At 56.1% G+C, this 51,924-nt stretch carries 50 protein-coding genes, 2 pseudogenes, 1 riboswitch and 1 other annotated feature; of the genes and pseudogenes, 24 read left to right on the top strand and 28 right to left on the bottom strand.

Going from position 1 to position 51,924, the window contains the following annotated elements:
- On the top strand, positions 1-632 hold a 632-nt coding region (locus GYRE_RS24770; RefSeq protein ID WP_038257976.1), incomplete at its 5' end, for an MFS transporter.
- A 32-nt stretch (positions 633-664) separates the two neighbouring features.
- On the opposite strand, the gene GYRE_RS20525 is transcribed toward GYRE_RS24770, so the two are convergent.
- The 3 genes from GYRE_RS20525 to nhaB form a co-directional block, all read right to left on the bottom strand.
- The gene (locus GYRE_RS20525; RefSeq protein ID WP_038257975.1) at positions 665-1,006 is read right to left on the bottom strand and encodes a TehB family protein; all 342 of its coding nucleotides are present in this window, start codon (positions 1,004-1,006) and stop codon (positions 665-667) included.
- Between the two features lie 109 nt (positions 1,007-1,115).
- Positions 1,116-1,646 carry a disulfide bond formation protein DsbB gene (gene dsbB, locus GYRE_RS20520; RefSeq protein WP_038257974.1) on the bottom strand — a complete coding sequence of 177 codons (531 nt, stop codon included), beginning with the start codon at positions 1,644-1,646 and terminating at the stop codon, positions 1,116-1,118.
- Positions 1,647-1,779: 133 nt separating this feature from the next.
- On the bottom strand, positions 1,780-3,321 hold the full coding sequence (nhaB, locus tag GYRE_RS20515; RefSeq protein WP_038257983.1) for a Na(+)/H(+) antiporter NhaB: 1,542 nt from the start codon (positions 3,319-3,321) through the stop codon (positions 1,780-1,782).
- 215 nt (positions 3,322-3,536) lie between these two features.
- Here nhaB and fadR point away from each other — a divergent pair, with 215 nt between their 5' ends.
- Positions 3,537-4,256: a fatty acid metabolism transcriptional regulator FadR gene (gene fadR, locus GYRE_RS20510; protein ID WP_006819650.1), complete on the top strand. Its 720-nt coding sequence runs from the start codon at positions 3,537-3,539 to the stop codon at positions 4,254-4,256.
- Positions 4,257-4,287: 31 nt separating this feature from the next.
- Here fadR and GYRE_RS20505 read toward each other — a convergent pair whose 3' ends face one another.
- Positions 4,288-5,820 (bottom strand): SpoVR family protein, encoded by a 1,533-nt coding sequence (locus GYRE_RS20505; RefSeq protein ID WP_006819651.1) that lies wholly within the window; start codon positions 5,818-5,820, stop codon positions 4,288-4,290.
- A gap of 326 nt (positions 5,821-6,146) precedes the next feature.
- Here GYRE_RS20505 and GYRE_RS20500 point away from each other — a divergent pair, with 326 nt between their 5' ends.
- From GYRE_RS20500 to GYRE_RS25380, 3 genes and pseudogenes are all read left to right on the top strand, one after another.
- A complete protein-coding gene (locus tag GYRE_RS20500) occupies positions 6,147-7,445 on the top strand; it encodes a D-amino acid dehydrogenase (RefSeq protein WP_038257971.1) in 1,299 nt (432 codons plus the stop codon).
- A gap of 9 nt (positions 7,446-7,454) precedes the next feature.
- On the top strand, positions 7,455-8,525 hold the full coding sequence (gene dadX, locus GYRE_RS20495) for a catabolic alanine racemase DadX (RefSeq protein WP_006819653.1): 1,071 nt from the start codon (positions 7,455-7,457) through the stop codon (positions 8,523-8,525).
- A gap of 7 nt (positions 8,526-8,532) precedes the next feature.
- Positions 8,533-8,661: pseudogene (locus GYRE_RS25380) on the top strand (hypothetical protein); the annotation flags it as partial.
- Here GYRE_RS25380 and GYRE_RS20490 read toward each other — a convergent pair.
- Entirely contained in the window at positions 8,605-10,338 is a 1,734-nt protein-coding gene (locus tag GYRE_RS20490; protein WP_038257969.1) for a potassium/proton antiporter, read from the bottom strand. The pseudogene GYRE_RS25380 and the gene GYRE_RS20490 sit on opposite strands and share 57 nt — an antisense overlap.
- 81 nt (positions 10,339-10,419) lie before the next feature.
- The gene (gene ldcA, locus GYRE_RS20485) at positions 10,420-11,349 is read right to left on the bottom strand and encodes a muramoyltetrapeptide carboxypeptidase (protein WP_038257967.1); all 930 of its coding nucleotides are present in this window, start codon (positions 11,347-11,349) and stop codon (positions 10,420-10,422) included.
- Between the two features lie 93 nt (positions 11,350-11,442).
- Between ldcA and emtA the strand changes: the two genes are divergently transcribed.
- Positions 11,443-12,057 carry a membrane-bound lytic murein transglycosylase EmtA gene (emtA, locus tag GYRE_RS20480; RefSeq protein ID WP_038257965.1) on the top strand — a complete coding sequence of 205 codons (615 nt, stop codon included), beginning with the start codon at positions 11,443-11,445 and terminating at the stop codon, positions 12,055-12,057.
- Here emtA and ycgR read toward each other — a convergent pair whose 3' ends face one another.
- Entirely contained in the window at positions 12,058-12,789 is a 732-nt protein-coding gene (ycgR, locus tag GYRE_RS20475) for a flagellar brake protein YcgR (RefSeq protein WP_006819657.1), read from the bottom strand.
- 200 nt (positions 12,790-12,989) lie between these two features.
- Between ycgR and GYRE_RS20470 the strand changes: the two genes are divergently transcribed.
- The gene (locus GYRE_RS20470; protein ID WP_038257962.1) at positions 12,990-13,244 is read left to right on the top strand and encodes a GlsB/YeaQ/YmgE family stress response membrane protein; all 255 of its coding nucleotides are present in this window, start codon (positions 12,990-12,992) and stop codon (positions 13,242-13,244) included.
- 31 nt (positions 13,245-13,275) lie between these two features.
- Here GYRE_RS20470 and GYRE_RS20465 read toward each other — a convergent pair whose 3' ends face one another.
- On the bottom strand, positions 13,276-14,649 hold the full coding sequence (locus tag GYRE_RS20465) for an MFS transporter (RefSeq protein WP_038257959.1): 1,374 nt from the start codon (positions 14,647-14,649) through the stop codon (positions 13,276-13,278).
- 175 nt (positions 14,650-14,824) lie between these two features.
- Here GYRE_RS20465 and kdgR point away from each other — a divergent pair, with 175 nt between their 5' ends.
- Positions 14,825-15,616 carry a DNA-binding transcriptional regulator KdgR gene (gene kdgR / locus GYRE_RS20460; protein ID WP_006819660.1) on the top strand — a complete coding sequence of 264 codons (792 nt, stop codon included), beginning with the start codon at positions 14,825-14,827 and terminating at the stop codon, positions 15,614-15,616.
- Between the two features lie 52 nt (positions 15,617-15,668).
- Here the strand turns inward: kdgR and GYRE_RS20455 are convergent, their stop codons facing one another.
- Positions 15,669-15,908: a YobH family protein gene (locus GYRE_RS20455; protein WP_038257957.1), complete on the bottom strand. Its 240-nt coding sequence runs from the start codon at positions 15,906-15,908 to the stop codon at positions 15,669-15,671.
- Positions 15,909-16,067: 159 nt separating this feature from the next.
- Between GYRE_RS20455 and mgrB the strand changes: the two genes are divergently transcribed.
- From mgrB to cspE, 4 genes and pseudogenes are all read left to right on the top strand, one after another.
- Complete coding sequence (gene mgrB, locus GYRE_RS20450; RefSeq protein ID WP_038257955.1) at positions 16,068-16,214, top strand: PhoP/PhoQ regulatory lipoprotein MgrB; 147 nt, start codon at positions 16,068-16,070, stop codon at positions 16,212-16,214.
- A 73-nt stretch (positions 16,215-16,287) separates the two neighbouring features.
- Entirely contained in the window at positions 16,288-16,578 is a 291-nt protein-coding gene (locus tag GYRE_RS20445; RefSeq protein ID WP_006819663.1) for a YebO family protein, read from the top strand.
- Positions 16,579-17,192: 614 nt separating this feature from the next.
- Positions 17,193-17,338 (top strand): annotated as a pseudogene (locus tag GYRE_RS25070) (DUF2627 domain-containing protein).
- Positions 17,339-17,350: 12 nt separating this feature from the next.
- Positions 17,351-17,560: a transcription antiterminator/RNA stability regulator CspE gene (gene cspE / locus GYRE_RS20440; RefSeq protein WP_001062678.1), complete on the top strand. Its 210-nt coding sequence runs from the start codon at positions 17,351-17,353 to the stop codon at positions 17,558-17,560.
- A 93-nt stretch (positions 17,561-17,653) separates the two neighbouring features.
- Here the strand turns inward: cspE and GYRE_RS20435 are convergent, their stop codons facing one another.
- Positions 17,654-18,862: an MFS transporter gene (locus GYRE_RS20435; RefSeq protein WP_038257948.1), complete on the bottom strand. Its 1,209-nt coding sequence runs from the start codon at positions 18,860-18,862 to the stop codon at positions 17,654-17,656.
- Positions 18,863-18,970: 108 nt separating this feature from the next.
- Here GYRE_RS20435 and GYRE_RS20430 point away from each other — a divergent pair, with 108 nt between their 5' ends.
- The 3 genes from GYRE_RS20430 (at position 18,971) to rlmA (ending at position 22,678) form a co-directional block, all read left to right on the top strand.
- Complete coding sequence (locus tag GYRE_RS20430; RefSeq protein ID WP_038257980.1) at positions 18,971-19,903, top strand: LysR family transcriptional regulator; 933 nt, start codon at positions 18,971-18,973, stop codon at positions 19,901-19,903.
- 137 nt (positions 19,904-20,040) lie between these two features.
- Positions 20,041-21,789: a peptidoglycan glycosyltransferase FtsI gene (gene ftsI / locus GYRE_RS20425; RefSeq protein ID WP_006819667.1), complete on the top strand. Its 1,749-nt coding sequence runs from the start codon at positions 20,041-20,043 to the stop codon at positions 21,787-21,789.
- A gap of 91 nt (positions 21,790-21,880) precedes the next feature.
- Positions 21,881-22,678, top strand: a complete 798-nt coding sequence (rlmA, locus tag GYRE_RS20420; RefSeq protein WP_038257946.1) for a 23S rRNA (guanine(745)-N(1))-methyltransferase — start codon at positions 21,881-21,883, stop codon at positions 22,676-22,678.
- On the opposite strand, the gene mntP is transcribed toward rlmA, so the two are convergent.
- From mntP to manX, 5 genes are all read right to left on the bottom strand, one after another.
- Positions 22,675-23,238 carry a manganese efflux pump MntP gene (gene mntP / locus GYRE_RS20415; protein ID WP_038257943.1) on the bottom strand — a complete coding sequence of 188 codons (564 nt, stop codon included), beginning with the start codon at positions 23,236-23,238 and terminating at the stop codon, positions 22,675-22,677. The two genes, rlmA and mntP, sit on opposite strands and share 4 nt — an antisense overlap.
- A riboswitch (yybP-ykoY riboswitch) is annotated at positions 23,232-23,419 on the bottom strand. It overlaps the preceding gene by 7 nt.
- Positions 23,420-23,618: 199 nt before the next feature.
- Positions 23,619-24,077, bottom strand: a complete 459-nt coding sequence (locus tag GYRE_RS20410; RefSeq protein WP_038257941.1) for a DUF986 family protein — start codon at positions 24,075-24,077, stop codon at positions 23,619-23,621.
- 55 nt (positions 24,078-24,132) lie between these two features.
- Positions 24,133-24,984, bottom strand: coding sequence for a PTS mannose transporter subunit IID (locus tag GYRE_RS20405; RefSeq protein WP_006819670.1), 852 nt, complete (start codon positions 24,982-24,984; stop codon positions 24,133-24,135).
- Positions 24,985-24,996: 12 nt separating this feature from the next.
- Entirely contained in the window at positions 24,997-25,797 is an 801-nt protein-coding gene (manY, locus tag GYRE_RS20400; RefSeq protein WP_006819671.1) for a PTS mannose transporter subunit IIC, read from the bottom strand.
- Positions 25,798-25,846: 49 nt separating this feature from the next.
- Positions 25,847-26,809, bottom strand: coding sequence for a PTS mannose transporter subunit IIAB (gene manX, locus GYRE_RS20395; protein WP_006819672.1), 963 nt, complete (start codon positions 26,807-26,809; stop codon positions 25,847-25,849).
- Positions 26,810-27,265: 456 nt separating this feature from the next.
- Between manX and yoaE the strand changes: the two genes are divergently transcribed.
- The gene (yoaE, locus tag GYRE_RS20385; RefSeq protein WP_006819674.1) at positions 27,266-28,837 is read left to right on the top strand and encodes a CNNM family cation transport protein YoaE; all 1,572 of its coding nucleotides are present in this window, start codon (positions 27,266-27,268) and stop codon (positions 28,835-28,837) included.
- Between the two features lie 13 nt (positions 28,838-28,850).
- Here yoaE and GYRE_RS20380 read toward each other — a convergent pair whose 3' ends face one another.
- From GYRE_RS20380 to pabB, 4 genes are all read right to left on the bottom strand, one after another.
- Entirely contained in the window at positions 28,851-30,452 is a 1,602-nt protein-coding gene (locus GYRE_RS20380; RefSeq protein WP_038257978.1) for an EAL domain-containing protein, read from the bottom strand.
- 128 nt (positions 30,453-30,580) lie between these two features.
- Positions 30,581-31,945, bottom strand: coding sequence for an L-serine ammonia-lyase (sdaA, locus tag GYRE_RS20375; RefSeq protein WP_038257936.1), 1,365 nt, complete (start codon positions 31,943-31,945; stop codon positions 30,581-30,583).
- Between the two features lie 174 nt (positions 31,946-32,119).
- Positions 32,120-32,698: a CoA pyrophosphatase gene (locus tag GYRE_RS20370; protein ID WP_006819677.1), complete on the bottom strand. Its 579-nt coding sequence runs from the start codon at positions 32,696-32,698 to the stop codon at positions 32,120-32,122.
- Between the two features lie 2 nt (positions 32,699-32,700).
- On the bottom strand, positions 32,701-34,056 hold the full coding sequence (pabB, locus tag GYRE_RS20365; RefSeq protein WP_038257932.1) for an aminodeoxychorismate synthase component 1: 1,356 nt from the start codon (positions 34,054-34,056) through the stop codon (positions 32,701-32,703).
- A gap of 87 nt (positions 34,057-34,143) precedes the next feature.
- On the opposite strand from pabB, the gene GYRE_RS20360 reads away from it, so the two are divergent.
- A complete protein-coding gene (locus GYRE_RS20360; protein WP_006819679.1) occupies positions 34,144-34,329 on the top strand; it encodes a YoaH family protein in 186 nt (61 codons plus the stop codon).
- Here GYRE_RS20360 and GYRE_RS20355 read toward each other — a convergent pair whose 3' ends face one another.
- On the bottom strand, positions 34,330-34,674 hold the full coding sequence (locus GYRE_RS20355) for a RidA family protein (RefSeq protein ID WP_038257931.1): 345 nt from the start codon (positions 34,672-34,674) through the stop codon (positions 34,330-34,332).
- A 130-nt stretch (positions 34,675-34,804) separates the two neighbouring features.
- Here GYRE_RS20355 and yoaA point away from each other — a divergent pair, with 130 nt between their 5' ends.
- The 6 genes from yoaA to GYRE_RS20325 all read left to right on the top strand — a co-directional run bounded on the left by yoaA (position 34,805) and on the right by GYRE_RS20325 (position 42,314).
- Entirely contained in the window at positions 34,805-36,715 is a 1,911-nt protein-coding gene (yoaA, locus tag GYRE_RS20350) for a DNA repair helicase YoaA (RefSeq protein ID WP_038257929.1), read from the top strand.
- 68 nt (positions 36,716-36,783) lie between these two features.
- Entirely contained in the window at positions 36,784-37,479 is a 696-nt protein-coding gene (gene tsaB, locus GYRE_RS20345) for a tRNA (adenosine(37)-N6)-threonylcarbamoyltransferase complex dimerization subunit type 1 TsaB (RefSeq protein WP_038257926.1), read from the top strand.
- A 38-nt stretch (positions 37,480-37,517) separates the two neighbouring features.
- The gene (locus GYRE_RS20340; protein ID WP_006819683.1) at positions 37,518-38,093 is read left to right on the top strand and encodes a Slp/YeaY family lipoprotein; all 576 of its coding nucleotides are present in this window, start codon (positions 37,518-37,520) and stop codon (positions 38,091-38,093) included.
- A 205-nt stretch (positions 38,094-38,298) separates the two neighbouring features.
- Positions 38,299-39,984: a long-chain-fatty-acid--CoA ligase FadD gene (gene fadD, locus GYRE_RS20335; protein ID WP_134437016.1), complete on the top strand. Its 1,686-nt coding sequence runs from the start codon at positions 38,299-38,301 to the stop codon at positions 39,982-39,984.
- Positions 39,985-40,066: 82 nt separating this feature from the next.
- Positions 40,067-41,182 carry a ribonuclease D gene (gene rnd / locus GYRE_RS20330; protein WP_166791165.1) on the top strand — a complete coding sequence of 372 codons (1,116 nt, stop codon included), beginning with the start codon at positions 40,067-40,069 and terminating at the stop codon, positions 41,180-41,182.
- Positions 41,183-41,291: 109 nt separating this feature from the next.
- Positions 41,292-42,314 (top strand): methyltransferase, encoded by a 1,023-nt coding sequence (locus GYRE_RS20325; RefSeq protein WP_038257918.1) that lies wholly within the window; start codon positions 41,292-41,294, stop codon positions 42,312-42,314.
- Positions 42,315-42,389: 75 nt separating this feature from the next.
- On the opposite strand, the gene minE is transcribed toward GYRE_RS20325, so the two are convergent.
- The 8 genes from minE to GYRE_RS20285 all read right to left on the bottom strand — a co-directional run bounded on the left by minE (position 42,390) and on the right by GYRE_RS20285 (position 51,149).
- The gene (minE, locus tag GYRE_RS20320) at positions 42,390-42,665 is read right to left on the bottom strand and encodes a cell division topological specificity factor MinE (RefSeq protein WP_006819685.1); all 276 of its coding nucleotides are present in this window, start codon (positions 42,663-42,665) and stop codon (positions 42,390-42,392) included.
- 3 nt (positions 42,666-42,668) lie between these two features.
- The gene (gene minD / locus GYRE_RS20315) at positions 42,669-43,481 is read right to left on the bottom strand and encodes a septum site-determining protein MinD (protein ID WP_006819686.1); all 813 of its coding nucleotides are present in this window, start codon (positions 43,479-43,481) and stop codon (positions 42,669-42,671) included.
- Between the two features lie 23 nt (positions 43,482-43,504).
- Entirely contained in the window at positions 43,505-44,209 is a 705-nt protein-coding gene (gene minC / locus GYRE_RS20310; RefSeq protein ID WP_006819687.1) for a septum site-determining protein MinC, read from the bottom strand.
- Positions 44,210-44,620: 411 nt separating this feature from the next.
- On the bottom strand, positions 44,621-45,427 hold the full coding sequence (gene trpA, locus GYRE_RS20305; protein ID WP_038257916.1) for a tryptophan synthase subunit alpha: 807 nt from the start codon (positions 45,425-45,427) through the stop codon (positions 44,621-44,623).
- A complete protein-coding gene (gene trpB, locus GYRE_RS20300) occupies positions 45,427-46,620 on the bottom strand; it encodes a tryptophan synthase subunit beta (protein WP_006819689.1) in 1,194 nt (397 codons plus the stop codon). The genes trpA and trpB overlap by 1 nt, the downstream gene beginning before the upstream one ends.
- Before the next feature lie 9 nt (positions 46,621-46,629).
- Positions 46,630-47,988, bottom strand: coding sequence for a bifunctional indole-3-glycerol-phosphate synthase TrpC/phosphoribosylanthranilate isomerase TrpF (gene trpCF, locus GYRE_RS20295; protein WP_038257977.1), 1,359 nt, complete (start codon positions 47,986-47,988; stop codon positions 46,630-46,632).
- A gap of 3 nt (positions 47,989-47,991) precedes the next feature.
- Positions 47,992-49,587, bottom strand: coding sequence for a bifunctional anthranilate synthase glutamate amidotransferase component TrpG/anthranilate phosphoribosyltransferase TrpD (gene trpD / locus GYRE_RS20290; RefSeq protein WP_038257913.1), 1,596 nt, complete (start codon positions 49,585-49,587; stop codon positions 47,992-47,994).
- On the bottom strand, positions 49,587-51,149 hold the full coding sequence (locus GYRE_RS20285) for an anthranilate synthase component 1 (protein ID WP_038257910.1): 1,563 nt from the start codon (positions 51,147-51,149) through the stop codon (positions 49,587-49,589). The genes trpD and GYRE_RS20285 overlap by 1 nt, the downstream gene beginning before the upstream one ends.
- A gap of 33 nt (positions 51,150-51,182) precedes the next feature.
- Positions 51,183-51,278 (bottom strand) — a sequence feature (Trp leader region).
- A gap of 156 nt (positions 51,279-51,434) precedes the next feature.
- Here GYRE_RS20285 and GYRE_RS20280 point away from each other — a divergent pair.
- Positions 51,435-51,924: PHP domain-containing protein (locus GYRE_RS20280; RefSeq protein WP_038257907.1), on the top strand; the 490-nt coding region annotated here is incomplete at its 3' end.

Below are 51,924 nucleotides of genomic sequence, written 5' to 3'. Positions count from 1 at the left end.
TGGCACCGCTGCTGGCGTTGCTGCTTATCGTTCGCCAACAAAACGATCCACCGCTGCCGCCGGTATCGAGCCAGTCTGCCCGCCTGCAATGGAACATGCTGCCGTACCTGCTGCTGGCGCTGTTCCTCGCCGCCAGTATCAGCCTGATGCAGCTTGGCCTGTCGCCGCACCTGAAGCCGTTGTTCTCCGGTAACAGCACGGAGGTGAGCCATCATGTCGCCTGGCTGCTGAGCCTCGCGGCGGTCAGCACGCTGCTGGCACAGTTTCTGGTGGTGCGCCCGCAGCGTCTCAGCCCGCGCGCGCTGGTTGCGGTGGCTGCTGGCCTGATGGTGCTGGGGCTTGGGTTGATGCTGTCGACGGCGCTCCTGACCTTCTACGCGGGTATCGTCATTACCTCATTCGGTGCGGCGATGGCAACGCCTGGCTATCAGCTGCTGCTTAACGACAGGCTATCAACCGGGAAGGGTGCGGGGGTTATCGCCACCAGTCATACGCTGGGCTATGGCGTAAGCGCGATGCTGGTGCCGCTGGTTTCGGCGTGGTTCGGCGAACAGGCATTAATTGCGACGGCGTTAGTGCTGGCGGGGGGATTCGCGCTGGTGTGCGGTCATCTGCTGCGGCGTAAGGGATGAAGGGCGACGGTGCGCCGCCCTGCGGGTAGCGATTACGCTTTTTTGGCGTGATACATCTCATCGCTTTGGGTGTCGTTTTCCACCCAGAAGTTAATATTGAACTGCGCGTCGTCGCTCAGCTCAACGCGATGCCAGTACTCTGGCGGGCTGGTGGCGAACTGCCCGGCATTAATCACCACTTTCACTTCCGGCTCCGTCGCCTGCTCGTTAGCAAAACCGTAGTAGGTGACCGTTCCTTCCATCACGCATAGTTGACCGAATACACCGGCGGCAGTGTTGTGATGCGTCAGCAGAGCAGCAGGCACGGTCTCTTTGGTGAAGAAGGGAGTAGAGCGTTTAACTTTCCAGTTTGCGGGGATACGAAGATGTGACACAGGAATTCTCCTTTGCGATTCATCTATAAGATGTATTTAATATACATCTTATAGATGATCACAGCAACGACTTCGGCCCATAAAAAAACGCTCCCGGGGGAGCGTTCTGTTAGCGACCAAACAGGTCGCGGCGCTTCGGTTTGAACGGTTGTGCTATCAACACCAGCAGCGCCACAATCAGGTAAGCGGCGAAAATACCGACCAGCCACTGCGGCATCTCAAGCGTCAGGAATTCCCACTGACGCACGGAGCAGTCGCCGGAAGCCAGGAACACCTGCGGCAGCCACTTGTCCAGCGGCAGCCAGCTCGGGAAGCGGGCGGCAAAGTCACAGGTCATGAACGGAGACGGGTGCAGCTGGATCATGGTGTGTTCCCATGCAAGCTGTAATCCGCGCCAGGCGCTGTAGATCCAGATAAGGATCGCCACATAGCGCAGCGGGGATTTCGGTGCGATGGCACCCACAATCCCGGCTCCCATGATGCCAAACAGCGCGCTACGTTCGTAGATACACAGAACGCAGGGCTTCAGCAGCATCACGTGCTGGAACCAGAGCGCGACCATTTCAAGCGCAAAGGCGGTCAGCGCCATCAGTAACCATGCACCACGACCTCGTGAGCACTGGTTTAAATATCGCAACATAATCATTTCCCTGGAACATGCTAAGACACGCAGTGTAAACGAATTTTTTCCCTGTGCCACCTGGGGAGAAATAATATTACATAAATGAATCGCTCTAACCCAACGAACGGTGTCAGGTCAGAGCGAGTTTGCCTTACGGCGTGACGATCCACCCCTGCGCCTGTAGCCATTCAGAGACGGGCATCAGCGAGTGCTGCACACAAAGTAAACCGACCAGCGTCAGCACCAGCGTATAGGGCAGCGCCATCCAGACCATCCGGCCATAGGAGAGACGAATGAGCGGCGCCAGCGCGGAGGTGAGCAGGAACAGGAACGCCGCCTGGCCGTTCGGGGTGGCAACGGACGGCAGGTTGGTGCCGGTGTTAATCGCCACCGCCAGCAGTTCAAACTGCTGCATGCTGATAACGCCATGTTCCAGCGCCGCTTTTGCTTCGTTGATGTAGACCGTACCGACAAACACGTTATCGGAAATCGACGACAGCAGCCCGTTGAACAGATAGAACAGCGACAGCTGCGCGTGCGGTGACGCCTGCAGAACAAAGCTGATGATTGGCGAGAACAGCTGCTGGTCGATGATCACCGCGACCACGGCGAAAAAGACCGTCAGCAGGGCGGTGAACGGCAGCGCTTCGGTAAAGGCTTTGCCGATGGCGTGCTCGTCGGTCACGCCGGTGAGCGACGTCGCGAGAATAATGACCGTCAGGCCGATCAGCCCGACCTCCGCCAGATGCAGCGCCAGCGCAACCACCAGCCAGACGCCGATAATCCCCTGCACAATCAGGCGTAACGTCTCCTGGCGGGTGCGCTGCTGGCGGCTGCGCAGATCGTAATCATGCAGCACCTGTCGCACCGGCTCAGGCAGCGTTTCGCCGTAGCCAAACCATTTAAATTTCTCGACCAGCACGCAGGTTAACAGTCCACAGAACAGCACCGGGATCGTAACCGGAGACATCCGCAGGAAGAATTCCCCGAAGTGCCAGCCCGCCGCTTTGGCGATGATCAGGTTCTGCGGTTCGCCGACCATGGTCATCACGCCACCGAGGGCGGTACCGACGCCCGCGTGCATCATCAGGCTACGCAGGAAACCGCGGAACTGCTCCAGCACCGCGCGATAATGCTTATCGATGTGGCTGTCGTCGGCCAGTTCGCCCTCATCCGGGCGGTTCGACGCCGCACGGTGATAGATCCCGTAAAAACCCACCGCTACGCTGATAATCACCGCCACCACCGTCAGCGCATCGAGGAATGCGGAGAGGAACGCGGCGGCCAGACAGAAGGCGAGGGAGAGCACGATTTTGCTCTTAATCGACAACAGCAGGCGGGTGAAAATCGACAGCAGCAGCTGCTTCATGAAGTAGATCCCTGCCACCATAAATACCAGCAGCAGCAGAACTTCGAGGTTACCGGCAATCTCTTCGCGCACGTGTTCCGCGCTGGTCATCCCGATGGCGACCGCTTCAATCGCCAGCAGACCACCCGGCAGCAGCGGGTAGCACTTCAGCGCCATGGCCAGGGTGAAGATAAATTCCACCACCAGCAGCCAGCCCGCAACAAACGGATTAATAAAGAAAACCAGTGGGTTAACTACTAAGAAGATAAGCAGTGTCAGTTTGTACCAGTCCGGTGACTGGCCCAGAAAGTTGCGCCACAAGGCGCGACCGTAGGAGATTTCCACGACGAACATCCATCCCGTCAACAAAATGAGAGGCATAGTGTAAACGAAAGGCGGACGATGAGGGGAAAAAGCGCAGCAAGCGACCATTTTCCCATTACCAATTTGAGAAAATAGAACCGCGATCCCCTTTTAATTGGCGAGCCGTGCTATCTGCTCCACAACAGCTCTGGTATGATGAGTGATATTTTGCAACGCTGTGTAATGGAAATCTTACTATGGTCATTAAGGCGCAAAGCCCGGCGGGTTTCGCGGAGGAGTACATCATTGAAAGCATCTGGAACAACCGCTTTCCTCCCGGCTCCATTCTTCCTGCTGAACGTGAACTCTCTGAACTCATTGGCGTCACGCGCACCACATTACGCGAAGTGTTGCAACGTTTAGCTCGTGATGGCTGGTTGACCATCCAGCACGGCAAACCGACAAAAGTGAACAACTTCTGGGAAACCTCCGGACTGAATATTCTCGAAACGCTGGCGCGTCTCGATCACGAGAGCGTTCCGCAGCTTATCGACAATCTGCTGTCCGTGCGTACCAACATTTCCACCATCTTTATCCGCACCGCATTCCGTCAGCACCCGGACAAGGCGCTGGAAGTCCTGGCAAGCGCGAAGCAGATTGAAGATCACGCGGATGCCTTCGCCGATCTCGATTACAACATCTTCCGTGGCCTGGCGTTCGCCTCCGGCAACCCGGTGTATGGTCTTATCATCAACGGCATGAAGGGTCTGTACACCCGCATTGGCCGCCACTATTTCGCAAACCCGGAAGCGCGCAGCCTGGCGATGGGGTTCTATCATCGTCTGGCGAAGGTGTGCGAAGAGGGGCTTTACGATCAGGTGTATGAAACCGTGCGTAAATACGGCCATGACAGCGGCCTGATTTGGCATAACATGCAGAAAACCCTGCCCGGCGACCTGGCCATCCACAGTCGCTAAAAAAGAAACCCGGCAAGCGCCGGGTTTTTTATTACAGCAAATTCTGCCGCGGCGGGCAGCGCTCCAGCAACTCCACGCTGCCGTCGGCGTTCTGCTGCTCCAGAATAATGTCAAATCCCCACAGCCGGTGAACGTGCTTGAGCACCTCTTTACGCCCCATATCCAGCGGGGCACGATTGTGCGGCACGTAGCGCAGGGTCAGCGAGCGGTCGCCGCGTAAATCGACGTTCCACACCTGAATATTAGGCTCCAGGTTGCTCAGGTTATACTGGGCGGAAAGCTTGTTACGAATCTCGCGATAGCCTTCCTCATTGTGGATAGCGGCAATTTCCAGATAGTTATTGCGATCGTCATCCAGTACGGTGAAGAAACGGAAATCACGCATGATTTTCGGCGACATAAACTGGCTGATAAAACTCTCATCTTTAAAATCGCGCATCGCGAAATGCAGCGTCTCCAGCCAGTCAGATCCGGCGATGTCCGGGAACCAGTACCGGTCTTCCTCCGTCGGAGACTGACAGATACGCTTAATGTCCTGGAACATGGCAAAGCCGAGGGCATACGGGTTAATGCCGCTGTACCACGGACTGTTGTAGGGCGGCTGGAACACCACGTTGGTGTGGCTGTGTAAAAACTCCAGCATAAAGCGCTCGGTGACTTTGCCCTCGTCATACAGATGATTCAGGATGGTGTAGTGCCAGAAGGTCGCCCAGCCTTCGTTCATCACCTGCGTCTGTTTTTGCGGATAGAAATACTGGCTCACCTTACGCACAATGCGCAGGATCTCGCGCTGCCAGGGCTCCAGCAGCGGGGCGTTTTTCTCCATAAAGTACAGCAGGTTCTCCTGCGGCTCGGAGGGGTAGCGTCGGGAGGCATCAACAATCCTTTCCTCCTCTTTCTTCGGCAGCGTACGCCACAGCATGTTCACCTGGCTTTGCAGATACTCTTCCCGGCTTTTCTGCCGTGCTTTTTCCTCCTGCATGGAGATTTTCTGCGGACGTTTGTAGCGGTCAACGCCGTAGTTCATCAACGCATGGCAGGAGTCGAGCAGTTTCTCGACCTCATCGACCCCGTAGCGCTCCTCGCACTCGGAGATATATTTGCGGGCGAAAATCAGGTAATCGACGATCGAACTGGCGTCGGTCCAGCTGCGGAACAGGTAGTTGTTCTTGAAAAACGAGTTGTGCCCGTAGCAGGCGTGCGCCATGACCAGCGCCTGCATGGTAATAGTGTTTTCTTCCATCAGGTAGGCGATACATGGATTGGAGTTGATCACAATCTCATAGGCCAGCCCCTGCTGACCGTGCTTATAGGCACGTTCGGTCTCGATAAACTTTTTGCCAAACGACCAGTGGGTATAGTTGATGGGCATACCGACGCTGGAGTAGGCGTCCATCATCTGTTCGGAGGTAATGACTTCGATCTGGTGCGGATAGGTGTCGAGTCGGTAGAGTTTCGCCACCCGGTCAATTTCTGCCAGATAAACATCCAGCAGGTCGAAGGTCCAGTCGGGTCCGTCGCTCAGACGTGTGCTTTCCTTATTCACTGAATCAATCGTAGCCATTAGCGCGCCCTCATTGTTGGCGACTCTCTCTGTCTGGAGAGCCTCATTTCAAGCATAGAACACGGCGTCATAAACCACCGGAAGAAGGAATTTTTTTCTTTGCGATTTTCCCATTTCATTTGCGACGAAAAATCAATTTAGCAGAATTTTGCGCTGGCTAATTTTCACGCGCAGCAGGAGATGCCAAATAGCGCCGTACCGCACTGGCTGGGCGTAGTGTGAGGTAAGTCACCATAAAAAAAGCATATGTTGAATAATATTTTCATCTGGGTTATCAATTTGTAATCAGAAGATTGTTCTTTTACTCATATTCAGATGGAGTGGCTATGCGTGTTGTGATACTGGGAAGTGGCGTCGTCGGCGTAACCAGCGCCTGGTATTTGAGTCAGGCCGGGCATGACGTCACGGTTATCGATCGTGAATCCGGTCCTGCGCAGGAAACCAGCGCGGCCAACGCCGGGCAGATCTCGCCGGGCTATGCGGCACCCTGGGCTGCTCCTGGCGTGCCGTTGAAAGCGATCAAATGGATGTTCCAGCGTCATGCGCCGTTGGCAATTAGCCTCGACGGCACCCAGTTCCAGCTGAAATGGATGTGGCAGATGCTGCGCAACTGCGATACCCGCCACTACATGGAAAACAAAGGCCGGATGGTTCGCCTGGCGGAGTACAGCCGCGACTGCCTGAAGGCGCTGCGTGAAAGCACCGGCATTGAATATGAAGGGCGCCAGGGCGGCACGCTGCAGCTGTTCCGTACCGAACAACAGTATGAAAACGCCACCCGCGATATCGCGGTGCTGGAAGACGCGGGCGTGCCTTACCAGCTGCTGGAGGCTGCTCGCCTGGCAGAAGTGGAGCCCGCGCTCGGCGAAGTGGCGTACAAACTTACCGGTGGGCTGCGTCTGCCGAATGACGAAACCGGCGACTGCCAGCTGTTTACTCAGCGTCTGGCGGCAATGGCCGAGCAGGCGGGGGTAAAGTTCCGCTATAACACGCCGATCGATCGTCTGCTGGTGGAAGGCTCGCAGATCTGCGGCGTGCAGTGCGGTGATGAAATCGTTAAAGCCGACAGCTATGTGCTGGCGCTGGGCTCTTACTCTACCGCGATGCTGAAAGGGATTGTCGATATCCCGGTTTACCCGCTGAAGGGCTACTCGTTAACCATTCCGGTTAATGAAGATGACGGCGCGCCGGTATCAACCATCCTCGATGAAACCTACAAAATCGCCATCACCCGTTTCGACCAGCGCATCCGCGTCGGCGGCATGGCTGAAATCGTTGGTTTTAACACCGATCTGCTGCAAAAACGCCGTGAAACCCTGGAAATGGTGGTTCGCGATCTCTTCCCACGCGGAGGTTTTGTTGAGCAGGCGACCTTCTGGACCGGGCTGCGCCCGATGACGCCAGACGGCACGCCGGTAGTCGGGCGCACGGCGTTTAAAAACCTGTGGCTCAATACCGGTCACGGTACGCTTGGCTGGACGATGGCCTGTGGCTCCGGCCAGCTTATCAGCGACCTGATGTCGGGCAGAACACCAGCTATTCCTTATGACGATCTGAGCGTTGCCCGCTATGGTCAGGGATTTACCCCTTCGCGCGCACAGCATCTGCACGGCGCGCATCAATAAGGAGGCGGTATGGCACGTCCTGTCCACGCCAGCATCGATTTACATGCGCTGCGTCAGAACCTGAGTATTATCCGCCGGGCAGCGCCGCAATCGCGCGTCTGGTCGGTGGTAAAAGCCGATGCCTATGGGCACGGGCTTGAGCGAGTCTGGAGCGCGCTGAACACCACCGACGGTTTTGCGCTGCTCAATCTTGAGCATGCCATCATGCTGCGCGAGCGCGGCTGGAAGGGGCCGATTCTGCTGCTGGAAGGCTTCTTCCACGCCGATGAGCTTGAGCTGCTTGATAAGTATCGTCTCACCACCAGCGTGCACAGCAACTGGCAGGTGAAGGCGATCCAGAATGCACGCCTGCACGCGCCGCTCGACGTGTACGTGAAGGTGAACAGCGGCATGAACCGGCTCGGCTTTGCGCCTGAGCGGGTACATACCGTCTGGCAGCAGCTGCGCGGGTTAAGCAACGTGGGCGCAATGACGCTGATGTCGCACTTTGCCGTGGCTGAACGTCCGGAGGGTATTGTCGAGCCAATGCAGAAAATTGAACAGGCGGCAGAAGGGCTGGACTGCCCGCGTTCGCTGTCAAACTCTGCGGCGACCCTCTGGCATCCCGAAGCGCATTTTGACTGGGTACGCCCGGGCATTGTCCTCTACGGTGCGTCGCCTTCCGGCCAGTGGCAGGATATCGCCAACAGCGGCCTGAAGCCGGTGATGACCCTCAGCAGTGAAATCATTGCCGTACAGAATCTGAAAGCCGGTGACGTGGTGGGCTACGGCCAGCGCTACCGCGCCACCCGCGATCAGCGGATTGGTATTGTCGCCTGTGGCTATGCCGATGGTTATCCGCGCGTGGCGCCAGATGGCACCCCGGTGCTGGTCGATGGCGTGCGCACCACAACGGTGGGCACCGTGTCGATGGATATGCTGGCGGTGGATTTAACCCCCTGTTCACAGGCGGGTATCGGTACGCCGGTGGAGCTGTGGGGCAAGGAAATCAAAATTGATGACGTGGCGACCGCCTGCGGGACCGTCGGCTATGAGCTGATGTGCGCCCTGGCAACAAGAGTCCCGGTTGTGACAGTGTAACTTGTAAGTGCCGGGTGCGACGTGGTCTTACCCGGCTTACAGGTATTGTAGGCCGGGTAAGCGCAGCGCATCAGGCGCGTTATACCTCTTCTTCTTCCGCAACGCGCACGCCGACTTTGCGCACGGTATTATCTTCCTTCTCGGCGACCGTCCAGATCATCCCGGCAAACTCCACCTGGTCACCAACGACCGGCGCTGCTCCCAGCAGATGCTGAACAATATCCGCCAGCGAGAGCTGGTTATCGCGAAACTCTTCGCCGCCGTCGAGGCCATAAATCAACGCGATATCGGCAAACTTTGCGTTCCCTTCAAGAATAAAGTCACCAAAGAATCGCTGGTCGAGCGCCACCGGCGGCGACTGGCTGAACAGGCTGCCGAGCGCCGGGAGGTCACGCTCGCGACCAATGACGCACAGAATATCGTTTTCACGCAGGCGGGTACTGCCGGTCGGGTGCAGCAGCACATTGTCGCGGAACAGCGCGGCGATGCGGGTATCCGGCGGCATATGCAGGTCGCGAAGGGCGGCACCCACGCACCATTTCTCGGCGCTCAGCTGGTAGACAAACTGCTCCCACGGATTGTCGGGATGAATATCCAGCCCCACCCTGGAAATCGGCCAGCCCACCGGCGGCACCACGACTTTGGCTTTTTTCGCCGCCCACGAGAGCGACGTGCCCTGGAACAGGAGGGAAATCAACACCACGAAGAAGGCGACGTTGAAGAACAGACGCGCGTTCTCAAGCCCGGCCATCATTGGGAATACGGCAAGGATGATGGGCACGGCGCCGCGCAGTCCTACCCAACTGATAAAAATACGTTCGCGCAGATTAAATCCGCGGAACGGCAGCAGGCCGATAAACACCGACAGCGGACGTGCAAAGAAAATCATCCCGGCGGAGAGAATGAGCGCAGGCACGGCAATTGGCAGCAGGTCGGACGGCGTCACCAGCAGGCCGAGCACCAGGAACATGCCGATTTGTGCAAGCCAGGCCAGACCGTCGAAGTTCTGCAAAATGGCGTGGCGGTTGCGGATTGGGCGGTTACCGAGCAGGAAGCCGCACAGGTACACGGCCAGAATGCCGCTACCGTCGAGTGAAGTCGTAATACCAAAAATCATGATCCCGCCGCTCAGCGCCAGCAGCGGATACAGCCCGGCGGGCAGCGAGATGCGGTTAATCATCTGCAGCAGCAGATATCCGCCCGCGAGACCAATCAGGATCCCAAGGCCAAACTGCTGAATGATGTGCACCGCAAACAGCCAGCTCAGGCTGCTTTCGTGGTGCTGGATCATCGAAATCAGGGTGATAGTCAGAAACACCGCCATCGGGTCGTTACTGCCGGATTCAATTTCAAGCGTTGAGCCGACACGTTCGTTCAGCCCTTTGCCGCCCAGCAGCGAGAAGACGGCCGCCGCATCGGTCGAGCCGACGATGGCGCCAATCAGCAGCCCTTCAATCAAATCAAGATGGAACAGCCATGCGGCCATCATCCCGGTGAGCCCGGAGGTAATCAGCACGCCAATGGTTGCCAGCGACAGCGCCGGCCCCAGTGCGACGCGAAACGAGCTCGCCTGGGTGCGCATCCCGCCGTCGAGCAGGATAACCGCCAGCGCCAGGTTACTGATCATATAAGAGAAGGGGTAGTTATCGAAGGGGATCCCGCCAATACCATCGACCCCGGCGAGCATGCCTATCGCCAGGAAGATAACGAGGATGGGGATACCAAGACGTGAAGAAAATGAACTTAATAAAATACTACTGGTGACTAAAACTGACCCCAGTATAAACAGACTGATAACCGCCCCGGCGTCCAACGTTCACGTACTCCCTATGTCGCGTGATAACTATTCTAAAACGGTAACATATTTAGCACGTGAACAATGGACTAATAAGAGCTATGAATGCATTTTTTCTTCGCTGAGCACCGGATGACCGCTGAGGGTGAGCGTGGTGGCATCGCCGCTGTTTACCAGCAGTGCTTTTGCCCCTAACGGTAAGGTCACAGTGCGCGCTTCGTGACCGAAATCGAGCCCGGTTATCACCGGAACGGCGAGCCGCGATCGCAGGTAGTCAACCATTGTGTCCAGGGTATATCCGGCATCATAGTCGTTTGGCGTTGCACCGCTGAAGCTCCCGAGCACGATTGCGCGCTGGCGAGAAAGAATGCCGGCATGCAGCAGCTGCAGCAGCATGCGTTCAACGCGGAACGGATGCTCATTAATATCTTCCAGCACCAGAATGCCGTTGCGGATCTGCGGCATCCACGGCGTGCCGATAAGCGAGTTGAACATGGCCAGATTCCCCCCCCACAGCGTCCCCTCCGCGCGGCAGTGTGGGCCGTGGCCCTGCCATTCAATAGTGAAGGTGCGGTTTTGCAGCGCCAGCCAGAAGTGATGCTGGGTGAACTCATTCAGCGGTTCGGCGCCGAAGTTGGCCGCCAGCATCGGGCCGCTGAAGGTGATAACGTTGCCCTGCGCCAGTAGCCCGAGTTGGATCGCGGTAAAATCGCTGTGGCCGCAGATGAGCAGCGGATCCTGTTGCTGACGGGCCACCAGCGCAGGCCAGTCAATCGACTCCAGCAGCCGACTGGCACCGTAGCCGCCGCGCACGGCCAGCACGATGCGGTCTTTACCGGTGAGTTGAGCCAGACCGTTGATATCGCTCAACCGTTCGGCTTCGCTGCCGGCGAAGCGCCGATCGCGGCGGGTGATGACCTGCTGGTGTTCCACGCGATGCCCGTTTTTTTCAAGACGCCTGACGCCTAGCGCAGCGGCAGCCTGATTAATACAATATCCGGAGGGGGCAACCAGGTGAAACAGACTCATACTCATTCCTTGCGAAGGGGTAAACCGTTATCATGCCGCCTGAACCGATCGTTGTCACCCAGCGCGGCACACTTCAGCTAAAAGGATAGATGCGTGAAATTGAGATGGTTTGTTATTTTATTATTCACTTTACTCGTCGGGTGTAGTTCAAAGCAGGGTTATCGTAACCCGCCCTGGAACGCTGAAGTACCGGTGAAGCGGGCAATGCAGTGGATGCCAATCAGTGAGAAAGCGGGTGCCGCCTGGGGCGTGGATCCGAAGCTTATCACCGCCATTATCGCCATTGAGTCAGGCGGTAACCCGAACGCGGTGAGTAAATCCAACGCCGTCGGGCTGATGCAGCTTAAAGCCTCAACCTCCGGGCGCGATGTGTACCGCCGGATGGGATGGAGCGGTGAACCCACCACCAGCGAGCTGAAAAACCCGGAGCGCAATATTTCGATGGGGGCGGCTTATCTGAGCATTCTGGAAAATGGCCCGCTGGCGGGCATTGAAGATGAGAAAGTGATGGAGTACGCGGTGGTGGTGTCGTATGCCAACGGCGCCGGGGCGCTGCTGCGCACTTTCTCCTCTGACCGCAAGAAAGCCATCAGTAAGATTAACGCTCTCGACGCCGACGAGTTCTTCGAACACGTGCAGAAGAACCATCCAGCGCCGCAGGCTCCTCGCTATATCTGGAAGCTGCAGCAGGCGCTGGACGCGATGTGATCAGATAACTTTATTGGCGCGTTCTCGCGCCGCGCGCTCCAGTGAGAAGATAATGCGCTGGAGCGTGCGCTCGGCCGACGGGTTGACGTTAAGGAAACGGAAACTCAGGCGCGGGGTGCTCACCGTTTCATTCTTCCCGTCCACGACCCGACGTTCGCTGATAGCGATGAGCTGGGCGTCAAACGTAAAGTGTCCCCATTCTTCCATGTCGAGCTCCACCTGCGGAATGCGCATCCCTTCAATCAGATTCTCCGGCGGCGGCGCGTCCATCAGTGCGCCCATCCCGCCGAGCGACAGATCGCACAGACGGAAGGTAATCACCTGCTTATCCGGCAGCGTCGCTTTACAGCGATAGCCTGGATGCAGCGGGGCGGCAATGCGGAAAAACTCCCGACGTTGTATGAACCACAGGGAAGGTGGAATGGGAGTCACAAACGCCGGTAGATTCTGGAACGCCTCGGCGGTGAGTTTCGGTACCTCAAACTCAATCTTTGCCCCCTGCGTTTCTGCGGTGAGGGTCAGATTCTCCATCCGCTGAACTACGCGGTTTTCATACTCCTGGCTACCAAAGTCGATGACCAGGCGCTGCGGGGTCACTTCAAGGATGCGGCTGATGAATTGCCCGGTGGGCCAGGAGACCCGTACGGGGACCTCATGCTTATGCAGATCGCGAAGAACGTTTAAAACAGCCAGCGGATTAAGTTTCAGGAATTGCTCGTTGTAGTGACTCACACCAAATCGCTCCAGGTGACAGACTGTCGGGTAATTATCGGCAGTGTTTGCGCAGAACTTAATACAAATGGATGAAAAGAGAGTAATGCGCTAAAAAAAAGGTTCATGAGCGAGTTATTTCAGTGGAATTACCTATACTTGAACCATTGGGGCTGGCGATTTCGACCCGCCCGCAAAGGGTATTCCTGGAGGTGGTTATCATGGGCATTCTGACCTGGATTGTGTTCGGACTGATAGCAGGGGTTATCGCTAAACTCATCATGCCGGGGCGTGATGGCGGGGGATTCATCCTCACCTGTGTTCTCGGGATTGTTGGTGCGGTGGTGGGTGGATGGCTGGCGACCATGTTTGGTATCGGCGGCGGCGTTAACGGTTTCAACTTACACAGCTTCCTGGTCGCCGTGGTGGGCTCCATCGTGGTACTGGTGGTGTTCCGGCTACTACGACGCGAATAACAGGAAAACGGCCTCTCAGGAGGCCGTTTTTTTATGCCTGAACTCTGGGCTGAGTGACGCGTAATCCGCTTACCACGGCGGCAATGACGGCAAGCGTACCGGCCAGCAGCAGCGAGATGTGTTCGGCATTGCTGCCCGAAAGGTTAAACATCAGGGCGACCAGCGCTGCGCCGGTGCTCTGGCCGAGCAGGCGGGCGGTGCCGAGCATTCCGCTGGCGCCGCCGCTACGATGCCGCGGCGCGGAAGAGATAATCGTGTGATTGTTTGGCGACTGGAACAGGCCAAATCCGGCACCACACAGTATCATCCGCCAGATGATATCAATATCGCTGGGTGACGAAGGGAGCAGCGCCAGAGCAAACAGGCCGCAGGCCATCACCAGCATCCCCAGCGCGCCGAGCAGGCCGGCGTGTACGCGCTCAATCAGATAACCCGCCAGCGGCGCCATCACCATGGTGGCGAGCGGCCACGGTGTTAATAACAGACCGGTTTCCACTTCGCTGCGGCCCATCACCGATTGCAGGAAGAAGGGCAGCGAAACCAGTGCCAGCATCTGCGCGCAGAACGAACAAATCGATGTGCAGATAGACAGCGAGAATAGCGGAATTCGCAGCAGATCGACCGGTAACAACGGCACCGGCAGACGTAGCTGACGGCGCACAAAGAAGAAGCCGATAACCACAACGCCGGCAACTTCTGCCAGCACTAACGGCAGCGACTCGCCCTGAGCAAAGCTGCTAAGTGCAGTAATGAGCAGACCGAAGGTGAGCGCGTTCATCACTGCGCTTGGTAAGTCAAAACGTGGTGCCTGGCTGCGCGAACCGTTGGCTGGCAGGTAACGCAATGCCAGGACAAAGGCGATGATCCCAAGCGGGACGTTAATTAAAAACAGCCACTGCCAGGACGCAAGAGAGAGGATAGCGGCGGCGATAGTCGGGCCCGCTGCCGAAGAGACTGCCACCACAAACGAGTTGATCCCCATCCCACGGCCCAGCTGGCGTTGCGGGTAAATAAGGCGAATGAGCGCCGTATTCACGCTCATCAGGGCGGCACCGCCCAGCCCCTGGGCAACACGGGCCAGAGTCAGCATCTCAAGCGACGATGACAGGGCGCAAATCAGCGAGGTCAGAGTAAATACCACGAGGCCAATTTTGAACACCCGATGATAGCCGAACATATCGCCGAGAAACGACAACGACAGCAGCGACACCACAATGGCAATCTGGTAGGCGTTAACTATCCAGATAGAGGCTGCAGGTGAAGCATTGAGATCGGCGGCAATCGTCGGTAACGCGACGTTGGCAATCGCGCCATCGAGCACCGCCATGGTAATACCCAGAACAATGGTAAAAATAGCGCCATACCGCTGGGGTAACGGCAGACCATCGACAACGTTTTTATCCATGAGGAGTGTGAGTCTGGAGAGAGAATTGGCTGAATGTTGATTCTAGCATTGATTATTCAGCCGTAGCTCGCAGATTTGTAACCGGGTTCAAGAAGATGCATTGCGACGAAGGGGCTGTGAATTTATAATAAAAACCGGTTCTAATTTTTATAAAACAGTTGCGGTGAGGTGATAAATGGCAGTCGCAGATTTGGATAAGCAGCCAGATTCTGTCTCTTCAGTCCTGAAGGTATTTGGCATTCTGCAGGCGCTCGGGGAAGAGCGCGAAATAGGGATTACCGAACTGTCGCAGCGCGTGATGATGTCGAAAAGTACGGTATATCGCTTTTTACAGACCATGAAATCATTGGGCTATGTGGCGCAGGAAGGCGAATCCGAGAAGTATTCCCTGACCCTGAAGTTGTTTGAGCTGGGCGCACGTGCGCTGCAAAACGTAGATCTCATTCGTAGCGCTGATATCCAGATGCGCGAACTGTCTCGCCAGACTAAAGAAACTATTCACCTTGGCGCGCTAGATGAAGACAGCATCGTTTACATCCATAAAATCGATTCGATGTATAACCTGCGCATGTACTCCCGTGTGGGTCGCCGCAATCCGCTTTACAGCACCGCTATCGGCAAAGTGCTGCTGGCGTGGCGCGATGTAGAAGAAGCCAAACAGATCCTGGAAGGCGTCGAGTATAAGCGCAGCACTGAACGCACCATTACCAGTACAGACGCTTTACTGCCAGTGCTTGAGCAGGTTCGAGCTCAGGGCTTTGGTGAAGACAACGAAGAGCAGGAAGAAGGGTTACGCTGCATTGCCGTCCCTGTTTTCGACCGCTTTGGCGTAGTGATTGCCGGGCTGAGTATCTCTTTCCCGACGCTGCGTTTCTCGGAAGAACGCCTGCAGGAGTATGTGGCTATGCTGCATACCGCGGCGCGGAAGATCTCTGAGCAGATGGGGTACAACGACTATCCGTTCTAAGTAAACATAAAAAAAACGCCGCGAAATGCGGCGTTTTAACTCGGCGCTTTGCTTAACCCTGATCGACCACGGTAGCGCTTTTGCGCAACACCGGGCAATTAGTCAAGCCGATGATTCCGCTGTCTGAATGAACATATTGTGCGGAACTGACTCCACGTGCGGTCAGGTATTTACACTGCAAACCTAACCCACCTACATTCTCTTTGCTGCCGATTAAAACACCATATCCGCTGAGCAGAATGGCAATCCAAACAATCACAAGTACAATAATTGAACGAACCAGTAAACGCATCGCTAGCCTCTTTTATGCTTGAGCTTGTTAATAGAGTAGCCTGGTCATTATCTGAAACAAGTCAATGATTCCTAAAATGATCAGTTCCTATTACAGTTAGCCGCCGTTTAAGGTTAGGGTGCTAACCTTTATCGTAGAGTTTTGTATCTGGAGTCTGCAGTGAAAAAGTTTCGATGGGTTATCCTGGTTGTCGTGATTATTCTCGTTTGTATGGTGCTATGGGCCCAGATGATAAACGTCATGTGCGATCAGGGGGTTCCGTTCTTCAACGGCATCTGTACCATCAACAAGTTCATCCCCTGGTAAGACATTTTGCACGTGAATGATTTCCTTCCTGAAGACGAGTGGTAGAATAGGCTGTTCCTTTTGAGGTGGTGAAATGAGTGACTTAGTGAATTCTGGGGTGTTAAATCTGGTCTCAATGGTGCTTTCAGCGATCCTGCTGGTGGTAGGCCTGGTGTTGTGGTTCTTCGTTAATCGCGCCAGCTCGCGTACTAATGAGCAGATTGAGCTGCTCGAAACGATGCTCGATCAGCAAAAACGACAAACGGCTTTGCTGCGTCGTCTCTGCGAAGCCAACGAGCCAGAGAAAGAAGCCCCTGTAGTTGAGGAACAAAAAGCGGAAGCGGAAGAGGGCGATGATTTCATTCGCCTGGTCGCAGAACGCTGATTTTCCTGGTTGAGCTCCCGGTAACGTCGACCCGTCGCTACCGGGGCAATTGCGCTGTAATCTCTCTGCCTGTCGCCTGAAATCCCCGATCTTTAACTACGACTAATCTTTTTGTTAGCCTTTCTTATTAATCCAGCTGATTGTTACCTGTTGATATGGGCGAGGCCGGCGATGTTATTCCGCCATCCTCGGTTTTATTATTAGTAGAACTATTAGCGAAACGTTTTTATTGCTTAACGGTGGTGCAATGTCATTAAAATTTCATTATTTTAGTGCAGGTGAACACCCTATTTAATTGCGCAACAATGTGTGCATAACTATGCACAAAATGTTCTAAGCATATCGCATTATTTCTACGTATTTCATCGTGTGGGCTGGACGATGGGCACGGGCTGGACTATGGTAAAATTGTCTTAGTTTCCGAGTATGTGCCTGCTTTCAGCGGCTGTAGCCTGAAAGCGCCGCGGCAAAGAGCAAGACGCATAACTGTGCAGGCGATCAAACGGTAACTGATGCTTTTGTGCGACCGATCGTGGCACGCTTAAAAATGGCTTGCCATTATTTACGTTGTATGTGATAACACGTTTTGGGTTAAACGAGGTACAGTTCTGTTTATGTGTGGCATTTTCAGTAAAGAAGTCCTGAGTAAACACGTTGACGTTGAATACCGCTTCTCTGCCGAACCTTAAATTAGTGCCTCATGCAGTCATGTCTCAGTTTTATCTATAGTAAGCGCCTTCGGGCAAAGAAAACACTCTAAGGAATTTTGCAAATGGCAAAGATTAAAGGTCAAGTTAAGTGGTTCAACGAGTCTAAAGGTTTTGGTTTCATTACTCCGGCAGACGGCAGCAAAGATGTATTCGTACACTTCTCTGCAATCCAGGGTAACGGCTTCAAAACTCTGGCCGAAGGCCAGAACGTTGAGTTTGAAATTCAGGACGGCCAGAAAGGCCCGGCTGCTGTTAACGTAACCGCAATCTGAATCCAATCCCACTGATCTTGTCGCGCTTCGGCGCATCAACCTCAGCCATAAAGCCTCGCATTTGCGGGGCTTTTTAATGGCCGAAATCTGTTACTACGGCATAGATTGCAGCGTTGTGGCCCGTGCTGGCATTCTGCGGATGAGCAGGGCAACAGCACCGGAGACCGTAGCGAGCACGACGACCGCCGTCCAGCCGCCCATAGAATAGAGCTGGCTGCCAAGCGCTGAACCGACGGCCATCCCGGCAAATATCATCGTGAACAGCACGGCGTTAAGACGACCACGGGCTTGCGGCTCCAGGCTGTAAACCAGGTTCTGGTGTGACACCAGGCTTGACTGCAGGCCGAGGTCGAAGCCAACGGCGGCAATGGCTATCAGTACCAGTTGCCCCTGGGCCGGGAGCAGCGGCAGGAAAAGCATCAGGGCGAATGACACCGTGACCAGGGCGGCACTAAGCTGGGTGACGCGTGCTGCACCGAGCCTGTCCGCCAGGCTCCCGGCCAGAGGTGCCGCCAGCGCACCGGCTGCCCCCGCGATGCCATAGGCACCCGCAACGGCGCTACCCATCGAGAAATGCTCCAGCAGCATCACCGCAAGGGTGGACCAGAAAGCGCTAAAGGCAATAGAGAGTGAACCCTGCGCCAGCGACGCGCGACGCAGCTCCGGGTAACGACACCACAGGTGTACCAGCGATTTCATCAGCGCCGGGTAGCTCAGTGCGGAATGGACGCTGAAACGGGGTAAAACCATCCACAACAGCGCGCCCATCAGCGCAACGCTTATCGCCGCCGCTTGGTACATGACGCGCCAGCCGAACTCCGCACCCACCAGACCGCTGACGGTACGCGAAAGCAGGATCCCGAGCAGTAAACCGGTCATCACCGTGCCTACCATTTTCCCTTGCTTCCCGGCAGGAGCGAGGATCGCGGCGGCGGGAACAATGTCCTGCGCCATGGTGGTCGCCACGCCTATCAACAGGCTGATAATCAGCAATGACGGTAGCTGTGAGGTAAAGCTGCACAGCAGCAACAGCCCGGCCAGCAGCGCACTTTTTCCGACAATCAGCAAACGCCGGTCGTAGCGGTCGCCTAACGGCAGCAGGAACAGTATCCCCAGCGCGTATCCGGCCTGGGTCAGCGTCGGGATTAGCCCCATGCTTTCTACGCTCAGGTGAAGGTCGCGCCCAATTAACGGCAACAGCGGCTGGCAGTAGTAAATGGCGGCAACGCTGAAACCTGCGCCAAGAGCAAGAATAAAAATGACCCAGCCGGCGCGGGATGTAGCAATGGATGTTTCTTTCATCTGGATGTCCTCAACAAAGTATGCGGCTATTTTTCTCCTGTCTCTTCTGGTGCGGTAGCGGGCACAGTGGTAAAAGAGTTATACGTATTGCGTATGGGCAATCTAATGATGAAGAGAAATGAGCGTATAGACAGGGTGGCGTTGATGCAGACGTTTATCCGCATAGTGGAAGCCGAATCGCTGTCGGCGGCAGCAGTGCAGCTGGAGACCACCCAGGCCACCATCAGTCGGCGTCTGCAGTCGCTGGAGTCTCTGCTTGGAACGAAGCTTATCCTGCGCACTACCCATGCGATGAAGCTGACCGACGACGGTGAGCGCTGCTATCAGCATGCCAAAAAGGTAACTGATGCCTGGCTGGAGCTGGAGGATTCTCTGCAGGTGGTGAAGGATGATCCGACCGGTGTGTTACGCGTGCGGGCGCCTCACGCCTTTGGCCAGTATCAGCTACTGGCACCGTTGACGGCGTTTCTCAGCCAGTATCCGCTGCTGTCCGTTGAGTGGATGTTGAATGACCAGAATGTGGATTTTCTCAGCGATAACATTGATTGTGCTATCCGCGTCGGGGTTGAAGTTGATCCGGCAACGGTCTCGGTGAAGCTTGCGGAAGTGCCGCGTACCGTGGTGGCCTCACCGGCGCTGCTGGCACAGTACCCGGAAGTCGGGACGCCGGAGCAGCTCAGCGCGCTTCCCTGGGTCGCCGTCAGTACCTTTTACCAGCATGAGGTGATGCTTAAACACCAGACGCTGGGAACAGAATGTACGGTGGCGATTTCACCCCGTTTAAGCACAGACAGCCTGTATGTTGCACGCAATACCGCATTGGCGGGGCTGGGGGTGACGCTGGTATCGAGCTGGACGGTGCAGGAAGACATCGCCGGGGGGCGCTTGATTGAGCTGCTACCAGACTGGCGAGCGACGGCGCTTCCGGTACACCTTGTCTATCCGTGGTCACGCTATTATCCGGCGCGCTTGCGGCGCTTTCTTGAACTGATGCGTGAAGTGATGCCGCAGATTTCCGGGATGCGAAGCCCGCAAGCGTAGTCAGCAGTGTCGAAGTATGACCAAAGCGCGTCGCCGACGCGCTTTGTTGCAAATAGACAAGGTTATTAGCATTCTTTCTCCCGCTTCTGGAACCCTTTTCCTGTTAAATCATCGCGTTGTTAGTCAATTCTGGAGCGATGGTGCCTAAAAAACGTGTCAAACTGCCCGCCAACTTCACGCCTGTCCGTTTTGGTCTGCTGTGCGTTGGGATCTTATGCTGTCTTACCCTGCTGCTGGTGCGCGTAGGCTGGCTACAGATTGTCGCCCCGGACAATCTGGTTAAACAGGAAGATATGCGCTCCATTCGTGAAGAGCCGCTGGAGGTGCCCCGTGGGATGATCTCCGATCGCGAAGGACGGCCGCTGGCGGTGAGCGTGCCGGTCAGCGCTATCTGGGTTGATCCACAGACGCTGTTGCAAAAAGGGGGCGTTGGCTTTGATTCACGCTGGCAGGGATTAGCCAGCGCGCTGCATCTTTCCTTAAGCGAGCTTGCGCAGCGGGTCGCCGCGCACCCCACTTCACGTTTTATGTATCTGGCGCGCCAGGTGGATCCTCAGCAGGCCGAATGGGTGGACAAGCTGCATCTGCCGGGCATCAACCTGCGGGATGAGTCCCGACGTTTTTATCCGGCAGGGCGCGTGGCGGCGAACCTGCTGGGCTTCACGAACATCGACGATCAGGGTATCGAAGGGGTGGAGAAAAGCTTTAATAGTCAGCTGATGGGTAAACCCGGCGTGCGTCTGGTGCGTAAAGACCGACACGGAAACGTCATTGAGAATATGACCGAAGTCGCGGCGGTTCCGGCGCATAACCTGATGCTCAGCATCGATGAACGCCTGCAGACGGTGACCGAGGACGCGCTGGATAACGCCGTGCGCTGGAATAAGGCGGAATCCGGTGCCGCGGTGCTGATTAAAATTGATACCGGAGAAGTGCTGTCGATGGCGAGCTACCCGGATTTCAACCCCAATAATCGCGACAACGCGACGCTGAACGATTTCCGTAACCGTGCTATCAGCGATACCTTCGAACCGGGCTCGACCGTGAAACCGCTGGTGATCATGACCGCGCTGAAAGAGGGGATTGTGCAACCGGACAGCGTGGTGGATACCCATCCGTTTATCCTTGACGGACACCGCATCCGCGACGTCGGATACTACCCGGAACTGACGCTCACCGGGATCCTGCAAAAATCAAGCGACACCGGCGTATCACGGCTGTCGCTTGCCATGCCGGTGCAAAAACTGCTGGATACCTACAAGGCGTTTGGTTTTGGCCAACCTACCGGGCTTGGCCTCACGGGGGAGAGCCAGGGGTTGCTGCCCGCACGCCGCTACTGGGCACAGCTCGACCGGGCAACCTTCGCCTTCGGTTACGGGCTGATGGTGACGCCGCTGCAGCTGGCGCACGTCTACGCGACCATCGGCGGTTTTGGTATCAAGAGGCCGCTGTCGATTACCCGTATAGATCCGCCGGTGGTGGGGGACAGAGTCATGCCGGAGGAGATTGCCCACGAGGTGGAGCATATGCTTGAGAGCGTCGCGTTACCCGGCGGTGGCGGGGTGAAAGCCGCCGTCCGTGATTACCGGGTGGCGGTGAAAACCGGTACCGCGAAGAAGATCGGCGACGACGGTAAATACGTTGATAAGTACATCGCCTACACCGCGGGCGTTGCACCGGCCAGCCGCCCGCAGTTTGCGCTGGTGGTGGTGATTAACGATCCGCAGAACGGTGATTACTACGGCGGTGCCGTTTCCGCGCCGGTATTCAGCCAGATAATGGGCGACGTGCTGCGCCTTGAGAACGTGCTACCGGACGGTATGCCCGCCGACTCAAACCATCTTATCGTGATGCATAATCAGGAACCTGCTTCACCGACGCTCTGACCTGGAGAAGGGCGAAGCCCGCGTATTGCACCTCGAAATCAGGCGGCAATAGCGGTAAACTTCGCCCTTCTTTGAATTCCCCGGAGTTGTCATGTCTTACAGTTGCCCCCTTTGCCACGCCCCGTTAACGCGTCGTGATAACAGTTATGTCTGCCCGCAGCGGCATCAGTTCGACATGGCAAAAGAGGGTTACGTCAATCTTCTCCCGGTGCAGCATAAGCGCTCCCGCGATCCGGGTGACAGCGCGGAGATGATGCAGGCGCGCAGAGCGTTTCTCGATGCCGGGCACTATCAGCCGCTGCGCGATGCGATTTGTCAGCATCTGGCGACTATTCCGGTGGAAACCTTGCTGGATATTGGCTGCGGAGAAGGGTACTACACGCAGGCCTTTGCGCAGCACGCGGCGCAAACCTGGGGGCTTGATGTCTCTAAATCTGCCGTGCGGGCAGGCGCAAAGCGTTACCCGCAGGTGAACTTCTGCGTGGCCTCGAGCCAGCGTTTACCGTTTGATGATGCTTCAATGGACGTGGTGGTGCGAATTTACGCCCCCTGTAATCCCGAGGAGCTGGCGCGCGTGGTCAGGCCGGGAGGCTGGGTCGTTACCGCCACGCCGGGCCCACGACATCTGATGGAGCTGAAAGGGCTTATCTACGATGAAGTACAGCTTCATGCGCCGCATTCGGAACAGTTGCCGGGCTTTGAGCTGCGCAAGCACGATGCGCTGGCGTATCCGATGACGTTACGTGGTGATGAAGCGGTGGCGCTGCTGCAGATGACGCCGTTTGCATGGCGGGCGAAACCCGCCGTGTGGGAGAGCCTGCAACAGCAGCAGGCATTTAGCTGCCAGACCGATTTCGCCGTCCATTTCTGGCAGCGCGCTCAGGATTAACCGGCGAAGTGGCTCCAGAGGATCTGCGAGCCAATACCAATCAGCACGATGCCGCCGAGGATTTCAGCCCGTTTGCCTAGCAGCGGGCCAATATAGCGGCCAACCATCATTCCGAGGGTAGACATAATCAGCGTCGCGCAGCCGATGGCAAGCGCGGTCATGATGATGTTGACCTGCAGGAACGCCAGACCGACACCCACCGCCATCGCATCAAGGCTGGTGGCAATTGCCGTCGTCACCAGTAGCCAGAAGCCGTGACGCGTCGGGGCTTCTTCTTCACCGCTATCGCCGCGCACGCCTTCTATAATCATTCGACCGCCGAGGAATACCAGCAGCACGAAGGCGATCCAGTGGTTCCACTCCAGCACAAACTGGCTTGCCAGCATACCCAGGCCCCAGCCGATAAGCGGCGTCAGCGTTTCAATCACGCCAAAAATAAGCCCGGTGCGCAGCGCTTCGGAGAATTTCGGTTTATGCAGGGAGGCGCCTTTACCAATTGATGCAGCGAATGCATCCATGGACATACCAAAGGCAAGCAGGATAGTGGCAGAGAGATTCATCAACGTGTCCAGACCGGGAAGTATCCATACGACGCACCACTGCCCCCAGTAAACAGCAGTCATGCGTCTATGGTCTCGCCTAATCATCTGCTGATGATCCGTACGCACCACGTTTTGCAACGAGTATGTTGACACGTACATTTCCGGGAAAGGAAATCGGCTACTCCCCAACGACGGGCGCAACCTTAACATATTTTTAGAATATAAAACAACATCGAGGAGTCGTTATTTTAACCACATAATTGATAACGATTTTCATTTGTCTTTGATAGTAAAGGAAAGGTTAATAAATAGGGAGAGAACAAGAAGTGAATATAGCAATGGCTATATTTTAAATGAGTCATTTACTCACGAAATATAGCCACTGCTATGTTTGTAACCTATTGAGTAGAAACCATAAGTTTATATATTTTCTCCAGATCGTCGATATTTCGCACACGTACCAGTAAGCGGCGTTGCTCTAATTGCATCACCAGCACGCCATCTTCCGATAAATTCATTTCTTTTATACGGCGATATTCTATCCAGACGTTGGAGAAGAAGAATCCGGTCGATTTAAACACAATCCGCGGGATGCGGATCCAGAAGATATACAGCCCCATTAATGCCAGAGCACAGAGTAACCACGTGGTTATTATTTCACCATGCTGGGTGATGTTGTTATAAATAAGAATGGCCACCAGACCGACAAAAATAATACCGTCGACCCGGCTACGGCGCAGCAGAGGGATGGCAAGCAGGGTAGTGCCGTTGCGTTGCGGCATGATGAACTGGTCGTAGATGGCAAAGGCCAGCAGCGCGACAATGAAGATAACCAGAATCCAGTCCGTGATTGTCATTACTCCTCCGGATAAAAAAACGGGGGCACAAAGGCCCCCGGTTGACAGCAACAGATTACAGACCCAGCAGGCCGACCGCGTAGCCGGCAATACCGATGACAAAGAAGCCAATGATAATCCACAGCGGGTTAACTTTCTTACGCAGCAGCCACATACAGGCGAAAGTCAGCAGCAGTGGCACCAGGCCCGGCATCAGCTGGTCAAGGATGGTCTGCACGGTGGTTACACGCGTCTGTCCATCCTGGCCGGTGATGGTCGAAACCACCAGCGGGATGTTAACGTGCGTCCACTTGTTCACCAGGGCTCCCATGACGAACAGGCCGAGAATCGACGCCCCCTCCGTCAGTTTCTGCAGGAAGCCGCCGCCCATATCCTTAACGATATCCACCCCTTTCTGGTAACCGTAGGAGATGCCGTAGTACAGCGTCAGCATACGAACCAGGTTAAAGAGAACGAAGAACAGCAACGGACCGAGCAGGCTGCCGCTCATCGCGATACCTGCGCCCAGTGCGGCGAATACCGGACGAACGGTACCCCAGAAAATCGGGTCACCCACGCCTGCCAGCGGCCCCATCAGACCAACTTTGATACCGTTGATGGCACCATCGTCGATCTCGGCACCGTTCGCACGTTGCTCTTCCATTGCCAGCGTCACGCCGAGTACCGGTGCGGCGACGTACGGATGGGTGTTGAAGAACTCGAGGTGACGTTTGATAGCCTGTTTGCGCGCGTCGTTGTTCTCCGGGTACAGACGGCGGATAGCCGGAACCATAGAGAAGCAGAAGCCCAGCGCCTGCATACGTTCGAAGTTCCATGAACCCTGGAACAGGTTAGAACGGAGGAACACGCCACGAATATCACTCTGTGTGAGTTTTTTCTCAGTGGTAGTTTTAGTCATATCAACCATGTTGCTCACCTGTTAGTCCAGTTCGTTATCGAGGTCGTTGTTACCAGCAGCCTGCGCTGGGGCACCCGCGACGCGGTTATATTTCGGGCTCAGCTGGATGTAGAGGATAGCCATTACTGCGCCAATCACGCCCAGTGCAACCAGGTTGAAGTTGGTGAATGCTGCAGTGACGAAGCCGAGGTAGAAGAACGGCATCAGGTAGCCCGCACGCATCATGTTGATGACCATTGCGTAACCAACCACGACGATCATGCCACCGGCGATGTTCAGACCGCTGGTTACCACTTCAGGGATAGCATTCAGCATGCCCTGAACTTCGCTGGTACCGACAGACACGGCCACGATAATTGCCGGGATAGCGATACGCATCGCCTGCAGGAACAGGGAAGAGACGTGGATCCAGGAAATTGCCGTCAGGTTGCCGCTTTCCGCCGCTTTATCTGCTGCGTGCTGGAAGGCAACGGTGATGGTACGAACGATGATGGTCAGCACCTGGCCCGCAGCGGCCAGTGGAATTGCCAGTGCGATACCGGCACCAATGCTCTGATGACCCGCGATAACCAGGATGGTTGAAATGATGGAGGCGAGCGCCGCATCCGGTGCTACTGCCGCACCGATGTTCATCCAGCCCAGGGCGATCATTTCCAGGGTACCACCGATGATGATACCGGTTTTCATATCGCCGAGAACCATACCAATCAACGTACAGGCGATCAGCGGACGGTGAAACTGAAATTCATCAAGTACGGATTCCATACCGGCAATACACGCGACGACGAACACCAGCACAATCTGAAGAGTGGTAATCTCCATTGTACTTCTCCTATAACAAAAGCCTTAAGTGTGAATAAGCAGCCAGGTGTTATTTCCCGACCTTGGCAATTAAATCCATCATTTTCAGTCGCTGATCGGTGGAAACTTTACGCGCTTCCAGCTCAATACCGCGGGCATTCAACTTGTTGAACGCTTCGATATCGGTCTCATCAACGGAAATGGCATTGTTCACCTGTGTTTTACCCTGACGGAAAGCCATCCCGCCGATGTTCACGGTCGTAATTTTGACGCCGCCTTCAACGATGCGCTCAACGTCAGTTGGGTTTGTGAACAACAGCATGACGCGCTCACCGGCGTATTTCGGGTTGTTGTAGACGCGGATCATCTTCGCCACATCAACCACGTGCGCCGTCACGCCAGGTGGGGCCACCTGGGTCAGCAGCGTTTTACGCACGGTATCCGCCGCCACTTCATCACTGACTACGATGATGCGGGTGACGTTGGTTTCTTTCGTCCAGCGGGTCGCAACCTGGCCATGGATCAGACGGTCATCGATACGTGCCAGACCAATGATCATGTAGTCATTCGGGCCCATTGGCTTCGCCGGGGCTGCCGCTTTCGGTGCGGCGGCAACTGGCGCTGCTTTTTCGACCGGTTTCGCTTTCAGCGCTTTAACGCCTTCGCGACCGGTTTCAACGGCAATCCCGACCAGTTCATCAAAGCTCGGGTTATCGTCGCGTGCCATCAGCGTCTCAACCAGCATAGGGATGTTGACGCCTGCAATGACTTCATACTGATCTTTATCAACCACAATGCGGCTTGCCGCATTGAAAGGGCTACCGCCCCAGGTGTCGACAAGGAACAGCACGCCTTTGGTCGTATCCAGTTTGGCGAGCTGAGCGTTGTACTTTTCAATCAACGTTTCAGCGTTTTCACCAGGAACGAAGTCGATCCAGCCGACGTTTTCCTGTTCGCCCAGCAACATTTCTGCTGTTTTCAGCAGCTGTTCTGCAGCCCAACCATGTGTGCCTATCACAATAGCAATCGTCACTTGCTACCTCCTGTTATTATCTATTTAATGCACCACTGCTGCTGATGCACCCTGAACCGTTGACTGTTACAGAATCGATTCAGACAAGGGTTAGAGAACCATAAACCTAAAACTTCCGTGAATTATTTTAGATAGCGAAAAAATAATTAATGTGATGAAGATCCGTAATTTAGTTATCCTGGTTAAGATTATTCCAATCACAAAAAATGATTTTTTTGCAAAGTGTAGTAAATTTTTGCGTTAAACCTCCTTTATTTGCTATGTTTACCCCCTGTTTAATGACACAGGAGTACAGGGTAAAGCCCACCATATGGACCGTCACCGACGTCAATTCACCTTCAGACAGCTTCCTGTCTGGCAAACCGGCCCGTCGTGCCACGCTGATTTTTCTCACTTTACTGTCACACCCGCACATGTCATCGGGATGAATGCCCGTGCCCTTCGCAGGAGTCATACATGGAATTTTTAATGGATCCGTCTATTTGGGCCGGATTGCTGACGCTTGTCGTTCTGGAAATTGTGCTGGGTATCGACAACCTGGTGTTCATCGCGATTCTGGCGGACAAACTGCCGCCGAAACAACGAGATAAAGCGCGCCTTATCGGCCTGTCGCTGGCGCTGGTTATGCGTCTGGGACTGCTTTCGGTCATCTCATGGATGGTGACCCTGACCACACCGTTGTTTACCGCCTGGGATTTCAGCTTCTCGGGGCGCGATCTGATCATGCTGCTCGGGGGCATATTCCTGTTGTTCAAAGCAACAACAGAACTGCACGAACGGCTTGAGAACCGCCAGCACGACGAAGGTCATGGGAAGGGCTATGCCAGCTTCTGGGTGGTGGTACTGCAGATTGTGGTACTGGATGCGGTGTTCTCCCTCGACGCGGTGATTACGGCGGTCGGGATGGTGAACCATCTGCCGGTAATGATGGCGGCGGTAGTGATTGCCATGGCGGTCATGCTGCTGGCGTCTAAACCGTTAACCCGCTTCGTGAACCAGCACCCGACCGTAGTGGTACTGTGTCTGAGCTTCCTGCTGATGATTGGCCTGAGCCTGGTGGCGGAAGGTTTTGGTTTCCATATTCCGAAAGGCTACCTGTACGCCGCGATTGGCTTCTCGATTATCATCGAGTTTTTCAACCAGGTGGCACGTCGCAACTTTGTGCGCCATCAGTCGACGCTGCCGCTGCGCGCCCGTACCGCAGACGCTATTCTGCGTCTGATGGGTGGACGTAAGCAGGCGACGGTTGCGCATACGGATAGCCCGACGGCGGCCATTCCGGTACCAGAAGGCGCGTTTGCCGAAGAAGAGCGCTACATGATTAACGGGGTGCTGACCCTGGCGTCACGCTCTTTACGTACTATCATGACCCCGCGTGGTGAAATCAGCTGGGTTGACGCCAGCCTGAGCGTCGATGAAATTCGCCAGCAGCTGCTCTCTTCACCGCATAGCCTGTTCCCGGTGTGCCGTGGTGAACTGGATGAAATCATCGGTATTGTGCGTGCAAAAGAGATGCTGGTCGCGCTGGAAGCGGGTGAAGATGTGGCCGTGATAGCGGCAGCTTCTCCGGCTATCGTGGTGCCAGAAACACTGGATCCAATCAACCTGCTTGGCGTGCTGCGTCGCGCGCGTGGCAGCTTCGTTATCGTCACCAACGAGTTTGGTGTGGTGCAGGGGCTGGTTACGCCGCTTGATGTTCTGGAAGCCATCGCCGGAGAATTCCCGGATGCCGACGAAACCCCGGAAATCGTTATCGACGGTGACGGTGAAACCGACGGCTGGCTGGTTAAAGGTACCACCGACGTTCACGCCCTGCAGCAGGCGCTGGGGCTCGACAGCCTGGTGGATGACGATGCTGATATCGCCACCGTGGCGGGTCTGGTTATCGCTGTTAACGGGCAGATCCCGCGCGTTGGCGACGAGCTCGAGATCCCACCGCTGCGCATAACTATCATTGAAGCCAATGATTACCGCGTGGATCTGGTCCGTATTGTTAAAGAGCGTCAGGAACACGACGAAGAGGAGTAATCCTCTACGGGTATCAATGCATCATCGGCATATGGGGCACCGGGTGCCCGCTATGCTGACGAGGGGGCGGCTGATTGCCCGCCAGCCACTGCGGAAAGTCGCGCAATGGCATCGGGCGGGCATACAGAAATCCCTGTAAAACATGAACGCCGTGCTGGCGCAGATACTGCGCCTGTTCCGGCGTCTCAACTCCCTCTGCAACCAGCTCAATGCCAAGGCGTTGCCCCAGCGCAATGATGATGTCCATCACCGTCGAGTTCACCGCATCGGTGCCGATGGCATGGGTAAAGGATTTGTCGATTTTCAGCACGTCCGGGCGCAGTTTCTCAAGCCAGGCAAACGAGCTGTTCCCGGTGCCAAAATCATCGATTGCGAGCTTAATATCTTTGCGATGCAGCTCTCTTACCAGCCGGTAGTCCACATCGTGCAGCGCATCACGCTCGGTCAGCTCCAGTACAAGCTGCTGCGGGGGATGAGCGCTGAACCAGTGCTTATTCAAATCACGCAGCAGGGCACCACCAACGAAGTGGCTGGAGGCAACGTTAAAACCGACGTGGAACTGCGGCGAGGCGGGGAAGACGTGTATCTGGCGCACGGTTTCGCTAATCACATAGCGGGTTAGCGAACTGATCAGATTGTGTTCTTCGGCCAGGGGAATAAACACATCCGGCGAGACCTGGCCCAGGCGCGGATTGTTCCAGCGCAGTAAAATCTCCACCCCGATACACTTCAGGTTGCCGGCGTTAAGCAGCGGCTGGCACCAGATATCGAACTCCCGCGAGGCTATCCCCATATTGATTTCCCACGAGAAGCTCATCCGGCTGGCCGTGACAAGCCAGGCGATCCCGGCGGCCAGCAGCCCGGCGATAAGCGCCAGCGGCAGCTGCGTGGGAAGGGTGCTTAGCGCCATTTCCGTCGTGCCAGGCCCGGTGATGTTTACGGTGAAAGGGAAACGGTGAGAGGCCAGACGGAAGATGCTCTCGTTGGCGTGCATCGGTAATTCATTGACCACGTCAGTGTGTTCGGAGAGGTGGCGATGGCCAACGGTGAGGCTCACGTCGTCAATAAGCGGCTTTTCTGGCTCCAGCATCAGAGCACTGAGCAGATCGATATTGATAGTAATGAGCACGCCGCTGGCGGGGTCCTTGTCCATCGGATACCAGCGCACCAGCAGCGGTCGACCGGTGGTCAGCGTTTTATCGGTGGTCAGCAACAGCTGAGGGGATTCGCTGGGGAGCTCTGGCAAGGTTTCACCGAGAACCAGGTTGCGCACACCCAGTACGCTTGAGCAGTAGAGTACACCAGACTGGACAAGGGCGATGGAGCGCACGGTCTGTAGCGCGGCAGCCTGCTTGCGCAACTCAAGGCTGACCGCGTCGCAGGAGAGGCCGACCAGCTGAAGCAATTCCGCACGCTGGTTCTCCAGTGGTAACAAGACCTTATCTAAGGTTTCGACGGCGTGAGTGGCAGCAGTCTGCAAACGCTGCTGATTTAGACTACGCTGTGAAATAAATCGCAGGCTCAGCGTAATAAAGACGGCCAGCAGCGCTATCGTCAGGCAAATGAAGATACGCTTGTGTCGGTACTGTTTAATGGCCTGTTGAGCAGTTTGCATCGCTGACGCCCACATTGAAGCCGTCGGTGAAGATACCAACAGCAACACAGCAAGTGTAGTGTGCTCAAGGGAATAAGTTGAGGATTGGGATGAAAAATCGCCCGTCTGTGTGACGGGCGAGGCGGGAGTTAATTACATTGTACCTTGATAGCCAGGCCACCACGGGAGGTTTCGCGGTATTTGGCGTTCATGTCTTTACCGGTCTCGTACATGGTCTCAATGACCTTATCGAGAGAAACACGCGGTTCGCTGGTGCGGCGCATCGCCATACGGGCGGCGTTGATAGCCTTCACCGAGGCAATTGCGTTACGCTCGATGCACGGTACCTGTACCTGGCCGGCAACCGGGTCACAGGTCAGCCCCAGGTTGTGTTCCATACCGATTTCTGCCGCGATGCAGACCTGCTCCGGGCTGGCACCCAGCAGCTCTGCCAGACCGGCCGCTGCCATTGAACAGGCTACACCCACTTCACCCTGGCAGCCCACTTCAGCACCAGAGATAGAGGCGTTCATCTTGTACAGCGCACCCACCGCACCAGAGGCCAGGAAGTAGCGAATATAGCTCTCAGGCGTGACCGGCTCGATAAAGTGATCGTAGTAGGCCAGAACCGCCGGAACGATGCCACAGGCGCCGTTCGTTGGTGCGGTTACCACGCGGCCACCGGCGGCGTTCTCTTCGTTGACCGCGAGGGCAAACATGTTCACCCAGTCAACCACGTTCATTGGGTCGCTGGAGAGCTTATCGCTGGAAACCAGCAGACGACGCAGCGCGGAGGCACGACGCGGAACGCGCAGCGGACCAGGCAGTATGCCTTCGGTGTTCATCCCGCGGTCAATACAGGCCCGCATGGTCTGCCAGACGTTAGCGAAATAGGCTTCAATCTCTTCTTTGCTGTGCAGCGCCAGCTCGTTCTGCATCACCATGCCGGAGAGGGAAAGTCCGGTCTCATGGCAAAAATTGAGCATCTCCTGCGCCGATTTGAACGCGTAAGGCACGTTGACGTCACCGGCAGCATCTTTACCGAAATGCTCTTCATCGACGATGAAACCACCGCCGATGGAGTAATAGGTTTTGCTGAAGATTTCGTTGTCGCCCGCGTAAGCATGAATGGTCATGCCATTTTCGTGCAACGGCAGGTTGTCGTTACGAAAACGCATACCGTCATCCTGCGGGAAATCGACTTCTTTGCGTCCGTGCGCCAGCAGCAGACGGCCACGGGTCTCTACGTCGCGGATAAATCCCGGTATGGCATCAATATCAACGGTATCCGGCATGTTGCCAGCCAGACCCATGATGATAGCGATGTCGGTATGGTGACCTTTACCGGTGAGGGACAAAGAGCCATAAACATCAACCGCTACGCGAGTGACGTCATCAATCAGCCCTTTTTCGACCAGCGAATCGACGAACTGCTTACCGGCCTTCATTGGCCCTACAGTATGGGAAGATGAGGGACCAATCCCCACCTTAAACATGTCGAATATACTAATCACAATAACACTCCTGACAGGGTTGCCAGACCTTCCGGCAACGATGTAATAACTGGGCATAGTGTAAGAGGGAACCGCAGTGTCAGCTTAACTATTCACATGAATTAAACTAATGCATAACCCCGATTTTACTAATGCCGCGGTGCCTGTCTTAACGTGGGTTACTACTAAGTATAGTCAGGGCTTTTCGCCAATTTGCAAGGCCAGCTCACGGATTATTCCGGCGGTCATTCCCCAGACAAAATAGTGCTGGTACCAGGAGAGCCAGACGCGGTGAGAATTACCGCGACGATGGATATCAAGAGGATGGTAGCGCCCAAGTCGTAGCGCCTCCGCCAGCGGCATTTCGAACACAGCGGAAACTTCATCAACGCTTGCATGATAGTGGAGGTTGGGCGGAATAATGCCAACGACCGGGGTGACCTGAAAGCCGGTGACGCTGTCGACAGGTGGCAGCACGCCGATGATTTCCACCGATTCTGGCGGGATAGCCACTTCTTCCTGCGCCTCGCGCAGCGCGGCGGCAATCAGCGAGGCATCGCTGCTGTCGACCGCCCCACCGGGGAAGGCGACCTGGCCCGCATGTTTGCGTAACAGCGGTGAACGCTGAGTGAGCAGCAATCCCGGCTGCGGACGACGCACCACCGGGATGAGTACCGCCGCCTGACGCTGATTTATCGTACTGAGCCGGGGCTGCGGACGCAGCAGTTGAAAACGAGAAATGAAATCATCCAGGCTCAGGTCAGGCAGTGACATACTCAGGGCTCCAGCTGTTGCAATATACGATTCACTTTATCAAAAGTTTCCTGATATTCAGCAGATTCAATGCTGTCGGCAACAATTCCACCGCCCGCGGAGCACCAGACATGGCCGTCAGCGAGCGTCAACGTGCGAATGGTGATGCTGGTGTCCATGTTGCCGCAAAAGCTGAGATAGCCAATACTGCCGCACCAGGCGTTGCGGCGATGCGGTTCCAGCTCATCGATGATTTCCATCGCCCGTACTTTTGGTGCGCCGGTGATTGAACCGCCGGGAAACGCGGCCCGCAGCAGGTCTGTTGCGTGAAGCTGCTTTGGCAGTTGCGCCGTCACGGTGCTGACCAGATGGTGTACGGCCGGGAACGGTTCAACGACAAACAGCTCAGGCACCTTCACACTGCCCGGAACGGCAACGCGGCCGATGTCGTTGCGCATCAGGTCGACAATCATCAGATTTTCAGCGCGATCTTTTGCTGAAGCAGCAAGCGTTGCCGCCTGCTGTCTGTCGGCCTCGGGGGAGGGCAGACGCGGCATCGTGCCTTTGATAGGGCGAGTCTGAATCGCGCCCTGTTCCAGCAGAATAAAGCGCTCAGGAGAAAGACTCGCAACCGCGCCATCTTCCAGACGTAGAAATGCGCTGAACGGGGCGCGGTTCTGACGGTTAAGACTGACAAATGCCTGCCACGCGTCGCCACGGCATTCGGCTTCAAAGCGCTGGGCGAGGTTCACCTGGTAGCAGTCACCGCTGTGCAGATATGCCTGTACCTGACGGAATTTCTCCCCGTAGCTCTCGCGGGTCATGTTTGAACGCCACGCCGAGGTGAGGGTGAAGGGCTCCGTCTGCGGCGCGACCTGAGATCCCAGCCAGCGCAGGCGTTCTGCCGGTTCGCCATAGCTCAGCAGCGAAACCTGTTTAAGCTTATGGTCGACAGTCAGCGCCCAGTCGTAAATCCCCACTGCCATATCAGGTAGCGTAATGTCCGCACTCGCGACAGAGGGCAACTGCTCGAAGCGACGACCGAGATCGTAGCCAAAAAGCCCGAGCGCTCCGCCCTGGAACGGCAGGTCAGGGTGAGCGTGGGGCTGAATACCGCAGTCATCAAGCGCCTGTTGCACGAGGGTGAGCGGGCAGGCGCTCGATTCAACACGTACACCGGCGATTTGCCGGGTGGTGGTTTCCCCCCGGGTGACGAGCGTTGTGAGCGGGTCAGCCACCAGGATATCAAAGCGGCTGTAGGGGTGATCGGCGTAACCGGAGTGCAGCAGCATTGCCCACGGCATGGCGCTCAGCGCAGAGAACCACGTTTCGGCGGCATCTTCTCGCCACGGCAGTGTCATAATAGAAGGGGACAACATCTTCCTCTTTTCAGAACGTCGCCGCCCACTGGCGTACGGCGGGGCGGCGTGAAATAATCAGCGCAAATAATGTAACAGGAGTCAGAAATGTTTGCAGGATTACCTTCACTGAGCCACGAGCAGCAGCAAAAAGCCGTCGAACGCATTCAGGAGCTGATGTCGCAGGGCATGAGCAGCGGGCAGGCCATCACTCAGGTGGCTGAAGAGCTACGCGCCACGCACACCGGTGAGCGGATTGTGGCGCGTTTTGAAGACGAAGAAGACGACGAGTAATTACGCGGCCGCGATAATCTTAATTTCGACCTTATATTGCGGCTTCATCAGCCCGGCCTGCACGGTGCAACGCACTGGCGCATGGCCTGCTACGACCCACGCATCCCAGGCTTTGTTCATTGCCGCGAAGTCGGCTTTATCGGCAAGGAAAATAGTGGCATCGAGGATGCGGGATTTGTTGCTGCCCTGTTTTTCCAGAATGGCGTCGATCTGCGCCAGGGTGTTGGCGGTTTGCTCAAAGGCGTCGGCATCCAGATTCTCCGGTACGCCGGTGTAGTAAATGGTCTGGTTATGAATCACAACATCAGACCAGCGTGCTTCGGCGTCGATACGGGTAATCGTCATTGTAGTTTCCTTAGTGATTTCCATTTTTATGCCGCAAGACTGCCATAATGTTCCGTGCGAGTCACCTCTTCAACTGGCGCAACCCCCTCCACCCTGACATAATCACTGTCCAAATAACCAGGGGGAAAGCGTGGCAGACGATTTTGCACTAGACGGTCAGTTAGCGAAAGCAATACCGGGATTCAAGCCGCGTGAACCGCAGCGTCTGATGGCAGTCGCGGTGATGAAGGCTATCAATGAAGCCCGCCCCCTGGTTGTTGAGGCCGGCACCGGCACCGGTAAAACCTATGCCTACCTGGCTCCCGCGCTGCGCGCGAATAAAAAGGTCATCATCTCCACCGGCTCGAAAGCGCTGCAGGATCAGCTCTACAGCCGCGATCTGCCCACCGTTGCCAAAGCACTCGAGTTCAAAGGGAAAACCGCGCTGTTGAAAGGGCGCTCAAACTACCTGTGCCTGGAGCGTCTGGAGCAGCAGGCGCTGGCGGGCGGTGATCTGCCGGTGCAAACCCTGAGCGACGTTATCCTCCTGCGTTCATGGTCGAATCAAACCATAGACGGCGATATCAGTACCTGCGTGAGCGTGGCGGAAGACTCACAGGCGTGGCCATTGGTCACCAGCACCAACGATAACTGTCTTGGCAGCGACTGCCCGCTGTATAAAGACTGCTTCGTGGTGAAAGCGCGAAAAAAAGCGATGGATGCTGACGTGGTGGTGGTGAACCACCATCTGTTCCTCGCCGATATGGTGGTGAAAGAGAGCGGCTTCGCGGAACTTATTCCGGAGGCCGAGGTGATGATCTTCGATGAAGCCCATCAGCTCCCGGACATCGCGAGCCAGTATTTTGGCCAGTCGCTTTCAAGCCGCCAGCTGTTGGATCTGGCAAAAGACATCACTATTGCTTATCGCACCGAGCTCAAAGATACCCAGCAGCTGCAAAAATGTGCCGATCGTCTGGCGCAGAGCGCGCAGGACTTCCGTCTGCAGCTTGGCGAGCCCGGCTATCGTGGCAACCTGCGCGAACTGCTGGCCGATAAAAACATCCAGCGCGCGCTGCTGTTGCTTGATGACGCACTGGAGCTTTGTTACGACGTGGCGAAGCTGTCGCTTGGCCGTTCCGCCTTGCTGGACGCCGCCTTCGAGCGTGCCACGACCTATCGTGCACGCCTCAAACGGCTGAAAGAGATTAACCAGCCGGGCTTTAGCTACTGGTATGAATGCACTTCGCGTCACTTTACCCTCGCGTTAACGCCGCTGACCGTGGCCGATAAATTCAAAGAAGTGATGGCGCAAAAGCCGGGAAGCTGGATTTTTACCTCCGCGACGCTGTCGGTAAACGACGATCTCCACCACTTCACCGAGCGGCTGGGCATTGAGCAGGCCGAATCCATGCTGTTGCCTAGCCCCTTCGATTACGAAAAGCAGGCGCTGCTGTGCGTACCGCGCAACTTGCCGCTACCCAACCAGCCCGGCGGCGCGCGTCTTCTGGCCGCCATGCTGAAACCGCTTATCGAGGCCAACGACGGGCGCTGTTTTATGCTTTGCACGTCGCACGCCATGATGCGAGATCTCGCCGAACAATTCCGCGCCACCATGACGCTACCGGTACTGTTGCAGGGGGAAACCAGCAAAGCCCAGCTGCTGCAACAGTTTGTCAGTGCCGGTAACGCCCTGCTGGTCGCGACCAGCAGCTTCTGGGAAGGGGTCGACGTGCGTGGCGACGCGCTGTCGCTGGTGATTATCGATAAACTGCCGTTTACCTCACCGGACGACCCGCTGCTGAAGGCGCGGATGGAAGACTGCCGTCTTCGCGGCGGCGATCCGTTCGACGAAGTCCAGCTACCGGATGCGGTTATCACCCTCAAACAGGGCGTGGGGCGTCTCATCCGTGACGTTGACGATCGCGGTGTGCTGGTTATCTGTGACAACCGTCTGGTGATGCGTCCCTATGGTGCGGTGTTCCTGGCGAGCCTGCCGCCCGCGCCGCGGACCCGCGACATTCGCCGCGCCGTTCGCTTCCTGGCGCTGTCATCAACGCGGTAATTTGTGACAGACTGTGTTAAGATCCGCGCCAATTTGTATTTCTGCTAATTGCAAGAGCGCGACAACCCATGCGAATTCTGGCTATTGATACCGCCACCGAGGCCTGCTCAGCAGCGCTCGAGAACGACGGTACCGTCTCTGCACGCTTCGAGCTGTGCCCCCGTGAACATACTCAACGCATTCTCCCCCTGGTTCAGGCACTGCTTGCCGAGAATGCCATTTCTTTGACCGAGCTCGACGCGCTGGCCTTTGGCCGCGGCCCGGGAAGCTTTACCGGCGTGCGTATTGGAATTGGTATTGCGCAAGGCCTGGCGCTGGGCGCTGAACTGCCGATGATCGGCGTCTCTACGCTTGCCACTATGGCGCAGGGCGCCTGGCGTATAACGGGCGCAACCCGCGTACTGGCCGCGATTGATGCCCGCATGGGCGAAGTCTACTGGGCGGAATACCAGCGCGATGAGCAGGGCGTCTGGCACGGCGAAGAGACCGAGGCCGTACTGAAGCCGGAAGCGGTGAACGCACGTTTGCAGCAGCTCGAAGGCCAATGGGCGACGGTCGGTACCGGCTGGCCGGCCTGGCCTGATATGGCGCAGGGCACCTCGCTTACGCTGACCGATGGTGAAGTGCTGCTGCCAGCCGCAGAAGACATGTTGCCTGCGGCTTGTCAGCTTTTCAGCACAGGAAACACCGTGGCGGTTGAAAACGCTGAACCAAAATATTTACGCAACGAAGTCGCGTGGAAGAAACTTCCTGGTCGTGAGTGAATCTTAGTAATAAGAACTGAGAAAACAGGAGCATCACCATGCAAGTCGTACGCGGTTTACTGGCCGGGATTATCGTTGCTGCACTCAGCGGCTGCGTCTCCATTCCGGATGCCATTAAAGGGAGTTCGCCCACCCCACAGCAGGATCTGGTGCGGGTAATGGCGGCACCGCAGCTGTACGTTGGTCAGGAGTCGCGCTTCGGCGGTAAGGTTGTCAACGTGCAGAATCAGCAGGGAGTCACTCGCCTTGAAATCGCGACCGTCCCCCTCGACAGCGGTGCGCGACCAACCCTGGGTGAACCGTCCCGCGGGCGAATTTACGCTGATATCAACGGCTTCCTCGATCCTGTCGATTTCCGTGGTCAACTGGTGACCGTGGTGGGGCCTATCAGCGGCACCGTTGAAGGCAAAATTGGCAGCACTCCGTATAAATTCCTTCTTATTAAAGCTACTGGCTACAAACGCTGGAATCTGACTCAGCAGGTGGTTCTGCCACCGCAGCCGATGGATCCGTGGGGCTTTGGCCCACATCCGTGGCGCTATGGTTACGGTTACGGCTACGGCGGCTGGTATAATCCCGGCCCTGCCGAAGTCCGGACTATCGTAACCGAATAACACGTTGTAAAATAAGGTGAAAGAGACAGCGGCCGGTCCGCTGTCTCTTTGTTGTTAAGGATATAATAAAAATAAATAGTGACGCGCTTCGCAACCTGCATTCTGAACAATTAATAAACTGGTACGCTGAGTTAATATATTGTTAACGCGTTGTTTGTTAATTGGGGTTGAGATGACGACGAATAATCATTTTAGAGGTGATGCATTGAAGAAGGTTTGGCTAAACCGCTATCCGGCCGATGTTCCGGCTGAGATAAATCCAGATCGCTATCAATCCCTGGTGGAACTGTTCGAAAAAGCAACCACTCGTTATGCGGATCAGCCTGCGTTCGTCAACATGGGCGAAGTGATGACATTCCGTAAGCTCGAAGAGCGCAGCCGTGCGTTCTCTGCTTACCTGCAGGAAGGTCTCGGGTTGCAGAAAGGCGATCGCGTGGCGCTGATGATGCCCAACCTGCTGCAGTATCCGGTAGCGCTGTTCGGGATCCTGCGTGCCGGGATGATCGTGGTTAACGTGAACCCGCTATACACCCCGCGCGAGCTGGAGCACCAGCTGAACGACAGCGGCGCGGCGGCTATCGTGATTGTTTCCAACTTTGCGCATACCCTGGAAAAGGTAGTGGCAAAGACGCAGGTTAAACACGTGATCCTGACCCGGATGGGCGATCAGCTCTCGACCGCCAAAGGCACGCTGGTTAACTTCGTGGTGAAATACGTCAAACGACTGGTGCCAAAATACAATCTGCCGGATGCTATTTCCTTCCGCCGGGCGCTGCACCAGGGTTACCGCATGCAGTACATCAAGCCGGAAGTGGGGCCGGAAGATCTGGCGTTCCTCCAGTACACCGGCGGTACCACGGGCGTTGCTAAAGGCGCGATGCTGACGCACCGCAACATGCTTGCTAACCTTGAGCAGGTTAACGGTACCTACGGGCCGCTGTTGCACGCAGGGAAAGAGCTGGTGGTGACGGCGCTGCCGCTGTATCACATTTTTGCCCTGACCATGAACTGCCTGCTGTTTATCGAACTGGGCGGGCAGAACCTGCTTATCACCAACCCGCGCGACATCCCGGGACTGGTGAAAGAGTTAGCCAAATATCCGTTTACCGCGATGACCGGGGTCAACACGCTGTTTAACGCACTGCTGAACAACAAAGAGTTCCAGCAGCTCGACTTCTCCACGCTGCATCTGGCCGCCGGTGGCGGAATGCCGGTGCAGAGCGCGGTGGCGGAGCGCTGGGTAAAACTGACCGGTGAGTATCTGCTGGAGGGCTACGGCCTGACCGAATGTGCGCCGCTGGTGAGCGTTAACCCGCATGATATCGACTACCATAGCGGCAGCATTGGTCTGCCGGTGCCGTCGACCGAAGTGAAGCTGGTGGATGACGACGACAACGAAGTGGCGCCAGGCGAACCGGGTGAGCTGTGTGTTAAAGGTCCGCAGGTGATGCTCGGCTACTGGCAGCGCCCGGATGCGACCGATGAAATCATCAAAAATGGCTGGCTGCACACCGGCGATATCGCGGTGATGGATGACGAAGGCTTCCTGAAGATTGTTGACCGTAAGAAAGACATGATTCTGGTTTCCGGTTTCAACGTCTACCCGAACGAAATTGAAGACGTGGTGATGCAGCACCCTGGCGTACAGGAAGTGGCGGCCGTCGGTGTTCCGGCGGGCTCCAGCGGTGAAACGGTGAAAATCTTCGTGGTCAAAAAAGACCCGTCGCTGACCGAAGAGGCGCTGGTTGCTTTCTGCCGTCGTCAGCTTACCGGTTACAAAGTGCCGAAGCTGGTGGAGTTTCGTAGCGAACTGCCGAAGTCGAACGTCGGAAAGATTTTGCGACGAGAATTACGTGACGAAGCGCGTGGCAAAGTGGACAATAAAGCCTGAGCTACGTGACAGTCGCCCAGACGCCGGCCAAGCCGGCGTTTTTTTTGGCGCAACCTACAGAGAATACGATTTGAACTATCAGATGATCACCACCAATGATGCGCTGCAAGGCCTGTGTGAAGCAGCCCGCAACGCATCAGCCATTGCCCTCGATACTGAGTTTGTCCGCACCCGCACCTACTACCCGCAGCTGGGTCTCATCCAGATGTTCGACGGCGAAACCGTCGCGCTGATCGACCCGTTGACCATCACCGAATGGGCGCCGATGCGAGAGCTGTTATTAGACGAAAACGTAACAAAGTATCTCCATGCCGGTAGTGAAGATCTGGAAGTATTCCTGAACACCTTCGGCCTGCTGCCGAAACCGCTGATTGATACGCAAATTCTGGCGGCGTTCTGCGGCCGACCAATGTCGTGGGGATTTGCCGCGATGGTTGAGGAGTATACCGGCCTCGTGCTTGATAAGAGCGAATCCCGTACCGACTGGCTGGCGCGCCCGCTGACCGAGCGTCAGTGCGACTATGCCGCCGCCGACGTCTGGTATCTGCTGCCTATCGCCAAAAAGCTGATGGACGAAACGGCGACGGCAGGGTGGTTACCGGCGGCGCTCGACGAATGCCAGCTGATGATGCAGCGCCGTCAGGAAGTGCTGGATCCGGCTGAGGCCTGGCGGGATATCGGCAATGCCTGGCAGCTGCGCACCCGCCAGCTCGGATGCCTGAAGCTGCTGGCCGACTGGCGCCTGCGTAAAGCCCGCGATCGTGATATGGCGGTGAATTTTGTGGTGCGTGAAGAGCACCTGTGGGCCGTTGCGCGCTATATGCCGGGCTCGATGGGTGAACTCGATAGCCTTGGGCTATCCGGCAGCGAGATCCGCTTCCACGGTAAAACGCTGCTGAGCCTCGTTGAAAAAGCACAGGCCCTGCCGGAAGAGGCATTACCGGAACCGCTGAAGAACCTGATCGATATGCCGGGCTATCGCAAAGTCTTCAAAGAGATTAAGGCGTTAGTGCAGGAAGTGAGTGCCGAAAAGGGTGTCAGCGCCGAAATGCTTGCGTCACGTCGCCAGATTAACCAGTTGCTGAACTGGCACTGGCAGCTGAAAATACAAAGCAGCCTGCCAGAAATGATCTCAGGCTGGCGTGGAGAATTGATGGCCGATCGCCTGAAAACCCTGCTTGCGACTTATCCAGAGTAAAATGATGACCTCCGCCGGGTATTTATTGCCCGGCATATTTTCTCCTCAGTAGGCATTTTTGACAACATCCTCTACGCTTCAAAGCGTATCCATTCAGAAGGGTGTTTCAATGACCAGACTCGTGTCCCGGCCAGCGCACAGTAGCGCGAGCATTGTCGATATGACGATGAATCTGTATACCTATCCCGTTGTGCTTATTGCCCACCATCTGAAGTTTTTTGAATATATTGCCCTAAAGCCGCGAAGTATTAATGATATATGCGGAAGGATGGCGCTGCATTCCCGGCCGGTTGAAGCTATTATGGCCACGCTACGGGCGCTAAATCTGGTGCATCTGGAAGGAGAAAGCTATACGCTGACGGCACAAACCGAGGAATATTTATTACCTGAAAGTCCGCACTATTTTGGTTATTTTTGGGATCTGATGTACGAGAACAGCGATAATTTCTCGGTTAAACACCTTGAACAGGCAATCAGTAAAAATCACGCCCAGGTTTACGATGAAGTTGATATTTTCGAGGCACATGTTGAACGTGCGGAAATGGCACGCACTTTCACCCATGCGATGCACAGCCTGAGCATGGGGACGGCCAGCGTATGGGCGACACAATCTTTTCTGGAGCAGCATCGCGAGGTACTCGATATTGGCGGTGGTTCAGGTGCTCATGCGATTAGCGTTGCCGCCAACTGGCCACAAATAAAAAGTACGATATTTGACCTGGCTGAGATTTGTCCTCTTACCGAAGAATATATCCAACAATATCAGCTCAGCGGGCGGGTTAATACTTATGCAGGGGACATGTGGAAAGATAATTACCCACCCGCCGACCTGCACATCTATTCCAATATTTTTCACGACTGGACGGATGAAAAGAACCGCTTTTTGGCAGAGAAAAGTTTTACTGCGCTACCGTCAGGTGGAAGAATTGTTATTCATGAGGTGCTGTACCACGATGAAACGCCAGGCCCACTCGCGGCTGCCGCGTTAAGTTTAGTGATGCTGGGCTGGACGGAAGGGCGACAATATTCGGGGCAGCAAATTAGCGAGATATTAACGCAGGCTGGATTCGGGAATATTGAGATTATGCCCTCTAATGGGCATTACAGTATCGTCGTCGGGCAGAAAATATAGACCGGAACCAGGTGTTCGGAAATGCAAAGGACCTGACTCAGTATTACACTGAGTCAGGTTCAGAAGGGATATCGGTCAGATGATGGAGCGCGACTCTTCAGCTTCTGGCAGCGTCACGTTGAGCTCCAGAATCGAGATATCGCCATCCTTCTGCTCCAGCTGTACGGTGACCATTTCCGGGTCAATCTGCACGTATTTGCAAATCACTTCCAGAATGTCCTTCCTCAGCTGAGGCAGATATTGCGGTTCTGCATCGCTACGGCGGCGCTCAGCAACGATAATTTGCAGGCGTTCTTTCGCGATGTTCGCGGTATTTTTTTTCCGCGAGAGGAAAAAATCCAGTAATGCCATAACTTATCCTCCGAACAGGCGTTTGAGGAAACCTTTCTTCTCTTCTTCCACGAAGCGGAAAGGACGTTCTTCTCCCAGCAGACGATCCACTGCGTCGTCGTAGGCTTTGCCTGCGTCCGAAGCGGTATCCAGAATGACAGGCTCACCCTGGTTGGAAGCACGCAGCACAGACTGGTCTTCCGGAATCACACCGACTAATTTGATGCGCAGAATTTCCAGCACATCTTCCATGCTCAACATGTCGCCTTTGTTCACGCGGCCCGGGTTGTAGCGCGTCAGCAGCAGATGTTCCTTGATAGGCTCCTGGCCGTTTTCAGCACGACGAGATTTGGAGGCCAGAATACCGAGGATGCGGTCGGAGTCACGCACGGAAGAGACTTCCGGGTTGGTGGTGATGATCGCTTCATCCGCGAAGTAGAGCGCCATCAGCGCGCCGGTTTCGATCCCCGCCGGGGAGTCACAGACGACGAAGTCGAAATCCATCTTTTGCAGTTCATCCAGCACTTTTTCCACGCCTTCACGGGTGAGGGCGTCTTTATCGCGGGTCTGCGAGGCTGGCAGGATGAACAGATTCTCAGTGCGCTTGTCCTTGATCAGCGCCTGGTTCAGGGTAGCGTCGCCCTGGATAACGTTAACGAAATCGTAAACCACACGGCGTTCGCAACCCATGATCAGATCAAGGTTACGCAGGCCGATGTCGAAGTCGATAACGACAGTTTTCTTTCCCTTCTGGGCCAAACCAGTAGCGATGGCCGCGCTGGAGGTGGTCTTGCCAACGCCTCCTTTACCCGAAGTCACAACAATAATGCGTGCCATAGAAATTCCTTGTTAAAAAGGGATCAGTTCAACGATTGAACGGTCAAAGCGCTGTCTGCGAGCTGCAGGCGTGCCGCTTTGCCATAATATTCAGCTGGGATCTTGTCGCTCAGCCAATAGACTCCTGCAATGGAAACCAGTTCCGCTGCAAGGCTGGTGCAAAAAATTTGCGCTTCTTTATCGCCGGCTGCTCCCGCCAGTGCGCGTCCCCGCATCGTGCCATACACATGGATATTGCCATCCGCAATCAGTTCTGCGCCAGCACTCACATGGTTTGTAACAATCAGATCACAGTGTGGTGCATAAATGCGCTGACCGGAACGAACCGGCGTATCAATCAATCGCGTTTTTGTGACGGGGTTAACAACTGGCGCGGGGGCTGGCGAAATTTTCGCCGCTGGAGCAGCGCGGGCAACTTTTTCTTTCCCTTCAGTTAGTAAGGGAATGCCTGCGCGATCAATCTCGGCTTTCAGTTCGGCATCTTTGCAGCCGCTGACGCCCATAATACGTAGACCAGTGCTGTCGATGGCGTCCTGCATCTGCAGCCAGTTTACCTTGCCGTCGATGGTACTGATGTTAACCACCACCGGCGCATGGCGCAGAAAAGCAGGGGCCTGGGCGATTTTGTCTTCTAACGCCTGACGAATAACCTCGGGTTTTGCTTCGTGCAAATGAACCACTGATAAGGTAAAGCTACTGCCTTTTAGTTCGATGGGCGTATTTGACATCCTGGCCTTACTCAATTTTCACTTTATCAGCCGCCGATGTGCGGTGATATTCCGAAGACTATCGAGCATGTTATATTCACTCATATATAGAGGCAAGTGACCACCCGGCTAATTCAGAGTAATTATCGCTATTTTTATCCCTTCGGACAGAATCATTCATTGTTTAGCGTGCTTTGTGAGTTCAGGGCAAAAAAAAAGCCCGCACAGAGTGCGGGCAAATAATACTGGAAGCAATGTGAGCAATGTCGTACCGAATACCTGAGTGATTCGCTCAACTATTCGGTAATGAGAAAGATAATAGTTCTCATCTAAGATATCAACCCCAATGTTTATGTGAAAACGGATTTTTTTCTCAACGAGGCTAAAACGAGGGGGGGAAACCGTCCGGCAGGATACCGGACGGTAGGGAGCTTATGCTTTCGTGGCGGCTTTCATGTTCTGCACAAAGGTCTTCAGCTCACTCAGCATGAGCGCGTGGTTATCGACGTGCTTCTCGATGATTTTGACGATTGCCGAACCGGAAATCGCCCCCGCTGCGCCAGCGCTGAGGGCACCGGCTACCTGATCGGGTGCTGAGATACCGAAGCCCTGCAGCGGCGGAGCGGCATGGTATTCGGTGAGCTTCTCGACCAGATGATGCAGCGGTAACGCCGCGCGGTTTTCTGCTCCGGTAACGCCCGCTCGGGAGAGCAGGTAAGTATAACCGCGGCCATAAGAGGCAATCTGGCGCAGCAGGTCGTCGTCGGCGTTCGGTGGGCAGATGAAGATAGGTGCAACGTTGTGGCGCATTGCCGCTTGGCGAAACTCCGCCGACTCCTCAACCGGCACGTCGGCAACCAGTACCGAATCCACACCCACACGAGCGCATTCGGCATAGAACGCGTCAATGCCGCGGTTAAACACCAGGTTGGCATACATCAGCAGGCCAATCGGAATGGTCGGGTGTTTCTGACGAATGGCGGCCAGGATTTCAAAACACTGGGTCGGCGTGACGCCAGAAGCAAATGCGCGCAGGGTGGCGTTCTGAATCGTCGGGCCATCCGCCAGCGGATCAGAAAACGGGATCCCGAGCTCCAGCGCATCTGCGCCAGCTTCAATTAGCGTGTCGATAATTTTCAGCGACTGCTCCGGTGTTGGGTCACCCAGCGTCACGAAGGGAACAAAGGCGCCTTCCTTGCGGGCTTTCAGTTGTGCAAACAGATTATCGTAGCGTTCCATCAGATTTCCCCTCGCGCTTTCAGAATGTCATGAACGGTGAAAATGTCTTTGTCACCGCGGCCGGACAGGTTGACGACCAGCAACTGCTCTTTCTCCGGGTTTTCACGCATCATTTTCAGCGCGTGTGCCAGGGCGTGAGACGATTCCAGTGCCGGAATAATCCCTTCGTGGCGGCTCAGCGCTTTGAATGCTTCCAGCGCTTCATCGTCGGTAATGGAGACATAATCGGCGCGACCAATGCTGTTGAGGTACGCATGCTGCGGCCCGACCGACGGGAAATCAAGACCCGCAGAGATAGAGTAGGACTCTTCAATCTGCCCTTCGTCGGTCTGCATCATCGGCGATTTCATGCCGAAGTAAATCCCTGTGCGACCATGCTTGAGCGGTGCCCCGTGCTCGCCGGTTTCAATCCCGTGACCTGCCGGCTCAACGCCGATAAGCCCAACGGAGGTATCATCGATAAAATCGGCGAACATCCCGATGGCGTTAGAACCACCGCCGACGCAGGCGATAACCGCGTCCGGCAGGCGACCCTCTTTTTCGCGGATCTGTACTTTTGTTTCTTCACCTATCATGCGCTGGAACTCACGCACGATGGTCGGGAACGGATGCGGGCCCGCCGCGGTACCGAGCATGTAGTGCGCCGTTTCGTAGCTGCCAGACCAGTCGCGCAGCGCCTCATTGCAGGCATCTTTTAGGGTGGCGGATCCGCTGTGCACCGGGATAACTTCGGCACCCATCAGGCGCATACGGAACACGTTCGGCGACTGACGTTCAACGTCTTTGGCACCCATATAGATGCGGCACTTGAGGCCGAGCAGGGCGCTTGCCAGGGCAGAGGCCACCCCGTGCTGACCCGCGCCGGTCTCGGCGATGATCTCGGTTTTCCCCATGCGTTTGGCGAGCAGCGCCTGGCCAAGCACCTGGTTGGTTTTGTGCGCGCCGCCGTGCAGCAGGTCTTCACGCTTGAGATACAGCGTCGTGCGGGTACCTTCGGTCAGGTTACGGCATTTGGTCAGCGCCGTCGGACGACCGGCATAGTTTTTCAGAAGAGAGGTAAATTCGGCCTGAAACGCCGGATCCTTCTGTGCGCTGACGAACGCCTCTTCGAGCTGGCGCAGGGCTGGCATCAGGATCTGCGGCACGTACATGCCGCCAAACTCGCCGAAATACGGGTTAAGTAATGTGCTCATTATTGCTCCTTAATATGCGCGCAGCGTCTGAAAAACCGAGGCCATCAAGCTTTTTGATTTAATACCTGGTTGCGACTCTACACCTGAATTGAAATCAAGTCCGGCAGCACCGCTTTTAGCGGCTTCTACACAGTTATCGGGGCTAAGACCGCCCGCCAGCATCACGTTGCTGAGGTCGGCGCCGTTCAGTAATGACCAGTCAAAGCGCTGCCCGCTGCCGCCCTGGCCGTTGTCGAACAGATAGCGATCGACGTGGTTCAGATTGCGGGCCGGAAGCTCGTGATTAACGCTGAGCGCTTTCCAGATTTGAATCTGTTCCGGCAGAGCATCACGCAGGGTATCAATATAATCCTGCGATTCGCTGCCGTGCAGTTGAACCGCGGTCAGCTGCAGCGAGCTTGCAAGCTCAACCAAATCTTCAATGGGCGCATCGCGGAATACGCCAACGTAGCTGAGCGGCGCCGCCTGGATAATTTCACGCGCCTTTGTCGCATTCACCGCGCGCGGTGAGCTGGCAACGAAAATCAGTCCGCCATAGATGGCACCGGCTTCCTGGGCGGCCTGGGCGTCCTGTGGGCGGGTAAGGCCACAGACTTTATTGTCGCCGAGCAGCACCCGGCGCACCGCGGCGTGGAGGTCGTCGTGCGACATCAGTGCAGAACCAATCAGGAAGCCGTTCGCATAGTGGCTCAGCTCACGCACCTGGGCATAGGTGTTGATACCGGACTCGCTAATCACCGTTACCCCATGACCCAGACGCGGCGCCAGCTGGCGAGTACGGTCGAGATCGATGGAGAGATCGCGCAGGTCGCGGTTATTGATGCCGACGACTTTTGCTCCCAGCGCGATGGCGCGTTCCAGCTCCTCTTCATTACTGACTTCCGTCAGCACGCCCATACTGAGGCTGTGCGCGACGGTAGCCAGCTGGCGATACTGTTCATCGTCGAGCACCGACAGCATCAGCAGGCAGGCATCGGCCTGGTAGAAACGCGCCAGATAAATCTGGTAAGGATCGATGATAAAGTCCTTACACAGCACCGGCTGCGGGGCAACACGGCTGACGATTGGCAGAAAATCGAAGCTGCCCTGGAAATATTTCTCATCGGTCAGCACGGAAATTGCCGAAGCGTGGTGCTTGTAGATGCTGGCAATAAAAGCCGGGTCGAAATCGTCCCGAATCACCCCTTTAGACGGCGAGGCCTTTTTACATTCAAGAATGAAGGCTGTGCGGGCACCCTGCAGTGCATCGTAAAAGTGGCGCTGGCTTGGTACCACGTCGTTCTGAAAACTGGCCAGTGGCTGCTGTTTCTTTCGTGCCGCTACCCAGATGGCTTTGTCGGCGACGATTTTCGCTAAAACGGTCTGCATCATTTACCCTCTTGCCGCAAGTGCGGTCACTCTGTCATAGGCTGCACCGCTGCGCAGCACGTCGAGCACGGTCTGGACGTTGGCTTTTAAGTCTTCATGGCCATGTAAACGTAGCAGCATCGCGACGTTGACGGCCACCGCGGCCTCGTGGGCAGCGTCACCTTTACCTTGTAATAAGCGGGTGAGAATGTCACGGTTTTCTTCCGGTGTGCCGCCCGCCAGCTGCTCCTGGCGATAGGGCGTCAGACCAAAGTCATCGGCGGTCAGCTGATAGCTGCTGATCTCCCCCTGATTCAGCTCGGCTACCACGGTTGGCGCGTGGAGAGAAACCTCATCCATTCCTCCACTGTGCACGACCGCAGCCCGCTGATAACCCAGTACGCGCAGGGTTTCCGCAATCGGCAGCACCAGCTCCGGGCTGTACACGCCGATCAGCGCCAGCGGCGGGTGCGCCGGGTTGATCAACGGCCCCAGCACGTTGAACAGGGTGCGGGTTTTGAGCTGTTGGCGCACCGGCATGGCGTGGCGGAAGCCGGTGTGGTACTTCGGGGCGAACAGGAAGCAGACCCCCAGCTCGTCGAGCGCATCACGGGACTTCTCGGCGTTCATATCCAGATTAATGCCGAAGGCGGCCAGCAGATCGGATGAACCAGATTTGCTGGAGACGCTGCGGTTACCGTGCTTTGCCACCTTCAGGCCACAGGCTGCTGCCACAAACGCGCTGGCGGTGGAGATGTTAATGCTGTTGCTACCGTCACCGCCGGTGCCGACGATATCGGCAAAAAGGTAATCCGGACGCGGGAACGGGGCGGCGTTTTCTAAAAGCGCGGTGGCGGCACCGGCAATTTCGTTCGGGTGTTCACCGCGCACTTTCATACTCACCAGCGCCGCCGCCAGCTGTTCAGGCTTCACTTCACCCCGCACCACGGCGGAGAACAGTTGATGGCTCTCCTGCTGGCTCAGGGTCTGCGCCTGATACAGTTTTTCGAGGATCGGCTGGATGGTGTTAGCAGGTTCAAGTTTCTGCAGCGCCCAGGCCAGGGTCTGCTCCAGCAGGCGCGCTCCCTGGCTTGTCAGGATAGACTCCGGATGGAACTGGAAGCCGCACACGCGGTCGGCGTCGTGACGCACGGCCATCACCATGCCGTTGAAATGGGCATTAATAGTGAGGCCCGCCGGAATGTTACTGCCAACCAGCGAATGATAGCGTGCCACCGGCAGCGGGTTTGCCAGCCCGGCAAACATCGCCTGGCCGTCGTGTTCAATGCTGGAGGCTTTGCCATGCAGGATCTCTCCGGCCTGACCCACATAGCCGCCGTAGGCTTCGACAATGGCCTGATGACCGAGACAGATACCGATGATGGGCAGCTTGCCGCGCATACGGGTCAACAGCTCTGGCATACAGCCCGCCTCGGACGGTGCGCCCGGGCCAGGTGAGAGCATCAGCACCGGGTTATCCATTGTCGCCAGTCGGTCGATCAAGGTCTGTGCCGGAACGTGGTTACGGTAAATCACCACATGGTGGCCGCTTGCGCGCAGCTGATCTGCCAGGTTGTAAGTAAAGGAATCAATATTATCGAGCAGCAGGATATCAGCCATCAGAACATCTCCTCGGCACGGTGGGCCTGAGCAATGGCGCGCAGCACCGCGCGCGCTTTATTACGCGTTTCATCGGCTTCCGCCTGCGGAATGGAATCCAGCACGACCCCGGCACCGGCCTGCACGGTGGCGATCCCGTTTTCGACATACGCCGAACGGATAACAATGCAGGTATCGAGATCGCCATGGGCAGTGAAATAACCCACTGCACCGCCGTAGCTGCCGCGACGTTTGCCTTCGGCCCCGGCAATTAACTGCATCGCGCGAACTTTTGGCGCGCCGCTGAGGGTGCCCATGTTCATGCAGGCGCGGTAAGCGTGCAGCACGTCGAGGTCTTTACGCAGCTCGCCCACCACCCGGGAAACGAGGTGCATAACGAAGGAGTAGCGGTCCACTTTGGTTAAGTCGGCCACGTAGCGGCTACCCGGTGTGCAGATCCGCGCCAGATCGTTACGCGCCAGGTCAACCAGCATCAGATGCTCGGAGAGCTCTTTATGGTCGGTACGCATTTCCAGTTCAATGCGGCTGTCGAGATCGCGGTCCAGCGAGCCGTCGGCGCGGCGACCGCGTGGGCGGGTACCGGCAATCGGGTAGATCTCAATCTGGCGTGAGGTGGCGTCGTATTTGAGAGAACTTTCCGGCGACGCACCAAACAGGGTGAAATCGTTGTCCTGCATGAAGAACATATACGGGCTGGGGTTGCTCTTTTTCAGTACGTCGTAAGCGGCCAGCGGCGACGGGCAGGGCAGCGAGAAGCGGCGCGAAGGCACCACCTGGAAAATCTCCCCGGCACGGATCGCTTTCTGCATTTTGCGCACCACGGCGCCATACTGGTCGTCGCTCTGGTCAACTTCGCAACGCATCTGCGGGATCTCTTTGACCGGCAGCGCGGCAGGGGGTTCGTTCAACTGCTGACGCAGCTGGGCGATACGCTGGATTAAGCGCTGCTTTTCTCCGGCTGCGGGCGTAAACAGGCTCGCCTGAATGCGGGTACTTTTGCTCTGGTGATCGATAACCAGCAGGGTTTCGGCGAGATAGAAACAGTAGTCCGGACAGGCGCTGTCGCTCTCAAGCTGCGGCAAGTCTTCAAAACCTGCGACCAGGTCATAAGCAAACAAACCACCGAAGAACATGGCTTCGCGCTCTTCTTCCGGCACGGTGACCAGCTGTTGCAGCAGGCGGAAGGTGTCAAACACCGACGGCGAGCACAGGCGAGCGTCTTCATCAAGCAGAGCGCTGACCGGCGGGAAGCGCAGTACGCGGGACATCGGCTGGCGCTGGTTATCGACGCCGGCGGGTAAGGCCGCGTCAAGCAGAGCGAGCAGCGAGGCACCGTTTTCCGAGAGCGCCTGCAGGGTGACAGTATCGCTAAGCGCGATAATACGCAGGGCGCTGTCGACCAGCAGCAGGCTCTTTAAATCATCTTTGCTGTCGATGTCAGCCGATTCCAGCAGCAGGGTGGCTGGACGTGCACCGCAAAGCTGGTGGAACAGTGCGGTTGGGTTTTCCCGGTAAATCGCATTATCGGTCAGAAGTTCGAGTGCAGGTTTTGTGGTTTGCATTATCTTTCTCGCCTGTTCTGGAATATGGTGTTCAAAAAAAAGCCCGCCGAAGGGGCGGGCCAGGTATCTGTATGCTGAGCGCAGACGCGATCACACGGCCCGTAAACAGGAAGTGCGCCACCAGTTGTGCAGAGTGCGGAAGTGCGTTTTCATTTCAGATACCTCATTGTGAACTTGCGTACTAGTTAACTAGTCCAGCGAGATAAAGTCAACCTCTGATTTCAGAAAATCCGCCTGAACCGTTATGATGTCGCACTGACCCCCACAGTTGTAACGGGAGCCACCTTGAGTGACAACCAATTTGCAGTGATTTATGACCTGCACAGCCATACCACTGCTTCCGACGGGCGACTGACCCCGGAAGCGCTCGTTCACCGTGCCCACGAAATGCGTGTTGGCACGCTGGCGATAACCGATCACGACAGCGTGGCAGCCATTCCAGCCGCCCGAGCAGAGATTGCCCGTGCCGGACTACCGCTGCGGCTTGTGACCGGCACCGAGATCTCCACCCTTTGGGAAAATCATGAGATCCACATCGTCGGTCTGAACATCGATATTGAACATCCGGCGCTGACGAAACTGCTCGAAGAGCAGCTTGAGCGCCGCCAGACCCGGGCGCAGCTTATCGCCGAGCGGCTTGAGAAAGCGCAAATCAGCGGTGCCTGGGAAGGGGCGCTAAAACTTGCCGACGGCGGCGTCGTAACCCGCGGGCATTTTGCCCGTTTCCTGGTCGAAGCCGGGAAGGCCAACAATATGGCCGACGTCTTTAAAAAGT

The sequence above is a fragment of the Yokenella regensburgei ATCC 49455 genome, from assembly GCF_000735455.1.
Taxonomy (GTDB): Bacteria; Pseudomonadota; Gammaproteobacteria; order Enterobacterales; family Enterobacteriaceae; genus Yokenella; species Yokenella regensburgei.
Note: the sequence above shows the minus strand (reverse complement) of the source record. Positions and strands in the feature narration are given on the sequence as shown.

Excerpts from the sequence above, each read along its gene's own strand:
- dsbB (WP_038257974.1), bottom strand. The coding sequence starts at position 1,646 with ATGTTGCGATATTTAAACCAGTGCTCACGAGGTCGTGGTGCATGGTTA.
- fadR (WP_006819650.1), top strand. The coding sequence starts at position 3,537 with ATGGTCATTAAGGCGCAAAGCCCGGCGGGTTTCGCGGAGGAGTACATC.
- GYRE_RS20505 (WP_006819651.1), bottom strand. The coding sequence starts at position 5,820 with ATGGCTACGATTGATTCAGTGAATAAGGAAAGCACACGTCTGAGCGAC.
- GYRE_RS20500 (WP_038257971.1), top strand. The coding sequence starts at position 6,147 with ATGCGTGTTGTGATACTGGGAAGTGGCGTCGTCGGCGTAACCAGCGCC.
- dadX (WP_006819653.1), top strand. The coding sequence starts at position 7,455 with ATGGCACGTCCTGTCCACGCCAGCATCGATTTACATGCGCTGCGTCAG.
- ldcA (WP_038257967.1), bottom strand. The coding sequence starts at position 11,349 with ATGAGTCTGTTTCACCTGGTTGCCCCCTCCGGATATTGTATTAATCAG.
- GYRE_RS20470 (WP_038257962.1), top strand. The coding sequence starts at position 12,990 with ATGGGCATTCTGACCTGGATTGTGTTCGGACTGATAGCAGGGGTTATC.
- GYRE_RS20465 (WP_038257959.1), bottom strand. The coding sequence starts at position 14,649 with ATGGATAAAAACGTTGTCGATGGTCTGCCGTTACCCCAGCGGTATGGC.
- kdgR (WP_006819660.1), top strand. The coding sequence starts at position 14,825 with ATGGCAGTCGCAGATTTGGATAAGCAGCCAGATTCTGTCTCTTCAGTC.
- GYRE_RS20455 (WP_038257957.1), bottom strand. The coding sequence starts at position 15,908 with ATGCGTTTACTGGTTCGTTCAATTATTGTACTTGTGATTGTTTGGATT.
- GYRE_RS20445 (WP_006819663.1), top strand. The coding sequence starts at position 16,288 with ATGAGTGACTTAGTGAATTCTGGGGTGTTAAATCTGGTCTCAATGGTG.
- cspE (WP_001062678.1), top strand. The coding sequence starts at position 17,351 with ATGGCAAAGATTAAAGGTCAAGTTAAGTGGTTCAACGAGTCTAAAGGT.
- GYRE_RS20435 (WP_038257948.1), bottom strand. The coding sequence starts at position 18,862 with ATGAAAGAAACATCCATTGCTACATCCCGCGCCGGCTGGGTCATTTTT.
- GYRE_RS20430 (WP_038257980.1), top strand. The coding sequence starts at position 18,971 with ATGAAGAGAAATGAGCGTATAGACAGGGTGGCGTTGATGCAGACGTTT.
- ftsI (WP_006819667.1), top strand. The coding sequence starts at position 20,041 with ATGGTGCCTAAAAAACGTGTCAAACTGCCCGCCAACTTCACGCCTGTC.
- rlmA (WP_038257946.1), top strand. The coding sequence starts at position 21,881 with ATGTCTTACAGTTGCCCCCTTTGCCACGCCCCGTTAACGCGTCGTGAT.
- mntP (WP_038257943.1), bottom strand. The coding sequence starts at position 23,238 with ATGAATCTCTCTGCCACTATCCTGCTTGCCTTTGGTATGTCCATGGAT.
- GYRE_RS20410 (WP_038257941.1), bottom strand. The coding sequence starts at position 24,077 with ATGACAATCACGGACTGGATTCTGGTTATCTTCATTGTCGCGCTGCTG.
- GYRE_RS20405 (WP_006819670.1), bottom strand. The coding sequence starts at position 24,984 with ATGGTTGATATGACTAAAACTACCACTGAGAAAAAACTCACACAGAGT.
- manY (WP_006819671.1), bottom strand. The coding sequence starts at position 25,797 with ATGGAGATTACCACTCTTCAGATTGTGCTGGTGTTCGTCGTCGCGTGT.
- yoaE (WP_006819674.1), top strand. The coding sequence starts at position 27,266 with ATGGAATTTTTAATGGATCCGTCTATTTGGGCCGGATTGCTGACGCTT.
- GYRE_RS20380 (WP_038257978.1), bottom strand. The coding sequence starts at position 30,452 with ATGCAAACTGCTCAACAGGCCATTAAACAGTACCGACACAAGCGTATC.
- GYRE_RS20370 (WP_006819677.1), bottom strand. The coding sequence starts at position 32,698 with ATGTCACTGCCTGACCTGAGCCTGGATGATTTCATTTCTCGTTTTCAA.
- pabB (WP_038257932.1), bottom strand. The coding sequence starts at position 34,056 with ATGTTGTCCCCTTCTATTATGACACTGCCGTGGCGAGAAGATGCCGCC.
- GYRE_RS20360 (WP_006819679.1), top strand. The coding sequence starts at position 34,144 with ATGTTTGCAGGATTACCTTCACTGAGCCACGAGCAGCAGCAAAAAGCC.
- GYRE_RS20355 (WP_038257931.1), bottom strand. The coding sequence starts at position 34,674 with ATGACGATTACCCGTATCGACGCCGAAGCACGCTGGTCTGATGTTGTG.
- tsaB (WP_038257926.1), top strand. The coding sequence starts at position 36,784 with ATGCGAATTCTGGCTATTGATACCGCCACCGAGGCCTGCTCAGCAGCG.
- GYRE_RS20340 (WP_006819683.1), top strand. The coding sequence starts at position 37,518 with ATGCAAGTCGTACGCGGTTTACTGGCCGGGATTATCGTTGCTGCACTC.
- rnd (WP_166791165.1), top strand. The coding sequence starts at position 40,067 with ATGATCACCACCAATGATGCGCTGCAAGGCCTGTGTGAAGCAGCCCGC.
- GYRE_RS20325 (WP_038257918.1), top strand. The coding sequence starts at position 41,292 with ATGACCAGACTCGTGTCCCGGCCAGCGCACAGTAGCGCGAGCATTGTC.
- minE (WP_006819685.1), bottom strand. The coding sequence starts at position 42,665 with ATGGCATTACTGGATTTTTTCCTCTCGCGGAAAAAAAATACCGCGAAC.
- minD (WP_006819686.1), bottom strand. The coding sequence starts at position 43,481 with ATGGCACGCATTATTGTTGTGACTTCGGGTAAAGGAGGCGTTGGCAAG.
- minC (WP_006819687.1), bottom strand. The coding sequence starts at position 44,209 with ATGTCAAATACGCCCATCGAACTAAAAGGCAGTAGCTTTACCTTATCA.
- trpA (WP_038257916.1), bottom strand. The coding sequence starts at position 45,427 with ATGGAACGCTACGATAATCTGTTTGCACAACTGAAAGCCCGCAAGGAA.
- trpB (WP_006819689.1), bottom strand. The coding sequence starts at position 46,620 with ATGAGCACATTACTTAACCCGTATTTCGGCGAGTTTGGCGGCATGTAC.
- trpCF (WP_038257977.1), bottom strand. The coding sequence starts at position 47,988 with ATGCAGACCGTTTTAGCGAAAATCGTCGCCGACAAAGCCATCTGGGTA.
- trpD (WP_038257913.1), bottom strand. The coding sequence starts at position 49,587 with ATGGCTGATATCCTGCTGCTCGATAATATTGATTCCTTTACTTACAAC.
- GYRE_RS20285 (WP_038257910.1), bottom strand. The coding sequence starts at position 51,149 with ATGCAAACCACAAAACCTGCACTCGAACTTCTGACCGATAATGCGATT.